Origin of the sequence: Megalodesulfovibrio gigas DSM 1382 = ATCC 19364, assembly GCF_000468495.1 — a bacterium.
Lineage (GTDB): Bacteria > Desulfobacterota > Desulfovibrionia > Desulfovibrionales > Desulfovibrionaceae > Megalodesulfovibrio > Megalodesulfovibrio gigas.
In genome coordinates this window covers 445,309-502,136 of sequence record NC_022444.1, presented here as the reverse complement: position 1 = coordinate 502,136, position 56,828 = coordinate 445,309, and the positions used below count along the sequence as shown (strand labels likewise).

General features: G+C 64.4%; 49 protein-coding genes and 1 tRNA gene (1 of these 50 running past the window's edge). 26 read left to right on the top strand and 24 right to left on the bottom strand.

Annotation, left to right across the window (positions count from 1 at the left end):
* Window positions 1-1,186, bottom strand: partial view of an efflux RND transporter periplasmic adaptor subunit gene (locus tag DGI_RS02195; protein ID WP_081696768.1) — the 5' portion only. It extends 89 nt beyond the left edge of the window; the window shows 1,186 of its 1,275 coding nt (coding positions 1-1,186); its start codon is at window positions 1,184-1,186; its stop codon lies off the left edge, out of view.
* A gap of 307 nt (window positions 1,187-1,493) precedes the next feature.
* Here DGI_RS02195 and DGI_RS02190 point away from each other — a divergent pair, with 307 nt between their 5' ends.
* Window positions 1,494-2,300, top strand: coding sequence for a helix-turn-helix domain-containing protein (locus tag DGI_RS02190; RefSeq protein ID WP_021759009.1), 807 nt, complete (start codon window positions 1,494-1,496; stop codon window positions 2,298-2,300).
* Window positions 2,301-2,371: 71 nt separating this feature from the next.
* Window positions 2,372-2,887: a metallophosphoesterase family protein gene (locus DGI_RS02185; RefSeq protein ID WP_021759008.1), complete on the top strand. Its 516-nt coding sequence runs from the start codon at window positions 2,372-2,374 to the stop codon at window positions 2,885-2,887.
* 155 nt (window positions 2,888-3,042) lie between these two features.
* On the opposite strand, the gene DGI_RS02180 is transcribed toward DGI_RS02185, so the two are convergent.
* The 5 genes from DGI_RS02180 to sat all read right to left on the bottom strand — a co-directional run bounded on the left by DGI_RS02180 (window position 3,043) and on the right by sat (window position 10,241).
* A complete protein-coding gene (locus tag DGI_RS02180) occupies window positions 3,043-4,926 on the bottom strand; it encodes a peptidylprolyl isomerase (RefSeq protein WP_021759007.1) in 1,884 nt (627 codons plus the stop codon).
* A gap of 19 nt (window positions 4,927-4,945) precedes the next feature.
* Window positions 4,946-6,901, bottom strand: a complete 1,956-nt coding sequence (locus DGI_RS02175; RefSeq protein ID WP_021759006.1) for an aconitate hydratase — start codon at window positions 6,899-6,901, stop codon at window positions 4,946-4,948.
* A 27-nt stretch (window positions 6,902-6,928) separates the two neighbouring features.
* On the bottom strand, window positions 6,929-7,219 hold the full coding sequence (locus DGI_RS02170) for a hypothetical protein (protein ID WP_027192936.1): 291 nt from the start codon (window positions 7,217-7,219) through the stop codon (window positions 6,929-6,931).
* On the bottom strand, window positions 7,161-8,777 hold the full coding sequence (locus tag DGI_RS02165) for a 3-phosphoshikimate 1-carboxyvinyltransferase (protein WP_027192937.1): 1,617 nt from the start codon (window positions 8,775-8,777) through the stop codon (window positions 7,161-7,163). The genes DGI_RS02170 and DGI_RS02165 overlap by 59 nt, the downstream gene beginning before the upstream one ends.
* A gap of 183 nt (window positions 8,778-8,960) precedes the next feature.
* Window positions 8,961-10,241: a sulfate adenylyltransferase gene (gene sat, locus DGI_RS02160; RefSeq protein ID WP_021759004.1), complete on the bottom strand. Its 1,281-nt coding sequence runs from the start codon at window positions 10,239-10,241 to the stop codon at window positions 8,961-8,963.
* An 857-nt stretch (window positions 10,242-11,098) separates the two neighbouring features.
* On the opposite strand from sat, the gene aprB reads away from it, so the two are divergent.
* The 7 genes from aprB (at window position 11,099) to DGI_RS02125 (ending at window position 19,817) form a co-directional block, all read left to right on the top strand.
* Window positions 11,099-11,602: an adenylyl-sulfate reductase subunit beta gene (gene aprB, locus DGI_RS02155; RefSeq protein ID WP_021759002.1), complete on the top strand. Its 504-nt coding sequence runs from the start codon at window positions 11,099-11,101 to the stop codon at window positions 11,600-11,602.
* A 79-nt stretch (window positions 11,603-11,681) separates the two neighbouring features.
* On the top strand, window positions 11,682-13,682 hold the full coding sequence (aprA, locus tag DGI_RS02150; RefSeq protein ID WP_021759000.1) for an adenylyl-sulfate reductase subunit alpha: 2,001 nt from the start codon (window positions 11,682-11,684) through the stop codon (window positions 13,680-13,682).
* Between the two features lie 152 nt (window positions 13,683-13,834).
* The gene (locus DGI_RS02145) at window positions 13,835-15,070 is read left to right on the top strand and encodes a CoB--CoM heterodisulfide reductase iron-sulfur subunit A family protein (RefSeq protein ID WP_021758998.1); all 1,236 of its coding nucleotides are present in this window, start codon (window positions 13,835-13,837) and stop codon (window positions 15,068-15,070) included.
* A gap of 7 nt (window positions 15,071-15,077) precedes the next feature.
* Window positions 15,078-17,384 (top strand): hydrogenase iron-sulfur subunit, encoded by a 2,307-nt coding sequence (locus tag DGI_RS02140; protein ID WP_021758996.1) that lies wholly within the window; start codon window positions 15,078-15,080, stop codon window positions 17,382-17,384.
* 12 nt (window positions 17,385-17,396) lie between these two features.
* Window positions 17,397-18,578, top strand: a complete 1,182-nt coding sequence (qmoC, locus tag DGI_RS02135; protein WP_021758995.1) for a quinone-interacting membrane-bound oxidoreductase complex subunit QmoC — start codon at window positions 17,397-17,399, stop codon at window positions 18,576-18,578.
* Between the two features lie 39 nt (window positions 18,579-18,617).
* Entirely contained in the window at window positions 18,618-19,358 is a 741-nt protein-coding gene (locus tag DGI_RS02130; protein WP_021758994.1) for a hypothetical protein, read from the top strand.
* Between the two features lie 252 nt (window positions 19,359-19,610).
* Window positions 19,611-19,817, top strand: a complete 207-nt coding sequence (locus DGI_RS02125) for a Trm112 family protein (protein WP_021758993.1) — start codon at window positions 19,611-19,613, stop codon at window positions 19,815-19,817.
* Window positions 19,818-19,835: 18 nt separating this feature from the next.
* Here DGI_RS02125 and DGI_RS02120 read toward each other — a convergent pair whose 3' ends face one another.
* Window positions 19,836-20,156 (bottom strand): hypothetical protein, encoded by a 321-nt coding sequence (locus DGI_RS02120; protein ID WP_021758992.1) that lies wholly within the window; start codon window positions 20,154-20,156, stop codon window positions 19,836-19,838.
* A 34-nt stretch (window positions 20,157-20,190) separates the two neighbouring features.
* Here DGI_RS02120 and murJ point away from each other — a divergent pair, with 34 nt between their 5' ends.
* On the top strand, window positions 20,191-21,750 hold the full coding sequence (murJ, locus tag DGI_RS02115; protein WP_051286351.1) for a murein biosynthesis integral membrane protein MurJ: 1,560 nt from the start codon (window positions 20,191-20,193) through the stop codon (window positions 21,748-21,750).
* A 35-nt stretch (window positions 21,751-21,785) separates the two neighbouring features.
* On the opposite strand, the gene DGI_RS02110 is transcribed toward murJ, so the two are convergent.
* Window positions 21,786-21,861 (bottom strand) — tRNA-His (locus DGI_RS02110).
* 101 nt (window positions 21,862-21,962) lie between these two features.
* Here DGI_RS02110 and murA point away from each other — a divergent pair.
* Window positions 21,963-23,216: a UDP-N-acetylglucosamine 1-carboxyvinyltransferase gene (gene murA / locus DGI_RS02105; RefSeq protein ID WP_021758990.1), complete on the top strand. Its 1,254-nt coding sequence runs from the start codon at window positions 21,963-21,965 to the stop codon at window positions 23,214-23,216.
* A 69-nt stretch (window positions 23,217-23,285) separates the two neighbouring features.
* A complete protein-coding gene (locus DGI_RS02100) occupies window positions 23,286-25,808 on the top strand; it encodes a DNA internalization-related competence protein ComEC/Rec2 (RefSeq protein ID WP_021758989.1) in 2,523 nt (840 codons plus the stop codon).
* On the opposite strand, the gene trpS is transcribed toward DGI_RS02100, so the two are convergent.
* The 3 genes from trpS to DGI_RS02085 form a co-directional block, all read right to left on the bottom strand.
* Window positions 25,789-26,784, bottom strand: a complete 996-nt coding sequence (trpS, locus tag DGI_RS02095; protein WP_021758988.1) for a tryptophan--tRNA ligase — start codon at window positions 26,782-26,784, stop codon at window positions 25,789-25,791. The genes DGI_RS02100 and trpS overlap by 20 nt on opposite strands.
* A 37-nt stretch (window positions 26,785-26,821) precedes the next feature.
* Window positions 26,822-27,493: a site-2 protease family protein gene (locus DGI_RS02090; RefSeq protein WP_021758987.1), complete on the bottom strand. Its 672-nt coding sequence runs from the start codon at window positions 27,491-27,493 to the stop codon at window positions 26,822-26,824.
* A 96-nt stretch (window positions 27,494-27,589) separates the two neighbouring features.
* Window positions 27,590-27,973: a response regulator gene (locus DGI_RS02085; RefSeq protein WP_021758986.1), complete on the bottom strand. Its 384-nt coding sequence runs from the start codon at window positions 27,971-27,973 to the stop codon at window positions 27,590-27,592.
* Between the two features lie 220 nt (window positions 27,974-28,193).
* Here DGI_RS02085 and DGI_RS16770 point away from each other — a divergent pair, with 220 nt between their 5' ends.
* The 6 genes from DGI_RS16770 (at window position 28,194) to DGI_RS02055 (ending at window position 33,990) form a co-directional block, all read left to right on the top strand.
* Window positions 28,194-28,628: an Hpt domain-containing protein gene (locus DGI_RS16770; RefSeq protein ID WP_021758985.1), complete on the top strand. Its 435-nt coding sequence runs from the start codon at window positions 28,194-28,196 to the stop codon at window positions 28,626-28,628.
* The gene (locus DGI_RS02075; protein WP_021758984.1) at window positions 28,628-28,837 is read left to right on the top strand and encodes a hypothetical protein; all 210 of its coding nucleotides are present in this window, start codon (window positions 28,628-28,630) and stop codon (window positions 28,835-28,837) included. The genes DGI_RS16770 and DGI_RS02075 overlap by 1 nt, the downstream gene beginning before the upstream one ends.
* Window positions 28,838-28,894: 57 nt before the next feature.
* Window positions 28,895-29,815 (top strand): ATP-binding protein, encoded by a 921-nt coding sequence (locus tag DGI_RS02070; protein ID WP_021758983.1) that lies wholly within the window; start codon window positions 28,895-28,897, stop codon window positions 29,813-29,815.
* A gap of 170 nt (window positions 29,816-29,985) precedes the next feature.
* Window positions 29,986-31,827, top strand: a complete 1,842-nt coding sequence (locus DGI_RS02065) for a GspE/PulE family protein (protein ID WP_327022966.1) — start codon at window positions 29,986-29,988, stop codon at window positions 31,825-31,827.
* Between the two features lie 48 nt (window positions 31,828-31,875).
* Window positions 31,876-32,913, top strand: a complete 1,038-nt coding sequence (locus tag DGI_RS02060) for a glycosyltransferase (protein ID WP_021758981.1) — start codon at window positions 31,876-31,878, stop codon at window positions 32,911-32,913.
* A gap of 9 nt (window positions 32,914-32,922) precedes the next feature.
* A complete protein-coding gene (locus DGI_RS02055; RefSeq protein WP_021758980.1) occupies window positions 32,923-33,990 on the top strand; it encodes a DUF1786 domain-containing protein in 1,068 nt (355 codons plus the stop codon).
* Here the strand turns inward: DGI_RS02055 and DGI_RS02050 are convergent.
* The 7 genes from DGI_RS02050 to lysS form a co-directional block, all read right to left on the bottom strand.
* The gene (locus DGI_RS02050) at window positions 33,980-34,510 is read right to left on the bottom strand and encodes a hypothetical protein (RefSeq protein WP_021758979.1); all 531 of its coding nucleotides are present in this window, start codon (window positions 34,508-34,510) and stop codon (window positions 33,980-33,982) included. The genes DGI_RS02055 and DGI_RS02050 overlap by 11 nt on opposite strands.
* Before the next feature lie 53 nt (window positions 34,511-34,563).
* A complete protein-coding gene (gene fabZ, locus DGI_RS02045; protein WP_021758978.1) occupies window positions 34,564-35,028 on the bottom strand; it encodes a 3-hydroxyacyl-ACP dehydratase FabZ in 465 nt (154 codons plus the stop codon).
* 83 nt (window positions 35,029-35,111) lie between these two features.
* Complete coding sequence (locus DGI_RS02040; protein WP_021758977.1) at window positions 35,112-35,630, bottom strand: OmpH family outer membrane protein; 519 nt, start codon at window positions 35,628-35,630, stop codon at window positions 35,112-35,114.
* 192 nt (window positions 35,631-35,822) lie between these two features.
* Entirely contained in the window at window positions 35,823-38,522 is a 2,700-nt protein-coding gene (gene bamA, locus DGI_RS02035) for an outer membrane protein assembly factor BamA (RefSeq protein ID WP_034607185.1), read from the bottom strand.
* A complete protein-coding gene (locus DGI_RS02030) occupies window positions 38,506-39,183 on the bottom strand; it encodes an ABC transporter ATP-binding protein (protein WP_021758975.1) in 678 nt (225 codons plus the stop codon). Before DGI_RS02030 ends, bamA begins: the two co-directional genes overlap by 17 nt.
* 92 nt (window positions 39,184-39,275) lie before the next feature.
* On the bottom strand, window positions 39,276-40,508 hold the full coding sequence (locus DGI_RS02025) for a lipoprotein-releasing ABC transporter permease subunit (RefSeq protein ID WP_021758974.1): 1,233 nt from the start codon (window positions 40,506-40,508) through the stop codon (window positions 39,276-39,278).
* Between the two features lie 42 nt (window positions 40,509-40,550).
* Entirely contained in the window at window positions 40,551-42,062 is a 1,512-nt protein-coding gene (gene lysS, locus DGI_RS02020) for a lysine--tRNA ligase (protein WP_021758973.1), read from the bottom strand.
* A 327-nt stretch (window positions 42,063-42,389) separates the two neighbouring features.
* Here lysS and DGI_RS18215 point away from each other — a divergent pair, with 327 nt between their 5' ends.
* Genes DGI_RS18215 through DGI_RS19155 form a run of 3 tightly spaced genes read left to right on the top strand, consistent with a single transcriptional unit; the run spans window position 42,390 to window position 44,315 of the window.
* A complete protein-coding gene (locus tag DGI_RS18215) occupies window positions 42,390-42,983 on the top strand; it encodes a structural protein (protein WP_144284087.1) in 594 nt (197 codons plus the stop codon).
* Window position 42,984: 1 nt separating this feature from the next.
* Entirely contained in the window at window positions 42,985-43,848 is an 864-nt protein-coding gene (locus DGI_RS02015) for a hypothetical protein (RefSeq protein ID WP_027192944.1), read from the top strand.
* Window positions 43,845-44,315 (top strand): hypothetical protein, encoded by a 471-nt coding sequence (locus tag DGI_RS19155; protein ID WP_235621136.1) that lies wholly within the window; start codon window positions 43,845-43,847, stop codon window positions 44,313-44,315. Before DGI_RS02015 ends, DGI_RS19155 begins: the two co-directional genes overlap by 4 nt.
* Before the next feature lie 114 nt (window positions 44,316-44,429).
* Here DGI_RS19155 and DGI_RS02010 read toward each other — a convergent pair whose 3' ends face one another.
* The 5 genes from DGI_RS02010 to DGI_RS01990 all read right to left on the bottom strand — a co-directional run bounded on the left by DGI_RS02010 (window position 44,430) and on the right by DGI_RS01990 (window position 50,980).
* Window positions 44,430-45,800 (bottom strand): dihydrolipoyl dehydrogenase family protein, encoded by a 1,371-nt coding sequence (locus DGI_RS02010; RefSeq protein ID WP_021758969.1) that lies wholly within the window; start codon window positions 45,798-45,800, stop codon window positions 44,430-44,432.
* A 124-nt stretch (window positions 45,801-45,924) separates the two neighbouring features.
* Window positions 45,925-46,413 (bottom strand): chemotaxis protein CheW, encoded by a 489-nt coding sequence (locus DGI_RS02005; protein WP_021758968.1) that lies wholly within the window; start codon window positions 46,411-46,413, stop codon window positions 45,925-45,927.
* 9 nt (window positions 46,414-46,422) lie between these two features.
* Window positions 46,423-48,474, bottom strand: coding sequence for a HAMP domain-containing methyl-accepting chemotaxis protein (locus DGI_RS02000; protein ID WP_021758966.1), 2,052 nt, complete (start codon window positions 48,472-48,474; stop codon window positions 46,423-46,425).
* A 425-nt stretch (window positions 48,475-48,899) separates the two neighbouring features.
* A complete protein-coding gene (gene serS / locus DGI_RS01995; RefSeq protein ID WP_021758964.1) occupies window positions 48,900-50,177 on the bottom strand; it encodes a serine--tRNA ligase in 1,278 nt (425 codons plus the stop codon).
* 86 nt (window positions 50,178-50,263) lie between these two features.
* Complete coding sequence (locus DGI_RS01990) at window positions 50,264-50,980, bottom strand: energy-coupling factor ABC transporter ATP-binding protein (protein ID WP_021758962.1); 717 nt, start codon at window positions 50,978-50,980, stop codon at window positions 50,264-50,266.
* A 115-nt stretch (window positions 50,981-51,095) separates the two neighbouring features.
* Here DGI_RS01990 and DGI_RS01985 point away from each other — a divergent pair, with 115 nt between their 5' ends.
* The 5 genes from DGI_RS01985 (at window position 51,096) to metF (ending at window position 55,706) form a co-directional block, all read left to right on the top strand.
* Window positions 51,096-52,670, top strand: a complete 1,575-nt coding sequence (locus DGI_RS01985) for a SagB/ThcOx family dehydrogenase (RefSeq protein WP_027192945.1) — start codon at window positions 51,096-51,098, stop codon at window positions 52,668-52,670.
* A 177-nt stretch (window positions 52,671-52,847) separates the two neighbouring features.
* On the top strand, window positions 52,848-53,027 hold the full coding sequence (locus DGI_RS01980) for a ferredoxin (RefSeq protein WP_021758959.1): 180 nt from the start codon (window positions 52,848-52,850) through the stop codon (window positions 53,025-53,027).
* 86 nt (window positions 53,028-53,113) lie between these two features.
* A complete protein-coding gene (locus DGI_RS01975) occupies window positions 53,114-54,328 on the top strand; it encodes an alanine racemase (protein WP_021758958.1) in 1,215 nt (404 codons plus the stop codon).
* Window positions 54,329-54,330: 2 nt separating this feature from the next.
* On the top strand, window positions 54,331-54,789 hold the full coding sequence (locus DGI_RS01970) for a (deoxy)nucleoside triphosphate pyrophosphohydrolase (RefSeq protein ID WP_021758957.1): 459 nt from the start codon (window positions 54,331-54,333) through the stop codon (window positions 54,787-54,789).
* A 2-nt stretch (window positions 54,790-54,791) separates the two neighbouring features.
* Window positions 54,792-55,706 carry a methylenetetrahydrofolate reductase [NAD(P)H] gene (gene metF, locus DGI_RS01965; protein ID WP_021758956.1) on the top strand — a complete coding sequence of 305 codons (915 nt, stop codon included), beginning with the start codon at window positions 54,792-54,794 and terminating at the stop codon, window positions 55,704-55,706.
* Between the two features lie 90 nt (window positions 55,707-55,796).
* Here metF and DGI_RS01960 read toward each other — a convergent pair whose 3' ends face one another.
* Window positions 55,797-56,708, bottom strand: coding sequence for an SPOR domain-containing protein (locus tag DGI_RS01960; protein WP_158407275.1), 912 nt, complete (start codon window positions 56,706-56,708; stop codon window positions 55,797-55,799).
* Window positions 56,709-56,828 lie beyond the last annotated feature (120 nt).

The following is a 56,828-nucleotide window of genomic DNA, read 5'->3' as shown; positions in this document are numbered from 1 at the left end:
TGTCGGCCACGGCCGCCGCCGCATTGGTGACTGCGCCGGGGCGGGTGGCGTTGGTTTCCACCACCTTCACCTTGCGCCCTGGCCGGGCCTTCTGCAGACCGTCCACCACAATGCGCTCCCCGACAGCCACCCCTTCGCCCACCAGCCAGGAATCCCCGATGGTGCGGCGCACGGTGATGGGCCGGGCCTCCACCACACCCTCGGCATTCACCACCATCACCAGGGGGTTGCCCTTGGTGTCGCGGCTCACGGCGGCCTGGGGCGCCAGGATGGCGTGCTCGTCCACCCCTTCGGTCAGCACGGCGCGCACGTACAAGCCCGGCAGCAGCTCGCCGGCAGGGTTGGGGAACTCCGCCCGCAAGGTGATGACGCCCGTGCTCTGGTCCACGGTGATGTCCGCGAACTTCAGCACGCCGTCCAGGGCGTAGGGGGTGCCGTCCTCCAGGATCAGGGACACGGTGGCGCCGCCATCCGCCGCCTGCTTGAGCACGCCCTGCTGCAGATCGCGCCTGAGGCGCATCACTTCGGCGCTGGATTGCGTCAGATCCACATAAATGGGATCGGTCTGCTGGATGGTGGACAGGGCCGCCGCCTGATTGGCCGTGACCAGTGCCCCAGGCGTGACGGCGGACTTGCCGATACGCCCGGAAATGGGCGCGCGCACGTTGGTGTATTCCAGATTGATGCGCGCCGTCTCCAGGGCTGCCTTGGTGGCGAGCACCTCGGCTTCGGCCTGCCGGTGGGCGGCGTGGGCATCGTCGTTGTCCTGGCGGCTCACGGCGTCCTGCCGGGCCAGATTGGCCGTCCGCTCGGCCCTGAGCTTCACGGGCACCACGTTGGCCTCGGCCTTGGCCAGGGCCGCCTTGGCGTTGTCGTACACGGCCTGGTAGTGGGCGGGATCGATTTTGTACAACACGTCGCCCTCGGTCACTTCCGCGCCTTCCGTGAACAGGCGCTTCTGCAGAATGCCGCTCACCTGGGGCCGGACCTCACTTACCAGATGGGCCGAGGTGCGGCCGGGCAGTTCCGTGGTCAGGGTGACAACGCTGGGGGCCAGGGTAAGAACCGTCACCTCCGGTTCCATGGCCGGCGGCGGTCCCTGGGCGTGGGAGCGTTCACTGTAGGAATTCAGGGCCGCCATGGCGGCAACACAGACCAACAAAAAAAGAATGACGCGGCTACGCATGGGGGATCCTGCTGCGTTGAGGTGGCGTTTCGATGCTGTATGAGGGCGCATGCTGCGGGAATATGGCCCGTTGCCGCACCGTGGCGAACACTGGCGCGTGTGGGCGGGAATAAACAGTTGCGCTTGCTACTATCAGCGATTGCGACTTGTCTCATTCCTGAATTTTGCCATATTATATCTCAATTCGGCCAAATGCAGCTGTTTCATTTATGATTTTAAACAGATAGCGTATTGTCATGAAATAGCATTTTGGGGTCGATATATTCAAGGATTGCCAAAACGCCCGTCCGGGACTAGGATCCGGGGCATGCCAATTCTTCAACCAGACTGTCAGAGCTTTTATCCGGATGGCGTGCCCCGGGCTGTGGTGGCGGTGGGCATCGACGTGGTGACCAAGGGCGTGGAGAAGTCCGTGCTGCCGCACCGCAAGGCGCATCTGCTGCTGACCATGCGCGGGGTGGTGACGCTGGAGGCGGATCACGGCGTGTGGATTGTGCCGCCGCGCTGCGCCCTGTGGATTCCCAGCGGCATGCCCCTGACCTTTCGCGGTGCCGGCGCGTTGCAAATCTATGGGCTTTTCGTGGAGCCGGACGCCGTGCCCACCTTGCCCCAGGAGTGCCGCACCCTGACGGTCTCCCCGTTGCTGCAGGAGCTGCTGCTATACGCCGCGCAGATGCCCATGCTGTATGAGGAAGACGGGCCGGACGGCCGCATCGTGCAGGTGCTGCTGGACCAGCTGGCCGCCTCGCCTGCGGCGCGCCTGAGCTTCCCCATGCCGTGCGAAGAGCGGCTGCGGCATATCGCCATCAGCCTGCTGAACAACCCGGCGGACCGTTCCACCATTGCCGAATGGGGGCGACGCATTGGCATGGCCGAGCGCACCCTGTCCCGCATGCTGCACCGGGATACGGGCATGAGTTTTGGCCGCTGGCGGCAGCAGCTGCACATCCTCATCGCCCTGCAGCGGCTGGCCCAGGGCAATTCCGTGCAGGCCGTGGCCCTGGATCTCGGCTATGAGAGCGCCAGCGCCTTCATCACCATGTTCAAAAAGATCATGGGCAAATCACCGGCGCGATACTTCGCGGAGCAGCATTCAAGCCGCGCTGCGGCCTGAGCTGCGCGCCTTTGCAGTACCGCATCCTTTTATTGTTGCCAGGAATGGCAAAATTGTTATACGATGTAAGGATGCGCATCGCCGTTATTTCCGATACCCATCTGGAGCGGCCCACCGCCTGGTTCGAGGCGTTTTACGAGGCGGAGTTGGCTCCCATGGATCTGCTGCTGCATTGCGGCGACTATGCCGCGCCGGCCATGTACCACTACCTGCTGCAGCATCCCGGATTTCATGGCGTGCTGGGCAACTCGGACCCCTGGACCATGCACGGTGAGCTGCCCTGGCGCGCCACGGTGCAGGCCGGGGATCTGGTGCTCGGTCTGGCGCATGGACATGCCGAGCTGGCCGGCGATCCGGCCCGGGTGCTGGACGCCTTTGGCGGCGGGGTGGACGTGGTCTGCTTTGGTCACACGCACCGCTTTTTGTGCCAGACGATGCGCGGCGTGCTGGTGGTGAACCCGGGCTCGCTGTGCGCCTCGCGGTCGGGCCGGCGATCCTATGCCGTGCTCACGAAAACGGGGAAGCGCATGCATGTGGATGAACGCCGTCTCCCCGGAGACTGCTGGGGCGAGGCAGAATACCCCTGAAACGACTGCTCGGGGGGACCCTTTCTGCAGAAAAGGTCCCCCCGAGCAGTTGTTGCAAAGACGGGTGAGAGCGATACGAGACTCTAAAAGTTCTGGAAGAAGAGCGCGCGAGCGGGGGAACCTTTTGCAAAAGGTGTCCCCGCTCGCACAGATCGTTATTCGAAGAACGAGGGATTGCTGATGCTGATCTTGGCCGACTCCTGCAGCGCCGTCACGTAGGACTCCAGCAGTTCCTGCTGCTTGCGCTGGGTCAGGTGGCCCATCCACAGGGATTTTTCCGTCTGCCACTGGGCGTCTTCCGGCGGGACGCGCCGGGCCACGCGGACCACCACGTAGCCGTCTTCCAGGGCAAAGGGCGTGTCCATCCAGGTGCCGGGTTCGGCATCAAAGGCGGCGTGCAGCAGGGCCTCGTTGGCGCCCAGGCCGGCGATGGCTTCGTTGCGGCTGAAGGGCAGGGTGGCCTGCACCCGGTCGGCATGGGCATCGGGCGTTTCCCGCAGTTCCTTGGCCAGGGCATCCGCCGCATCCTTGGCCTTGAGCATGGCTTTTTCGGCTTTGATGCGCGCGGTCACGTCGTCCTGCACTTCGGCCAGGGGCTTGATGGTGGCCGGCGCCTTGGCCACCACGCGGGCCAGCAGGAAGCCGTCCTCCAGGGGCAGGGGCGCGTCGGACACTTCGCCCTCGGCCATCAGGAACAGGGTGTCCCCGGCCTCGCGCTCCAGGCCAAAGCGGGCCACGGCTTCCGCCTGGGTCAGCAGGGGCGTGGTCTGCAGGGGCACGTCCAGGTCCTTGGACACGACATCAAAGGCCTCGCCGGCCAGCACGCGTTCCAGGGCCAGATCCAGGGTATCGGCCACGCGGCTGGCGGCCTGTTCCCGGGCCAGACGCTGGAGGATCTCGGCCTTGACGTCGTCAAAGGCCTTCACGCCGGCTTCTTCCTTGAGTTCACTTTTGATGAGGTGATAGCCGAAGTCCGTGCGCACGGGGTCGCTGATTTCGCCGGGATTCAGGGCGAAGGCGGCCGCCTCGAAGGCCGGCACCATCTGCCCGCGGCCGAACCAGCCCAGATCCCCGCCGACGATGTTGGACGTATCGTCGGACAGCTCCTGAGCCAGGGCTGCGAACTCCTCGCCACTATCCAGGCGGGTCTTGATTTCGCGGATCTGCTCCAGCACGGCGCCGGCCTCGGCTGCGGTGGCGTTCTGTTCCACGCGCAGCAGGATGTGCCGGGCGCGCACCCGCTCTTCCTGGGTGAAGAGACGGTCCTTGTTGCTGTCGTAGAAGGCCTGCACCTGTTCCGCGGAAACGGTTTCGTTGCGGGCCAGGGAATCCGGGGTGAACACCAGGGCCGCCAGCTCCATGCGGGGGGCAGTGCGGAAGGTCTCGTTGCGCTGGGCGTACCAGGCGGCAATCTCTTCCTGGGAGGTTTCCACGGCGTCCAGGAAGTCCGCAGCGCGCAGGGGCACATAGTCCAGCACGGCCTGCATGCGGGTGAAGAGGAAGAAGTCCCGCGTTTCGGCCTCGGTCATGGACGTGGCGCTGGTCACGGCGTCCGCCAGTTTCTGGACCAGCATCTCGTTGCGGACGTTGTCTTCGAATTCGCGCACGCTCTGGTTCTGGCGGGCCAGGATGGCGCGGTAGCGCTGGGAATCGAACTGGCCGCGTTCGTTCAGGAACAGGCTCATGCCAATGATGGTCTGGCGCAGCTCTTCGTCGGCGACGGTGATGCCCTGGCGCCTGGCGTCCTGCTCCATGAGCATTTCCGCGATGAGCTTCATCAGGACGTCACGGCGCAGGCCCATGCGGATCAGGGCTGCTTCATCCACGGATGGATCGGAGCGCCGCATGTTATCCACGGTGATTTCCAGGGCGCGGGTGTAGGTTTTGGCCAGGATGGGCATGTCGTTGACCGTGGCCACCACATCGGCGCGCGGCGCATTGAAGCTGTTCACGCCGAAAAAGACAAAGACAACGACGATGATCCCGAACAGGATCTTCACGGCCCACGAATGGGCGTACGTACGGATAAATTCCATCATAGCGGGAACCCGTATCTCCTTAGGCCGTCTGGGCCTTGGCGAATCGGACGAAGTTGAGCAGCCCGCCGGCGCGGATCACGGCCAGCTCATGGGCGGACAGATCGTTGGTGACGGGCACCAGCCCCACGCCGTTGACCTGCAGGGAGACTTCCCCGCCGGGCTGGATGGACGCCGTGGGGATGGAGAGCGGCGTATCCTGGGCCAGGGTGTCGTAATCGTCCTTGTTGACCAGCAACAGGGGCAGGATGCCGAAGTTGACGAGGTTGGCGCGATGGATACGCGCGAAGGACTTGGCCACCACGGCGCACACGCCCAGGTGCCGCGGCCCAAGGGCGGCATGCTCGCGGGAGGAGCCCTGGCCGTAGTTGTCCCCGGCCACGATGACGCCGCCGCAGGCCTTGGCCACGCCCTGGGCGGCGCGCGCCTTCATGCGGCCCACAAAGCCGGCGTCTACCCGGTTGAAAATGTATTCGCTGATGGCCGGAATGTTGGACCGCAGGGCCGTAATCTGCGCCCCGGCCGGCAGGATGTGGTCCGTGGTGATGTTGTCTTCCACCTTGAGCTGGACCGCGGTTTCGATGGTGTCCGGCAGGGTGGGGAATTGCTCCAGGGCCACGATGTTCGGGCCGCGCTCAATCTCCACGGCCGCGCCGTCCACCGGCGGGTAGATGAACAGGGAGCGGATGGAGGGGGCGTCCTTGGGCAGGGGGTCCACGGCCGGGGGCTCGCCCCAGGTGGCGGGATCGCTGAATTCCCCGCGCAGGGCGCACTGGGCGGCAGTGAGGGGGCTCACCAGATACACCTGGGCGTCCTGGGTGCCGCTGCGGCCCTCGAAGTTGCGGTTGAAGGTCCGCACGCTCACGCCCTGGGACACCGGAGAGCCGCCCATGCCGATGCACGGGCCGCAGGAGGCCTCCAGCAGGCGCGCGCCGGAATCCACAATGGGCTCAATGAGGGATTCCCGGGCCAGCAGCTTGATGACCTGCTTGGAGCCGGGGGAGATCATCGTATCCGTGTGTTCGGCCACCTGCTTCCCGGCAAAGAGCAGGGCCACGGATTTCATGTCGGCATAGGAAGAGTTGGTGCAGGAGCCGATGGCTGCCTGATCCACCTTGAGGCCGGCCAGCCGGGCCACGGGCACCACGCGGTCCGGCATGTGGGGCTGTGCGGCCAGGGGTTCCAGGGTGGAGAGATCGACTTCGATGGTGTCGTCGTAGGCGGCGTCTTCATCCGCAGCCAGGGGGGTGAAGTCTTCGGGACGGCCCATGCTGACCAGGAACTCGCGGGTGCGCTCGTCGCTGGGGAACACGGAGGTGGTGGCGCCCAGCTCCGCGCCCATGTTGGTGATGACGGCGCGTTCCGGCACGGAGAGGGTGGCCACGCCGGGGCCGGTGTATTCCAGCACCTTGCCCACCCCGCCCTTGACCGTGAGCCGGCCCAGCAGGTGCAGGATGACATCCTTGGCCGAAGCCCAGCCCTGGAGCGTGCCGGTCAGATGCACCCGCAGCACCTTGGGCATGGGGATGTGATACGGCTCGCCAGCCATGGCCAGGGCCACGGAGAGGCCGCCCGCGCCCATGGCCAGGGAGCCCACGCCGCCGGCGGTGGGGGTGTGGCTGTCGGACCCGATGAGGGTCTTGCCGGGCTTGGCGAAGTTTTCCAGGTGCAGTTGATGGCAGATGCCGGTGCCGGGGGGCGAGAAGATGATGCCGTATTTCTTGGCGATGGACCGCAGGTAGCGATGGTCGTCCGGGTTGCGGAAGCCCATCTGCAGGGTGTTGTGGTCCACGTAGCTCACGGAGAGCTCGGTTTTGACGCGATCCAGCCCCAGGGCCTCGAACTGCAGATAGGCCATGGTGCCGGTGGCGTCCTGCGTGAGGGTCTGGTCGATTTTGAGGCCGATTTCAGCGCCGGGTTCCATGGAGCCGTCCATCAGGTGGGCGGCAATGATCTTTTGCGTGAGGTTCTTGGGCATGGCGGTAGGGTAGGGGTAGAAGGGTGGCTACTGCAGAAAGGACGGCGGCTGGGCAAGCTCTCCGCCGTCCCAGCCAAGCCGCAGGCGGTTGATCTTGTTTTTGCGCAGCTGGATTTCCACGTCCAGGCGCAGCTTGTCCTGCTGGGCCTGGAAGATTTCCTGGGCATAGTACACGCCCGCGCCGGGATTCTCCGCACGGCGCAACTGCTGCGCCCGCTGTTCGGCGGCGCGTTTTTCGGATTCCAGACGCTCAATCTCCTCACGAAGGCGTGATATCTCCGCGAAGCTTGATGCGTCGTTTTCGTCCACGACCGTCATCGGCGTTCTCCTCGTCCATGGGCGCCGGGGCCACCAGCAACACATCGCGCGGCGGCTGCGGCAGGGTGTTGAACAGATTCCAGAACCGGGGGAGCAGCTCCGTCACTCCGCCGGGGTTGGCCAGGGCCAGACCGGGGCGGGCCATGCTCAGGCAGGCGTAGGCCAGGCCCCAGGCGGCGGTGGGGGCCAGCCAGGGGGTGGTGGCGCCGGCCTCGCCCATGCGGCCGGTCAGGCGCAGGCAGGCGTCGTCCTGCTCCATGCGCAGGCCCAGACGGGCAGCCAGCTCCTCGCAGGCCTGGCGGTCCAGATCCGTGGCCGGCAGGGAAAGCTGCGCCGTGGCCTCGGCATCCTGCAGCATGCGTGCGGCGGCCAGAGCAAAGGACAGGGGGAAGCAGGCGGGATCGGCCATGGTGTCCAGGATCAGCGAGCCACGGCGAGAACCGTCCACCGCCACGCGGACCATGTCCGGATCAACTTCGGGTTCGCCGCCGGCCGCCCGCAGCAGGGCCAGACCTTCCTTCCACGGGGACCGCTGGGCCGGGAACGCACCCTCCAGGGCCATGTCGCCGCCGGCAGGGTGGCACAGGGGCAGGGCCAGCAGGCTGACGGCCAGCAGGGGGTCCATGGGCAGGTGTGCCACGGGGGGCAGGGTGGGCTCGGCGCGCGGAATCGTCAGGGTGCCGGGGACGTGCACCGCATCGGGCACAAAACTGGCCAGCACGGCCGCGGCCCGGGCAGCCACGGGCTCGAATTTGCTGTCTTTCCAGGAGATGGACAGGCCTTCTTCGTACGAAGGCGCCGCCATGGCCAGGGCCAGCAGGGCTTCGGGGGGCAGGTCCGACGGCAGCTGGATGGCCGCCGGCGGCAGGCCGGCGCTTTCCAGCCGGGCCGGCAGGCCCTTGGAGCCGGGCACCACGGGCGTGAGCCGGGCCTGGAAGGCCTGGAGGAATCGGCCCACGGGGGAAAGATCCAGGAGCTTGAGGCCGGTATCGCCCGTGACCCGCAGGCGGATGTGCTGGCCAAGGGCCAGGAACAACAGGAAGTAGCAGCCCAGGGCGTCATCGCCCACAAAAAGGGCCTTGCCATCCAGTTTGATGCTGCCGCCCTCGCTGGCCAGGATGTCGTTGTTCCAGCGGATGGTGGCCCCGGCGTGGTTCAGGGCCTTGACCAGAAAGGCCAGGGCGGCGTTGAAGGCCACACCGCGCAGCTGGGCATGGCGGGAGCACTGCACGGCCAGGGCGGCCCAGCACTGGGATTCCCAGACGCCGGCCGGGGCAAGGACCTGGGCCTTGCAGGGGACCGGTTTGGGGAAGAGCTGGAAGCCGGCCGTGGATTCGCCGGGCTCGGGATGGCGGGCGGCGGGGAGGTCCTGGATGAGGGTGAACAGGGTCCGCCAGCGGGACTTGTCGCCCGTGGCGCGGCCGGCGCGTTCCTCCCAGGCCTGCCAGAGGCGCTGTTCGAGGTGCTGTTCCATGGCGGCCCGGCCTTTCTTGCCGGCTCGCATGGCTGCCAAAATGGCAGCGCGCTCTTCGAGGATATCGAGGAGCTTGTGATCCAATCGAGCGAGTTCTCGCTCAACATCGCGGGGAGGAGTGGAATTTTGGCGCATGGTGAACACAAGCATCTAGCCGGAAACGCGACGGGGGGCAAGGGGCTGGGGGGAGGCGAATCTTGCAGGCAGCGACAAAAAAGGAGCGCCCCGAAGGGCGCTCCATCAATAACTCGCAGTCCAGTCGGAAACTTATTTCATTTCCTGACCGGAGGCGGCCTTCTGCATCTTGACCTCGACCTTTTCGGTCAGGCCTTCGTAGTAGGCGCGCAGGATGTCCAGGACTTCGGTGCGGCCGAAGTGATCGGGCACTTCAGCGCCTTCGGAGAGGGCCTTGCGCAGCTTGGTGCCGGAGAGGATGACGCGGTCATCCTTGGTGTGGGGGCAGGTGCGCATGGAGGCCATGCCGTCGCACTTGAAGCAGTAGAAGGTCCAGTCGATCTTCATCGGCTGGGTGATCAGGGCCAGGCCGGGGGTGGGGCAGGCTTCGGTGGCGTAGGGGATCTTGTCGAAGATTTCCTGCGCTTCCATGAGGGTGTAGAAGTCGCCCACGCCGGCATGGTCACGGCCGATCAGCATGAAGCTGATGCCGTAGTTCTGACGGAAAGTGGCGTGCAGCAGGGCTTCGCGGGGACCAGCGTAGCGCATGTCCAGCGGGTAGCCCGCGTTGATGACGTGCTCCTTCACGAAGTAGCCGTCGATGAGGGCCTGGATGCACTCGATGCGCACGTCAGCAGGGATGTCGCCGGGCTTCAGGTTGCCGATGAGGGAGTGGATGACCACGCCATCGCACACTTCGGCGGCAATCTTGGCCAGGTATTCGTGGGAGCGGTGCATGGGGTTGCGCAGCTGGAGGGCGGCCACCTTGGACCAGTTGCGGGCTTCCATTTCGGCGCGGATTTCAGCGGGGGTCTTGTACACGCCGGGGAACTTGTCGCGGTAGTCGCCTTCGGAAAGGACCTTCACCGCGCCAGCCAGGTTGTACTTGCCCTGCTTCATGACCATCTGCACGCCGGGGTGGTCTTCCAGAGCCACTTCCCAGAACTTCTGAGAGTCGGCGCCATTGCCCTTGAAGACGGATTCGCATTCCCACTTCTTTTCTTCGTCAGAAAGGGCGTACTTTTCTTCGATCTTCAGGGTGGCGTAGATCACGCCGTCCTGACCCACGAGGGCGACTTCGTCACCGACCTTGCAGTCTTCGTCGTCGGTGTCGCACACCACGGGGACGGGCCAGAAGGTGCCGTCGGCGAGCATCATCTTTTCGCAGACGCTCTTCCAGTCGGCCTTGGGCATGAAGCCGTTCAGGGGGCTGAAGCCGCCGATGCCGAGCATGATGCAATCGCCCTTGGTGCGGTCAGAAATGGCGATCTGCTTCAGGCCGGCAGCCTTTTTAACTTCAGACTCCAGCTCGGCGCCTTCCAGAAGGCAGCAAACAAGGCCCTTACCGCCGTGAGGGGGAACCAGTTTGGACATGTGCCGTCTCTCCTATTGTCTTTTACGGATGTGGGTTAGCAGCCGTTCTCCCGTGGAGGCCGCCATGGCGTCAGGCCCGACCCTGCGCGCCTGCAGGCAGCTCACGGATGTTTTGCAGCGAAATCTTGCAAGCAGCATTAGTGAAAAAATCCACAAGGTGTCAAGGCGTTTTTTGCGGGCATGCCTGGGGGGTCAGATTTTGCGGTTTGCAAATTTGTCAAAACAGGTGAGCAGGGGGCATGATTCCTCAATCAACACAAAAAATGCGTCGTCTGGCCCGATGCTTTGTGAAGCGTCTCGCAATCCCTTGCCAAGCGTGCCGCATGGGGCTAGTGTCCTGTGCATCGCATTGCTGGCCATGGGGGCGGGGCCTGAGGTCGAAGGGACCCTACCCCTAATAATGCTGCATGGCAAGAGGCGACGGCGAGTTCCTGGAGAGGTGATGCGGAAGATGACAGGGCGGACAGGATTGCGGATTCGTCTTGACAGTCTGCGCGCACCTTGTTACTAATCTCACAAGTCACGGGAACTTGAATTCTAACCACCTAGAATGGCTCACAAAAAATGATCCCAGTCAATAAGAATACCACGCATGTGCCGCAAACACCAAGCGGGGTTGGCATGTGGTGGGTTGCTTGCGCGGGGCTGGCGTGCCGGGGAGCTGGCATTGCAGGCTTGTGGCGCGGGGCTGGGGTGTTTGGTTGTAAAGAGGCGGGGGGCTTCCGTTGAGGCCGCCTGCTTTTTTTCGCGTCGGCAGCTGGTCGGCTTTTGGGCTGGCCGGGTGCTGGCGCCATGGCAGCGCAGGACGAGGAATTTGAGGATTTTCCCAATCAATCCATACTTGTGGAGGACTTGATATGCCTACGTTCGTGGATCCGTCCAAGTGCGATGGCTGCAAGGGCGGCGAAAAGACCGCATGCATGTACATCTGCCCCAACGACCTGATGATTCTGGACCCCGAAGAGATGAAGGCGTTCAACCAGGAGCCCGAAGCTTGCTGGGAGTGCTACTCCTGCATCAAGATCTGCCCCCAGGGCGCCATCACTGCCCGCCCCTACGCTGACTTTGCTCCCATGGGCGGCACCTGTATCCCCCTGCGTGGGTCCGAAGACATCATGTGGACCATCAAGTTCCGCAATGGTTCCGTGAAGCGCTTCAAGTTCCCCATCCGCACCACGCCTGAAGGCTCCATCAAGCCCTTCGAAGGCAAGCCTGAAGCTGGCGACCTGGAAAACGAACTGCTCTTCACCGAGACTGCCCTGACCGTTCCCCAGGTGGCTCTCGGCCAGAAGGCGCAGATCGCCGACGCCGAAACCTCCCAGTGCTGGTTCGACCTGCCCTGCGAAGGCGGCAACCGCTAGTCGCGGTTGGGCATGACTGCATAACACGCACGTCATCAACACAACTTGATGCATAAAGAACGCATTCAGGAGTCACGAAATGCCTAAGATTCCGTCTAAAGAGACCCCCCGCGGTGTGGCTATTGCCGAACCGATCATCGTCGAGCACAGCGTTGACCTGCTGATGGTCGGCGGCGGCATGGGCAACTGCGGCGCTGCTTTCGAAGCTGTGCGCTGGGCTGACAAGTACGCCCCTGAAGCCAAGATCCTGCTGGTGGACAAAGCCTCCCTCGAGCGTTCCGGCGCCGTGGCCCAGGGCCTCTCCGCCATCAACACCTACCTTGGCGACAACAACGCCGACGACTACGTCCGCATGGTCCGCACCGACCTGATGGGCCTCGTCCGCGAAGACCTCATCTATGACCTGGGCCGCCACGTTGACGACTCCGTGCATCTGTTCGAAGAATGGGGTCTGCCCGTGTGGATCAAGGACGAGCACGGCCACAACCTGGACGGCGCTCAGGCCAAGGCTGCCGGCAAGAGCCTGCGCAACGGCGACAAGCCCGTGCGTTCCGGCCGCTGGCAGATCATGATCAACGGCGAATCCTACAAGGTCATCGTCGCTGAAGCTGCCAAGAACGCCCTGGGTCAGGACCGCATCATCGAGCGTATCTTCATCGTGAAGCTGCTCCTCGACAAGAACACCCCCAACCGCATCGCTGGCGCCGTGGGCTTCAACCTGCGTGCCAACGAAGTGCACATCTTCAAAGCCAACGCCATGGTCGTCGCCTGCGGCGGCGCGGTGAACGTGTACCGTCCCCGCTCCGTTGGTGAAGGCATGGGTCGCGCCTGGTACCCCGTGTGGAACGCCGGCTCCACCTACACCATGTGCGCTCAGGTCGGCGCTGAAATGACCATGATGGAAAACCGCTTCGTGCCCGCCCGCTTCAAGGACGGTTACGGTCCGGTCGGCGCCTGGTTCCTGCTCTTCAAGGCCAAGGCGACCAACTGCAAGGGTGAAGACTACTGCGCCACCAACCGTGCCATGCTCAAGCCTTACGAAGAGCGCGGCTACGCCAAGGGCCACGTCATCCCCACCTGCCTGCGCAACCACATGATGCTGCGTGAAATGCGCGAAGGCCGCGGTCCCATTTACATGGACACCAAGACCGCCCTGCAGACCTCCTTCGCCACCATGTCTCCTGCCCAGCAGAAGCACCTCGAAGCTGAAGCCTGGGAAGACTTCCTCGACATGTGCGTGGGCCAGGCCAACCTGTGGGCTGCCACCAACTGCGCTCCTGAAGAACGCGGTTCCGAAATCATGCCCACCGAGCCTTACCTGCTCGGCTCCCACTCCGGCTGCTGCGGCATCTGGGCTTCCGGTCCCGACGAAGCCTGGGTTCCCGAAGACTACAAGGTGCGCGCTGCCAACGGCAAGGTCTACAACCGTATGACCACCGTGGAAGGCCTGTGGACCTGCGCTGACGGCGTTGGCGCTTCCGGCCACAAGTTCTCCTCCGGCTCCCATGCTGAAGGCCGCATCGTCGGCAAGCAGATGGTTCGTTGGTACCTCGACCATAAGGACTTCAAGCCCGAATTCGTCGAAACTGCCGAAGAACTGAAGACCCTGATCTACCGTCCTTACTACAACTACGAAAAGGGCAAGGGCGCTTCCACCTGCCCCGTGGTGAACCCCGAGTACATCAGCCCCAAGAACTTCATGATGCGGCTGATCAAGTGCACGGACGAATACGGCGGTGGTGTGGGCACGTACTACAACACCTCCAAGGCCCTTCTGGACACGGGCTTCTGGCTGATGGAAATGCTGGAAGAAGACAGCCTCAAGCTGGCTGCCCGCGACCTGCACGAACTGCTGCGCTGCTGGGAAAACTACCACCGCCTGTGGACCGTGCGCCTGCACATGCAGCACATCGCCTTCCGTGAAGAATCCCGCTACCCCGGCTTCTACTATCGTGCGGACTTCCTGGGCCTGGACGACTCCAAGTGGAAGTGCTTCGTGAACTCGAAGTACGATCCGGCCAAGAAAGAAACCAAGATCTTCAAGAAGCCCTACTACCAGATCATTCCCACCGACGCCTAAATCGTCGATGATCTGAGCCTTCGGCGGCTGCGGGGCAACCCGCAGCCGCCTTGCAAAAAAAATGGTCTACGCCTGGGTTCCGGCAACACGGGCGGAGCCTGGGCCTAGGCCGTTTTCTGCCGTCTGGCCATAACACAGCCCGGAGGAGTGCGATGTCACAAGCGATACTCGTAGTGGGGGGCGGCTTTAGCGGCATCACCGCCGCCCTTGAAGCCGCCGAAGTCGGCTACGACGTCTATATCGTCGAAAAAGGCCCGTATCTCGGCGGGCGCGTCATGCAACTCAACAAATATTTCCCCAAGCTGTGCCCCCCTTCCTGCGGCTTGGAAATCCAGTACCAGCGCATCAAGAACAATCCCCGGGTCAAGTTCTTCACGCAGGCCGAAGTCTCCAAGGTTGCCGGCGGCCCTGGCAAGTACACCGTCACGGTCAAGCTCACCCCGCGCCACACCGCCGCGGCCAACGCCGATCTGGCCAATCTGGCAGAGAGCCTCTCCGGCCAGCAGCAGGACAGCTTCAACCTGGGCCTGGCTCCCCGCAAGCCCCTGTTCATGGATGTCCCCTTCGCCTACCCCAGCCGGTACGTGCTCGATTCCACAGGGCTTTCTGATGATGACGCCAAGAAGCTCGCCAAGAGCCCGTTCATCAATCTGAACGACTCCCCCAAAGACATCGAACTCGAAGTCGGCGCCATCATCATCGCCACGGGCTGGAAGCCGTACGACGTGACCCGGCTGAGCAATCTGGGTGCCGGCTCCGTGCCCAACTGCGTTTCCAACATGCAGCTTGAGCGGCTGGCCTCCCCCAACGGCCCCACGGGCGGCGCCATCACCCGTCCTTCTGACGGCAAGGCTCCCAAAAAGATCTGCTTTGTGCAGTGCGCCGGCTCCCGGGATCAGAACCACTTGAATTTCTGTTCCTACATCTGCTGCATGGCCTCCCTCAAGCAGGCCCTGTACCTGCGCGAACAGTACCCTGACTGCGAATGCACGGTGTACTACATCGACATGCGCACCCCCGAACGCTACGACAAATTCCTGCGCCGCGTGCGCGCGGACGAGAAGATCAATCTCGTCAAGGGCAAGGTGGCCGGTGTGGCTGCCGGGCCGGGCGGCGATGTGATCGTGGAAGTGGAAGACGCCGTCAGCGGCATCAAGAAAAAGCTGGCGTACAACATGGTGGTGCTGGCCACGGGCATGCAGCCGAGCCTGGCCGAGGCAAAACTGCCTTTCGACGTGCCCATGGACGAGGACGGCTTTGTCATCGGCGGCGAGGAACGCGGCATCTTTGTGGCCGGGTGCGCCAAGAAGCCCCTCGATGTGATGAAATCCGCCCAGTCTGCCACGGGCGCGGCCATGAAAGCCATCAATTCGGTGAAGGGGAGGTAGCAGCATCATGCCCGAGAAGATTGGCGTCTACTTTGACAAATCCTGCCTTGGCGCAGCGCTGGACGTGGAAGCGTTGACCGAGTTTGTGGAAAAGAAGTGGGGCAGTGTGGTGGCCAAGGTGGAAAGCCACGCCATCCTGGCCAGCGACTCCGGTCGCGCCCTCATTCAAAAAGATCTGGACGATGGCGAGACGGACGCCGTGCTCGTCTGCGGCGCGTCCCCCCGCTACGACTCGGAATTCTATCGCTTCGGCCCCAACGTGCTGGTGGAACGCTGCAACCTGCGCGAACTCTGCATCCTGCCGTACATGAATCCTGACGGCTCCTATGCCCCTGCTGGCGAGGAAGGCCCCGAGCTGATGATGCAGATGGCCAGGGACTACATCAGCATGTCCATGGTCAAGCTGAAGCAGATGAAGGTGCCCCAGCCCGAACTGTTCGAAACCACCAAGACCATCCTGGTCCTGGGCGGCGGCTGGACCGGCCTGCATGCAGCCCTGAACAGCGCGGCCGCAGGCTACGACGTGGTGCTCCTGGAACGCGCGGACAAGCTGGGCGGCGCGGCCTTGAACATGCTCAAGACCGTCCCCCTCAAGTACCCGCATACCACGGCGCATGCCACCGGCATTGAAGAAAAAGTTGCCGCTGTGGAAGCCAATGCCAAGATTGCCGTCAAGCTCAAGAGCGAGCTGACCAAGCTCTCCGGCATGCCCGGCGCCTTTGTGGCCACCATCAAGGGCCCGGCCGGGGAAACCACGGTGAACGTGGGCTCCGTGGTGCTGGCCACCGGCTGGGTGGCGCAGGACACCAAGTATGTGGAATGCCTGGGCTACGGCAAGATCAAGGACGTGGTGACCACCGGCGAGTTCGAAAAGATGGCCAAGGCCGGGGCACTCAAGCGCCCCAGCAACGGCGCGCCAGCCAAGAAGGTGGCCTTCATCCTCAATCCCAAAAAGTGCGAGCCTGCCGGCCCCATCTACAAAACCCTTGCCGAGTGCAACCTCTCTGCCGAGGCGGCCGCCGGTGGCGACCCCAAGGGCGAAGTGGAAGTCTCCGAAATCAAGCAACAGCAGTGGGAAGGCTATCAGCACCTGCCCATGGCCACTGCCGTGAACAGCCTCGTGGCCCTCAAGCAGGCTGGCTACGTGACCGACGCCAACCCCTCGGACGGCATCGCCTACGTCTTCTATGACTCCATGATCGTCCAGGGCGTGCACGAGCGGTTCTACAAGGCCGCCCAGGACAATCCCGGCGTGATGATGACCAAGGCCGAAATCGCCGACGTGGTGGAAGAAGACGGCGGCGTGGTGGTCAAGGCCACCAACACCCTGCTGGGTCATGACCTGGAAGTGCTGGTGGATCTGGTGGTCGTGCCCACGGGCATGGTGCCCACCACGGCCAAGGAGCCGGTGCTGCACTTCGATTATCGCCAGGGTCCCACCTTCCCGGATCTGGCCCTCTTCGAAGGCTTCTGCGATTCCAACTACATCTGCTTCCCGTACGAAACCCGCCGCACCGGCGTGTACGCTGCGGGCGCGGTGCGTCAGCCCATGATGCTGGACGCCGCCGAGGAAGACGCCGCCGGCGCCACCCTCAAGGCCATCCAGTCCATCGAAAGCGCCAACCGCGGCGTGGCCGTGCATCCCCGGGCTGGCGACCAGAGCTACCCGGTGTTCAACTTCGTGCGCTGCACCCAGTGCAAACGCTGCACCGAGGAATGCCCCTTCGGCGCCTTGGATGACGACGAAAAAGGCACGCCCAAGCCCAACTTCAGCCGCTGCCGCCGTTGTGGCACCTGCATGGGCGCCTGTCCGGAACGCGTCATCAGCTTCGATACCTACGGCATCGGCATGATGTCCGACATGGTCAAGCAGTACACCATCCCGGACGACATCAACAATGGCGGTCCTCGCGTGCTCATCATGGCCTGCGAAAACGACGCCTACCCCGCCCTGGATATGGCGGCCCGTCGTGGCCTGCACTGGAGCCCTTACGTGCGCATTATGCCCGTGCGGTGCCTGGGTTCCGTGAACGCCATCTGGATCAAGGACGCCATGAGCCGCGGCACCGATGGTGTGGTGCTCCTGGGCTGCAAATACGGCGACGACTATCAGTGCCACTTCGTCAAGGGCTCTGAAATCTGCAACCGCCGCAAGGAAAACATCGCCGAGACGCTGAAGCAGCTCGGCATCGAACCCGAGCGCGTGGAGCAGTACGAAATCGCCATCGACGAATACGACAAGGTGCCCGGCCTCATCGAAGACTTCCTCAAGCTGGTCATGAAGCTTGGCCCCAACCCCTTCAAGGGCTACTAAGAGGAGGGGGAGATGACCACCATGCCTCGCATCACCCCCGACCTGGAGTTCATCAAAGAACTGCAGGCCGTCGGCGGGGAGTCGGTCAAGAAGTGCTATCAGTGCGCCACGTGCAGTGTGGCCTGCCCCATTTCGCCCAGCGGGAATCCGTATCCCCGCAAGGAAATGATCTGGGCGCAGTGGGGCCTGAAGGATCGGCTGCTCACGGATATCGACGTCTGGCTGTGCCACAACTGCGGCACCTGCTCGGACCTCTGCCCCCGTGGCGCCAATCCCGGCGACATCCTGGCCGCCATCCGTAACATGACGTACCGCAACCTCGTGGGCCCGTCCTTCATGGGCAAGCTCATGAGCTCGGCCAAGGGGCTGCCGGTGCTTGTTGGCATCCCGGCCGTGCTGTTCCTGGCCATCTGGATTATCGTTGCCACCATCAAAGGCACCGCCTTCCCCCTGGAAGGCGGTGACGTGGTGTTCGGGTCGCTCTTCCCGGGCGACTACACCATCGACCCCATCTTCATGGTGGTGTTCTTCTTCATGGTCTTCAAGTTCTACAGCGGGGTGAAAAAGCTCCTCAAGAGCTTTGCCCCGGAAGGCGGGGTGGTGTACCTGGGCGGTAAAAAGCCCAACCCCATCCGCGTGCTGGTGGAACTGTTCCTGGACGAGATTCTGCCGCACAAGAAGTTTAGCGACTGCGGCGGCTTCACCCTGCGCCGCATTGGCCACTTGTGCACGATCTTCGGCTTCATCGCCCTGGCCACCGTCACCGGCGTGGTGGCGGCAGGCCACTGGGGCCCGGTGTTCCTGGAGCCGCTGGGGATTCACATCCACGGCATCCACACGCCCATGTCTCAGTTCAACCCGGTGAAACTGCTGGCCAACATCGGCGCGCTGCTGCTCGTCGTGGGCCTTGTGGGCCTCACCGTGAGCCGCGTCCTCAAGGACAAGGCCAAGCATGCATCCACCTTCTATGACTGGTACCTGCTGGGCGTCATCTGGGTGGTGTTCCTGACGGGCATGGGCAGCCAGTTGCTGCGCCTGGCCAACATCAAGTACCTGGCGTACCCCGTGTACTACCTGCACTTGGTGTCGGTGTTCATGCTCATCGCCTATCTGCCCTGGTCCAAGCTGGGCCACATGGTGTACCGGACGGCGGCGCTGGCATACGCTCGTTACCTGGGCCGCAAGGCTGTCTAACCGCGCAATCATCAAGCATGTTCCAATTGGAGGCCCACAATGTCTGAGAATCGCATGATGGTGAAGATGGAAACCATCCTGGCCCTCTGGACGGGCAAAGGCAGCGCGGGACAGAGGGAGCTCATGGAGTTCCTCACCGGACGCAGCCTGTGCGAATACGAAGCCACCCTCGTCCGTCCGCTGGTGAAAGCCTGGCTGGGCAGCCAGCTGCCGGCCCTGATGAACACGGTGGTGAATCCTGCCGCCATCTATGACGACTGGTTGAAGAAGGAATGCGCGCGCCTGGGCGGCGAAAACGCCTCCCTGGAAGCCATTCCCGCCGATGAAATGGCCGGCATCGTCATGGTGCTGGACAAGGTGGCCGCCAGCAACGCTGCAGTGACCGACGCCCAGGCCAAGGTGGCCGCCATGGAAGCCAAGGTGGCGGAAATGGCGCCTTACAAGGCCAAGGCCGAGAAGTTCGAGAAGGAAGCCACCCAGCTCAAGGGCAAGGTGGACGGTCTGACCAAGGACGTGGCCGACCTCAAGGCCCAGGTGGCCGGCTTCAAGGGCATGGTCCCTGTGGCCGAAGACGACATCAACGCCACCATCAAGGACATCGTCACCAAGGCGCTCAAGGATGCCGTGGCATCCGTGCCCCTGGGCGCGGTGGCCGGTGCGGCTGCTGCCGCTGGGGACGCTGCTGCTGCAGATGTTGCTCCGGCCGAGGAAGCCTCTGCCGTGCCCGACGACTTCGGTTTCGGCGCCTCTGGGGCGTCCAGCGACGGCTTCGGCTTCTAGGGCAGATTATCTTTGAAAGAAGTTCTCGGGGGAAAACCTTTCTAAAGAAAGNAAGGGGAGAGCGCGAGAGGGAGAACCTTTTGCAAAAGGTTTCCCTTCTCACAATGCCCTTTTTCAAGGTTAAGATGCTCTAACAAGCTGTCTTGTCGTACGAAATTAAACGGCCAGGAGACTTTGCGCTCCTGGCCGTTTCTGTTGGGACTTGCAAAGCCGGGGCTGGCGTGTCATCACCGGCCCACAGGAGGAACGCCCATGGCTTTCAATAAGGAATTGCTGGATATCCTGGTGGACCCCGTCTCCAAGCAGCCCCTGACCCTCACCCCCGAGGAAGATGGACTGGTCTGCGAGGCCACGGGCATGGTCTATCCCATTCGCGACGAAATCCCGGTCATGCTGCCCGAGGAAGCCATCACCCTGGTGGACTGGAAGGCTGGCAAGCGCCAGGCTGTTTCCGCCTGACGCCGCAGCCGGAGTTGCCTATTCCATCCGGTACTTTTCCAGCGGATCGTCGCAGGAGATGGTTTTGACGGTCACGCGGCCGCCGGCCACGGCAATGCGCGTCAGCGTCCAGGCGTGCTGGTCGATGGCGTCGATCTTGCCCTCCATCTCCGGCGTGATGTGGTCGGGCAGGGCCTCGGCCAGGCCTTCCACGTCACACCAATTGCCTTCATATTCCAACTCGCATTTGCCGTCGCTCCAGGTTTCCACATCGAACCCGAAGCGGTCTTTCAGGGCCTCGAACACAGGGCGGGGTGTCCCGAACAGGGTCCCGTACACGCGCAGGGCTGGTTTGCTCATGGGCGATTTCTACCAGGATCGGCGTTGAAACGCCATGGCTGACGCGCCGGATCGGCAGGCAGAAGACGCCGCCCAGCATCGCTTGCGCAAGGCCGGGGTGGTGGCCGGGGCCACCCTGGTCAGCCGGATGCTCGGATTCGTGCGCGACATGGTCGTGGCCATGGCCCTGGGTGCCGGTCCCATGGCCGATGCCTTCTTCGTGGCCTTCCGCATCCCCGAGGCCTTGCGCCGGATGCTGGGGGAGGGCACCTTCTCCATGGCCGTGGGTCCGGCCCTGGCCCAGGCCCGCACCGACGGCGGCCGGGAACGCATGTTCCAGCTGGGCCGGTGCCTGCTGCTGTGGGGCGGCCTGGTGGTTGGACCGCTCACTGCGCTGGCCATGCTGCATGCCGATCTCCTCGTCAAAGCCATTGCGCCGGGATTTGCGGACGCTCCCGAACTCGCCGCCAGGGCCGCCGTGCTTCTGGCCATCTGCATGCCCTATCTGCTGACCACCGCCGCGGCAGGCATCTGCGTGAGCATGCTGCATGTGCTGGATCGATTTCTGATGCCGGCCCTGTCGCCATGCCTGCTCAATGTGGTGCTCATCGCTGCCGCAGGCCTGGGGGCAGGGCTGGGGCAGGACGTTGCCGTGTGTCTGGCTGCCGGGCTGCTTGTGGCCGGCGTCGGGCAGGTGTGGCTGCAACTGCCGGACTTGCGGCGGCAAGGATTTGTCTGGATCGGCCGTACCCCTCTGCGGCCGGCAGCGCTGGCCCGGGTGGGGCGCGAGATGCTGCCGACCATGCTGGGGGCGTCCGCCTTTCAGATCATGCTCATGCTGGCCTCGTTCCGCGGCACGGTCCTGGGCACGGGCACGACGAGCGCCCTGTACTATGCCGACAGGCTGCTGCAGTTCCCCCTGGGGCTGGCCGGGGTGGCCATTTCCACGGTGGCCCTGCCGGAACTGGCCGCCCTGCACGCCCAGGGCGAGCAGCACGGCTTTGTCACGGCCCTGCGCGGGGCACTGCGCGCGAGCCTGTTCCTGGCGGTGCCGGCGGCCGTGGGGCTGCTGCTGCTGGCGCGTCCGGTGGTGGTGGTGTTGTTCGGCCGGGGGCAATTCGATGCGCACGGCGTGACCCTCACCACAGCCATGCTGCAATGGTTCGCCCTGGCGTTGCCAGCCCTGGCCATGACGCGGCCGCTGCTGGCGGCGGCCTATGCCCAGGGTCGGCATCGGCTGACGGTGCTGGCCGGCGCAGCCGGCGTGGCAGCCTTTGTGCTGGCGGAGCTTGTTTTTGAATGGACCGCAGGGCCGCGCGCTCCGGCCATGGCCCTGGGGGTTGGGGCCTGGCTCCAGGCCCTCATGCTGGGACGTGGCAGCGCCTGGCACATGGATCGGGCCGATGCCGGCTGGCTGGTCCGGATGATCGGCCTGGGGCTGGCCATGGCCGGCGGCATCGTCTGGGTGGATGGCCTGCTGCCGGCGTCGTCCTGGCTGCGGGTGGCGTGCATTCCTGGCTGGGCGGTAGCGTTCGGCCTGGGGGCGCTGCTCCTGCGCGTGCCGGAAGCCGTGCTGCTTGGGCGGATGCTGCGCCGCCGGCTGCGTCGGGCATGAAAAAAGGCGCAGTCGAAACTGCGCCTTGGGCTTGCTGGGGCGAGAGATGGGACTTGAACCCACGGCCACACGGGCCACAACCGTGTGCTCTACCTACTGAGCTACTCCCGCCGTAAGAAAGAAAATCTCTTACTGTCGAACTCTTCCCAAGTCAAGCGTTGATTGGTAGAACGGCCAGCACCAAGCCACCTTTTTTTCCACTGAAGGATGCCATGGAACATCTTGTGATTCACGGCGGCCGCGAGCTGCATGGAACCATCCCCATCAGCGGCTCCAAGAATGCCGCCCTGCCCATTCTGTTTGCCGCCCTGCTGTTCGACTCGTCAGTGACCTTCCACAATGTTCCACGCCTCAAGGACATCCGCACCACCTGCAAGCTGCTGGAAATCCTGGGGTGTGAAACGCATCTCGAAGGCGACGTCCTCCAGGTTGTCCCCGGAGCCCTGGCCCACGAAGCGCCCTACGATCTGGTGAAGACCATGCGCGCCTCGGCCCTGTGTCTGGGGCCGCTCCTGGCACGGCTGGGCCGGGCCCGGGTGGCCCTGCCCGGCGGCTGCGCCATCGGGGCGCGTCCCGTGGATATGCACTTGGCGGCCCTGGAAAAAATGGGCGCAACCTTCGAGCTGGATTCCGGCTACATCGACGGCCGCGTCGATGGCGGCCTCAAGGGCGCGCACATCCAGTTCCCGTTCCCCACCGTGGGCGGTACGGAAAACCTGCTCATGGCCGCGGCCCTGGCCGAGGGTGAAACCATTCTGGAAAACGCCGCCCGCGAGCCGGAAGTGACGGATCTGGCCAACTTTCTCAATGCCTGCGGCGCGCGCATTACCGGGCAGGGTACCAGCGTGCTGCGCATCCAGGGCGTGGCCAGACTCGTGCCGACCCCCTACGCCATCATGAGTGACAGGATAGAAGCTGGCACATACATGGCCGCCGTGGCTGCCACCCGAGGTGACGTGTTGCTGACCAATTGTCCCCTGGACGCCATGGATGCCCAGATGGACGTATTGCAGCAGATGGGCGTGCAGTTCACCCGCGAGGCCGGGGGGATTCGCGTGCGTGTGGACGCCCGGCTGCGCGCGGTGGATGTGATGACCCTGCCGTACCCGGGTTTTCCCACGGACATGCAGGCCCAGGTGATGGCCGCCATGTGTCTGGCAGAAGGCAGCGGTGTTATTGAAGAAACAATTTTCGAAAACCGCTTCATGCATGTGCAGGAACTGATGCGCATGGGCGCACGCATCAAGCTCTCGGGCCGTACGGCGGTGGTGCGGGGCGTGGAGCGCCTGAATGGCGCGCCGGTGATGGCCTCGGATCTGCGGGCCTCGGCCTCGCTGGTGGTGGCCGGGCTGGCCGCCTCGGGCGTTACCACGGTACAGCGCATCTATCATCTGGATCGTGGATATGAAGAACTCGATATAAAGTTGACAAACGTTGGCGCCAAGGTGTACCGATCTATGGATTGATCGGCACCTGAACATGCGGAGGAGTGGATGGACAGATCGGGCCGACGGCCAGGCACGCGGGGTGCCGCCATGGCTCCGGCTGGCGTCCGATCCGCCGCAAGCGCCCGGCTGCCCCCGCTGCAGCCGTGGCATGCCTGCCTGCTTGCCCTGTTCGCCGGCTGTCTGGCCTGGGATGCACCCTGGGCCGGGCTGCCGGCCTGGGGCCTGATCTTCCTGCTCTGCCGCGATCTCTTGCGCGGGCCGGTGCGTCTGGTCGCCGCCGTGGCCTGTCTGGGGCTGGGTGTGGGACTGGCTTGGCTGGACATGCCACGCGTCCAGGCGCCGGACTGGCTCAGCCGGCGCGCCGAATATCAGGTGACTGCCCGAATGCTGGAGCGCGAGTCCCTGCCCGGGAACCGGCTGCGCTGCATCCTGGATCATGTGACATTGACGGATTCGGCCAACACCACACGCCCGTTGCCGGGTCGCCTCGCCTGGACCTGGGACTATCCGCCGGACAGCCTGCTGCCTGCATTGCTCCCCGGGGCGGAGATCCGCACGATGCTGGCCGTGAGTCCGGCAGGGGGCTTCGTCAATTTTGGCAGCCAGTCCAGCGAAGGCTGGTGGATGCGGCAGGGCGTGGTGGCCAGGGCGTACAGCCGGGGCCGGGACGTGGCCGCGGAGGTGCTTGCGCCGGGGTGGTGGCCGGAGCGGCTGCGCGCCGTGTTGCTGCATCGCACGCTGGACAGTCTGACCCGGGACGACACGGATGACCCGCGATTCGCCGCGCATCAGGGCCGGGCCCTGGCGCTGGCGATGGCCTTCGGGGAACGGCAGTGGTTGTCGCACGAGACGGTGGATCGCCTGCGCACGGCCTCCCTGGCGCACTCCATCGCCCTGTCCGGCGCGCATGTGGGGTTTGTGGCTTCCCTGGGCTGGGCCGCTGCCTGGGGGCTGGGGTTCCTCTGGCCATCCGCATACCTGCGCCTGCCGCGCCGCAAGTGGGGCGTGGTGTTCGGACTGGCGCTGGTGGCCGGCTATGTGTGGCTCGGCGGGGCCACGCCGTCCTTGCTGCGGGCGGCGCTGATGTTTGCCATCTGGTGCCTGCTGACCTGGCGCGGCCGGCCGGCGGCGGTGCTGGACGGGTTGTTTCTGGCTGTGGCGTTGCTGCTGCTGGCTTCGCCGGCCATGGCCGTGGATCTGCGGCTGCAGCTTTCCGTGGCTGCGGTGGCGGGCATCGCCTGTTATGCCGGTGTGTTGGGCTGGCGACTGCGCGGCGCGGCCGCCGGTTTGGCCGGCGTGCCCGGTCCACATGGCAGCCTGCGGCGCATGCTGGGGCTGCTGGTGCAGGTGCTGGCCGTGAGTGTGGCGGCACAGGCGGCATTGCTGCCCCTGCAATTGTGGCACTTCGGCGAGGTGCAAAGCAGCTTTTGGTGTAATGCCGTGTGGCTGCCGCTGCTGGGGCTGCTGGTGGTGCCCGGCGCGCTGCTGGGGGTGCTGGGCACGGCCCTGGCGGGCCTGCTGCCCTGGATGGCCAGTGTTTCCGGGTGGCTGCTTGATCTTTCCAGTGTTTCGGCCGACGCCTTGCTGGCCGGCCTGGGCTGGCTGGATGCCCGGGGGATGCTGCAGAGCCATGCCGCCATCCGGCCGCACTGGGCAGTGTGGGTCGGCTGGTGGGGGATCATTTGCTGGACGACCATCCGTCTTGCGGCGGGCCGGTCAACGCCCTGGCAGACGGCCGGTCTGGCGGGAGCCTGCGCGTTGTTTGTTGCGGGATGCCTGCCGACGTTGCTGCCGGCTTCAGGACAGGTGCGGCTCACGGCCCTGGACGTGGGCCAGGGGCAGGCCCTGGTGCTGGAAGGCCCGGACGGCAGCCGCGCCCTCATCGACGGCGGCGGCTTTCAGTCCCGCACGTTCGATCCCGGCCGCAGCATCATCCTGCCGGCCCTGGCCTGGCTGCGCCGGCCGTCTCTGGAATTGGTCTTCATCAGTCATCACGATGTGGATCATCTGCGCGGCTGCTACTATCCCATCAGTCACCTGGGACCGCGGCGGGTGCTGTCCAACGGCGGTGCGCCCAATGCCGACTGGGATCAGGCACGTCTGGCTGGGGCATTGCGGCAGGGCGGTCTGAAGGAAGAGCCGCTGCTGGCCGGCGAGGTGTTGCGCCTGGGAGACCCGGCGGCAGGACTGCGACTGGCGGCGCTCAATCCCCGCCGCAAGGCAGCCGGAGCGGGCAATGCGGAGTCCCTGACCCTGTGCGTGCTGTGGCAGGGCAGGGCGCTGGCCATTCTGCCCGGGGATCTGGAACGGGCGGGCCTGGAGGGATTGGCGGCCCGGTTCGGCAACAGGCTGGCTGCCTCGGCCCTGGTGCTGCCGCATCACGGCTCTGGGAACAGCCTTTCCGAAACCTTCCTGGACACCGTGGCCCCGGCCGTGGCCCTGGCCAGCGCCGGGCAGTGGAATCAATGGGGGTTTCCGAGCGATACCGTCCGCGAGGCCCTGGCGGCCCGAGGGGTGTCGCTGCATGTGACGGCCGAAGCCGGGGCTGTGCGCCTGGAATGGGACAGCCCCGGCAGCATGCCGCGGGTGACTACCGCCCGAGGAAATTGATGTGCCGGCGCACTTCGTCCTGGGTGCGCTGCGCTTCTTCCCGGGCCACGGCCGAGCCGCGTTCCAGGATGTCCCAGGCCTCTTCGGGGTGTTCCACCAGATGACGGCGCCGCTCGTGCAGCGGGGTGAGGAAGGCTTCCATGGATTCGATGAGCTTTTTCTTGCAGTCCACGCAGCCGATTTCGGCCTTGACGCAGGCGTCGCGGATGGCGGCCTGATCCTCGGCGCCGGTCATGAGCACGTGATAGGGGAAGAGGTTGCAGATGTTCGGATCGCCCGGATCGGTCTTGCGCTTGCGGTTGGCGTCGGTCAGCATCTGCATCACCTTGCTGCGCACGTCCACAAAGTCTTCGCGCAGGTAGATGGAGTTGCCGTAGCTTTTGCTCATCTTGCGGCCGTCCAGGCCCGGGCACTTGGCGGCCGGGGTTAGCAGGGCCTGGGGCTCGGGGAAGGTCTCGCCATAAAGGAAGTTGAAGCGGCGGGCGATTTCCCGCGTCAGTTCCAGGTGGGGCAGCTGATCCTGGCCCACGGGCACGGCCTGGGGCTTGTACAGCAGGATGTCCGCGGCCTGGAGCACGGGATAGCCCAAAAAGCCGTAGGTGGTCAGATCCTTTTCCGCAAGCTGCTGCAACTGATCCTTGTACGTGGGGTTGCGTTCCAGCCAGCTGGTGGGGGTGATCATGGACAGCACCAGATGCAGTTCCACGTGCTCGGGCACCATGGACTGCTGGAAAATGGTGCAGCGGGCGGGATCCAGCCCGGCGGCCACCCAATCCATCACCAGCTCGGGCACAAAGCCGCGGATGCGCAGGGGATCGTGGTATTCGCTGGTCAGGGCGTGCCAGTCTGCCACAAAGAAGTAGCAGTGGTGGGTGGATTGCAGCTCAAGCCACTGCTTGAGCACGCCGAAATAATGGCCGAGGTGCAGGGGGCCGGTGGGCCGCATGCCGGAAACAATGCGCGGAGTGGGTGTCATGGCGGTAGGTGGCGAGGCTGAGGGTGCAAGGGGAGGATCAGGCGCCGGCAAGGGTCATCACGCCCGTGAACAGGGGTTCAACGATGAAGCGGATGAACCGGCCGACCACGCCGAAGGCAATGAGCAGCAACAGCAGCAGAAAGCCGTGGCGCTCCAGGGAAAGGTACTTGAGGGCCAGGTCCCGGGGCAGGAAGTATTGCACCACCTTGGAACCGTCCAAGGGCGGGATGGGAATGAGATTGAGCACGCCCAGGACCAGATTCACGCTGACGCCGGCCAGGCAGATGCGCACCAGGGGATCCAGGAAATACGCCCCGGTGCTGCCCAGGGGGGCTGTGGCGGCATGCCCGTACAGCGCCGTGAAGGCAAAGGCGAAGCAGAGGGCCAGGGCAAAGTTGGTGGCCGGCCCGGCCATGGAGGAGAGCATGAGGCCCTGGCGGGGGTTCTTGAAGTAGCGCGGGTCCACAGGCACGGGTTTGGCCCAGCCAAAGACAAAGCCGGTGAACAGGGCCGTGAGCACGAAGACGGCCAGGCCCATGGGGTCCACGTGCTTGATGGGGTTCAGCGTGAGCCTGCCCTGGTTTTTGGCGGTGGGGTCCCCCAGCCGCCACGCGATGTACCCGTGGGCCACCTCGTGCAGGATGATGCCCAGGGCAAAGGGAAGGAAGAAAATGAGCAGCCGGTTCAAATCGGAGATGAAGTCGTTCATAGCTGCTCAGCGCTAGCACGAAGCCCGGCCAAGGGCAATGCAGGAAGGGCCTGTGGGCCAGATCGATACAGCCGGGCGCGGCCGGGCCTGGCCGGGTTATGTCGCCAGTCGGGCGGCCTTGCTCAGGGCCTGGCTGACCTTATCTTTGAGTTCTGCCAAATCCACGGATTTCACCACATAATAATCAGCGGCGATGGATTTGAGGTCGTGCTGAAAGCTGTCGTACGCCGTGGAGAGGATGACCGGCAGGGTCTGGTGCTTGCTGCGGATTTCCTGCAGCAGATCCAGGCCGGACCGGTTGGCGCCGAGTTTGATATCCAGCACCACCACCAGGGGCTGTTCCCGGGCGATGACCTGCAGGATGTCCTCCTGGCCGTCGGATGTGGCGATGACATAGCCGTCGGTTTCCAGCTCTTCACGGTACAGCATGCGGATGTGCTTCTCGTCGTCCACTACCAGGACCTTTCGGGCCTCGCTCATGTCTCGCTCCTTGCCGGACGTCGGGGCTCAATGCTGCCCATGCCGCACGCGGGCAGAGCAGATGGCCTCTCGGGGATACTCGTCATGTAGTATATGCCTGTGACAATGACAAGGCGTTTTCAAGACGGCTGCGTGCCTGACCTGCCGGAATTGCAGGCGTGGGATTTTCCTTGCGCTGCTGCGGGCGGCTGGAGTATTCTGCTCCAATGCACGAGGATTCATGAGTCATACCGCCCCCGAATTGCCCGCCGTCGCCGCTTCCGCTCTTCCGTCAGCCACGCATCTGGCGTATGCTGCCGCGTTGCATCGCCTTGGCGGGGATGTGGAACTGCTGCACCTGCTGTTCACCTCCTTTGCGTCGGATGCGCCTGCCCGGCTGGAGCATCTTGCGGTGGCCATGCAGGGCCGGGATGCTGCCCAGGTGCAGCGGCAGGCCCATGCGCTCAAGGGCGCTGCGGCCATCATCGGGGCGCAACACTGCGAGCAACTGGCGGCCGTGCTGGAGCGTCTGGCCGGGGCGCCAGGGTTCGACAGCGGGGACGATGCCGGGTTCGCAGCACTGGACGCCGCATGGGCCGCCTTGCATGCCGAAGCCAGGCTGCTGCTTTCGGAACTGGCGCGCATGGCGGAGTCCGGAAAAAATAAAGGCGACTAATGGTTACAGTTATCATGGAGCCGGGGGGCAAGGAGCGCGAAGTGGAGTATTGCAAGTCCGTGCGCGCCGTGCTCAACCGGCTGGGATTTCGGCAGAATGAGACGCTGACCATCCTGGAGACGGCAGACGGCCCGCAACTGGTCACCTGGGATGTCATCCTCGAAGAAGGGGCTCGGCTGCGCATCCGGCCCGTCACCTCCCGCGGGTGATTGCAGACCACTGCAAACGGTATACTACCGCCACACTCATCACCATCGACGAGCTTCATGAAGTGTAAACGTTGCCGGGCCAGGGCCGCAGTGGCCTTGCCCAGCCATCACACCGGGTTTTGCGAGGCCTGCTTTCTGGAATTTGTGGAACGGCAGGTGGAAAAAGCCATCCGCAGCCAGGGGTTGTTTTCCCATGCAGACACCATCCTGCTGGCCCTTTCCGGCGGCAAGGATTCCCTGGCCATGGCGCATTTGCTGCGCCGGCTGGGGTATGGCGTCCACGGCGTGCATCTGGATCTGGGCATCCCGGATTCCTCCGCACCGGCGCGTGCGGCGGTGGAGCGGTTCTGCGCCGCGCACGGCATCCCCTTGGATGTGGTGCAGCTGGCCGACGAAGGGCTGGCCATCCCCCTGGTGAAGGACTGCATCAACCGCCCGATCTGCTCGGCCTGCGGCACCATCAAACGGCAGCTCTTCAACCGCGCGGCCGTGCAGGGGGGCTTCACCGTGCTGGCCACGGGGCACAACCTGGACGATGAGACCAGCCGGCTGTTCGCCAACGTCATCCGGTGGGATGCCGCCCAGCTGGCGGACCAGGGCCCCATGCTGCCGGCAGGCAACGGGTTTGCAAAAAAGGTGAAGCCGATGTGGCGGTTGTCTGAGTTCGAGACCGCCGCGTACTGCTTTCTGGCCGGCATTGAGTACCATATGGGCGCATGCCCCTACAGCCGCGGCGCCAGCTTTACGGGGCACAAGTCCCTGCTGGCCGGTCTGGAGGAGACGTCTCCCGGCCAGAAGCTGCAGTTCTATCTTGGATTTCTGGAATTCGGCCGCCAGCCTTTCCGGCAGGCGCAGGCTGCTGCGCCATGCGCCATTGTGCCGTGCACCCAGTGCGGGCATCCCACCAATGCCGAATGCTGCAGCGTGTGCCGCATGCGCGAGGCCATCGCCCGCCGCGACATGCCCGTGGAACTCTGAGCCTGCGTCCGGGCTGATTCCGCCTCCACTTCAAAAAGAAAGGCCTGTTGAAGTGGAAAAGGGAGGGGAGTCCTCCCGGTTCCCCCCCTTGCAAGGCTGGCTGTTTTGGCGCACCGGTATCCATGGCATGACACGGTGACGCCGGCAGTACGGTCAGGGCCGGCGCACGCATGGCTGCCGCCAACCTGGGGGATGAGGAAAGGATGATGGAACACCTGAGCCAGGACCCGCACGCAGACGAGGCCGCCTCCACCACGGGGCATGCCGATGCCGCCAAGGACATTGCCCGCAAGCACAGGCAAGGACCGCGCAAGCGACTGGGCGAAATGCTCGTGGAGGCCGGGCTGCTCACCCAGCAGGCCCTGGATGACGCCCTGGTGGCCAAGCGGGGCAGCCCCCTCAAGCTGGGACAGTTTCTCATCCAGAACGGCATCGTGGAAGAGGCGCGGCTGCTGGCCGTGCTCTCGCGGCAGCTCAAGGTCAAGCGCCTGGATGTGGAATCTTTTGTGCCAGACCCCTCCCTGGCCAGCCTCATCAGCTCGGATTTGGCCGAACGGTGCATGGTGCTGCCCCTGGCCAGGCAGGGCGGCGTGCTCTGGGTGGCCATGCAGGATCCCACCGATCTGACCGCCCTGGACTCCATCATGCATGTGACCAGGATGGAAGTGGAAATCGCCATCTGCAGCAAGCATGAATTTGATGACATCGCCCATGCCATTTATGGCCGCAGCCTGGATGCCGGCATACTCGCCCACGAGACCTTCGAGGAGATTGAGGAGGACGGGGGAGAGTACGCCGTGGATGAGGGGGAAGATGCCGGCGAGCTCAACATAGGCTCGCTGCAGAGCATGGCCCAGGATGCGCCGGTGGTGAAGATCGTCAACTCCATCCTGGTGCAGGCCATGAACAAGCGCGCCTCGGACATTCACTTCAGCCGCAAGAAGGACAAGCTGGAGCTGAAGTTCCGCATCGATGGCGAGCTCAAATCCTTCCCGCCGCCGCCGAAAAAGCTGTTCCTGCCCCTCATCTCGCGCATCAAGCTGTTGTCGAACCTGGATATCTCCGTCACCCGCGTGCCCCAGGACGGCCGCTTCACGTACCGCGTGCAGCATCGGGAAATCAGTGTCCGCGTTTCCACCCTGCCCACCATTTACGGGGAGAAGGTGGTCATGCGGCTGCACGTGCAGAGCGCCAAGCCCCTGTCTCTGGATCAACTGGGCATGAGCGACAAGGAACGCGTCAAGATCGACAAGGCCATCCTCAAGCCCTACGGCATGATGCTGGCCACCGGCCCCACCGGCTCGGGCAAGACCACGCTGCTGTACTCCATCCTCAAGAAAATCAGCAAGCCGACCATCAATACCATCACCCTGGAAGACCCCGTGGAAAGCCGCATCGACGAGGTGACCCAGGTACAGTTGAACGTCAAGGCCGGCATGACCTTTGCCTCCGGCCTGCGGGCCATCCTGCGTCAGGACCCGGATGTGGTCATGGTGGGGGAAATCCGGGATCAGGAAACAGCCAACATCGGCATCCAGGCCTCCATGACCGGTCACAAGGTGCTTTCCACCCTGCACACCAACGACGCCGCCGGTGCGGTGACGCGCTTCATTGAGATGGATATCGAACCCTTCCTCATCGCCTCCACCCTCCTGGTGGTGGTGGCCCAGCGCCTGGTGCGGCGCATCTGCCCGGACTGTATCGAACCCTTCGAGGCGCCAGCCGCCGCCCTGCGGTCCATGGGCGTGAGCGGCAGCCAGCGCATGCATTTCTTCCAGGGCAAGGGCTGCTTCAAGTGCGAGAATTCCGGCTTCAAGGGCCGCATGGGGGTGTATGAGGTGCTGGAGGTGGACGATGTGGTGCAGCCCCTCATCCTCAAGCGGGCGTCCTCGGTGGAGATCAAGCAGGCGGCGGTGCAGGCCAAGCGGCTCTCCACCCTCAAGATGGATGCCGCCTTCAAGGTGTTTCAGGGCCTGACCACCTTCGAGGAGTTCACCAGCGTGGCGTTCTGATGCCTGCGCGACGCTTGCGCCTGGAACGGCGGCAGGGTACACACGGCCATGCCTGCCGCCGAGTGTCCTGCCGCTGTGCAGATTTCCGTCCTCATGCCCGTGTACAACGCCGCCGCCACCCTGGCCGGGGCGGTGGAATCCATCCTCGGGCAGACCTTTGCCGACTTCGAGCTGCTGGCCGTGGACGACGGCTCCGAGGACGCCACCCTGCCCCTGCTGCAGGCTTATGCCGCCCGGGACTCCCGCGTACGGCCTGTGGTCATGCCGCACGGCGGCATCGTGCCCGCCCTCAACCATGGCCTGACCCTGGCCCGCGGACCATACATTGCCCGCATGGACGGGGACGACTGGAGCCACCCCGAGCGCCTGGCCCGGCAGTGGCAGCTGCTGGAGACGCAGCCCTCCCTGGGGCTGGCCTCCTGCATGGTGGCCTTTGGCGGATGCCGAGACCACTGCGCCGGCTATGCGGCCTATGTGGACTGGATCAACACCCTGACGACGCCAGAAGCCATTGCCGCCAACCGCTTTCGTGAATCCCCCCTGGCCCATCCCTCGGTGATGTTCCGGCGCGAGCTGGTGCAGCGCCTGGGCGGCTACCGCGAGGGGCCGTTTCCCGAGGATTACGACCTCTGGCTGCGGTGGCTGGATGCGGACGTGGCCATGGCCAAGTGTCCGGAAACGCTTGTGGTGTGGAACGATCCGCCCTCGCGCCTGTCCCGTACCCACGCCAACTATGCGGCGGAGGCCTTCTATGCCCTTAAAACCGAGGCCCTGGCCCGCTGGCTGGCCCGGCATAATCCGCATCATCCGGACGTGTACGTCATCGGTGCGGGTCAGGTGAGCCGCAAGCGGGCCCGGCTGCTGCTGGCGCACGGCGTGCGCATTGTCGCCTGGGTGGACATCGACCCCAAAAAGATCGGCCAGCGCTACGGCGGCGTGCCGGTCATCCCGCGGGCAGGGCTTCCCCCGGCCGGGGAGTGCCTGGTGCTCTCCTATGTGGCCAGCCGCGATGCCCATGTGCAGATTGCCGAATTTCTGGAATCGCAAGGATTCGTCGCCGGTCGGGATTACCTGCTGGCGGCGTAAGGAGGATGCATGGCCCTGTTGTTGCTGGATATCGGAAGCGGAACCCAGGATGTGCTGCTGGTGCCGGATGAGGTGCTGGACGGCCGCTGGCCCCTGGAGAACTGCCCCAAGTTTGTGCTGCCATCCCCGGCGCAGCAGGTGGCCCGACAGATCCGCGCCTGCACCGTCGCCGGGCAGGGCGTGCATCTGCATGGGGAGATCATGGGCGGGGGCTTCTTCCGGGCGCTCAAGGCACACCTGGCTGCCGGGATGCCGGCTTCATCCACCAGTCGCGCCGGGCTCTCGCTCTTCGACAATCCCGCCTTTCTGGAATCCATGGGCGTGACGGTGCAGGAGCAGTGTCCGGCCGGGCATGTGCCCATCTGGACTGGCGATTTCTCCTGGCCCTGGTGGCAGGGCTGGCTGGCCATGGCCGGGCTGCCCATGCCGGCCATGGTGGCCGCCGCGGTGCAGGATCATGGACACCATCCGGACGGGGGCAACCGCCTGGGCCGGTTCCGGTTGTGGGAGACGTTTTTGCAGCAGGGCCAGGGCCGGCCCGAGGCGCTGCTGTTCGAGACGCCGCCGCGGGAATACACCCGGCTGGCGGCCCTGCAAGGCTGCATCGCCGGGGGGCTGGTGGGCGATACCGGCGCCGCCGCGGTGTTGGGGGCGTTGTTCGATCCTGCCATCGAGGCCCTGCAACGCGAGGCCGGCGTGTGCGTGGTGAACTGCGGCAACAGTCACCTGATTGCCTTTCTGGTGCATGGCGGGCGCATCTGGGGCGTGTATGAGCACCACACGGGCATGCGCAGCCGGGAAGAACTGCTGGCGGATCTGGATCAGTTCCGGCGGGGAACGCTGGCGCAGGCCCAGGTGCATGCCTCGGGCGGGCATGGCAGCCTGCGGCTGGAACCGCCGGCTGCGGCCGGGACGTTTGATCGGCTGGTGGTGCTTGGGCCGCAACGAAGCCTGCTGGCCGGGAGCGAGGAGGGCGGGGCTGCGGCACAGTTCATCGCCCCGGGCGGAGACATGATGCTGGCCGGGGCGTTCGGGCTGCTGCACGGGCAGCGGCTGCGCGGGGCAGCTACTGCATGATGGGCGAATACAAATTGAGGTAGCGCAGGCCCTTGTTGGAGATGATGAAGCCTTTGCGCTTTTTGCCGGAGCCCATCTCGGCCTTGACGCGGATGAGGAATCCCCGCGCGTAGAGCTTGTTGATGATCTTGGGATCCATCCGCTCATCCTCCACCTTTTCCAGGGGCAGAATGCCGCCGTAGCGGCGCAGCTGGGAGGTGTGGTAGATGTCGGACAGAACGTCCCACTGTTCCTGGGTCAGCTCATCAAGCACCACATTGTCTGGCAACGTCTCTGCCGCGCCCACATCTGCCTGCAGGGCCGCAGCGCCGGCAGTGGTGAGCCGCAGCAGCATGGTGTTGGACCCACAGGGGTACTTGAAATGCACCCGCTCGATGTATTCGGCGTGCAACAGCTCGTCGATGGCTTGGTCATCGTAGAACAGCGCCAGTTTTCGCGGCAGCATGCCGTGGTAGCGATGGACCCTCGAGAACAGGGAGATGTCCTTGAGGATCTTGAGGTGTTCTTGGTTCAACTGCATGGCGAGACCATAGGGGGTGCAACACACTGCGCGAAGGCGCTCCGCAGGCGGCGCTACATGGAGGCTCGGTCCACGATGGCGGCGCTCAGGTCCGCTTCGCAGGCGAGATCACCATCCACGGAGGCGCGGCAGTGCATTTTCACCAGTTGCATACGTTGGCGCACTTCGGTGGTTTCGAGGATCAGCTGATCGCCAGGGTGCACGGGCCTGCGGAAGCGGACTTTGTCCATGCCGGTGAACACGAACAGCTTGGATGGCATGTCCGGCAGGGAAAGGCTCACCAGAATGCCGCCGGCCTGGGCCATGGCCTCCAGAATGAGCACGCCGGGCATGAGAGGCTGCCCCGGGAAGTGCCCCTGGAAGAAGGCTTCGTTGAACGTCACGTTCTTCAGGGCCTTGATGAACTTGCCTTTTTCCCAATCCAGCACCCGGTCCACCAGCAGGAACGGATAACGGTGGGGCAGGAGTTCCAAAATTCCTTGCAGATTGATGGCGTTGCCGGATGCTTCCTGATGCATGACTCCCCCTGATGCCAGCAGTTGTTATGATGAGGCATGCCGCCGCGCACAGGTGGGGAGCGCGGCGGCACGCACGCGGCAGGCTACTTGCCGCCCTTGCTGAGCTCGTTCATGATGGCGTCGGTCACGTCGATGCCGGCGGCGGCAAAGGCCACGCCGCCCTGGGAGTCCACCAGAATCAGGGTGTACCTGTTGTCGGAGCCGAACTTCTGGATGGTCTTGAAGATGGTTTCCTTGAAGGGCTCCAGCAGGCGGGCTTCTTCCTCGGAGGCCTTCTTCTGGAAGCTCTGCAGGCGCATCTGGAAGTCGCCAAAGCGCTTTTGCAGTTCACGCTGCTTGGATTCCTTGCCTTCCTGGGAGAGGGTGGCGGCGAGCTTCTTGAAGTCTTCGCTCAACTTCTTAAGCTCCTGCTCTTCCTTGGCCAGGGCATTCTTTTCGGGTTCCAGGGCGTTCTTGAGCTGGGCATAGGCTTTTTTGCCGGGGGCGGACTCAAGCATGACCTTACGCAGGCTGAACACACCGATTTTGACGGGGTCCTGGGCGAAGGCGGGGGTCGTGGCGGTCAAGCAAAAGAGAACTGCCAGGAGAATGGCTTTGCGCATGAATGGGGCTCCTTGCTGCACGGTACTGCGAACGGGGAGAGTGGTGATGGAAAACGCCTGCTGGTTGCAGGGTGTTTGAGGCGTCAGACAGGGGATGTTTACGCGAAAAGGGTTCGGACTTCAAGTGTGTTCTGCGTAAAAATGGCCGGGCGGCAATGCCGCCCGGCCTGAGTGCTGCAGAGGGACCGTTGGTTAAAAGTTCTGGCCCATGGAGAATTCCACGCGGTACTTGTCGCCCTGGGAGCGGATGGAATCCAGGGCGTAGCCGTATTCCACACGCAGGGGGCCGAAGGGCGAGTACCAGCGCAACCCGGCGCCCACGCTCTTCTTGAGGTCGAAGTTGACCGAATCCCCATTGCCCCAGGAGTCGCCCATATCGAAGAAGGCCACGCCTTGCAGGCCGAACTCCTCGTACAGCGGGAACAGGTATTCGAAGTTGGCGAAGAACATCTTGTAGCCGCCGATGGTGTCGCCGGTCAGCCCGTCGCGCGGGGAGACGTGCAGTTCTTCGTAGCCGCGCAGGGAGTTCATGCCGCCAAGGTAGAAGCGTTCAAAGACGGGCACATCGTCCCCGAGCAGGGAGCCGAGAATGCCGGCCTGGGTGCGGAAGTGGAAGATGTGATCCCGGCCCCAGGGCAGTCCGTAGAAGAGGTGGTACTCGGCCACGGCCTTGACGAATTCGTTGTCGCCGCCCAGGGGGCCGCCACCCATGGAGAGGGTGACAGTGGTCTTGGTGCCGTCGTTGGGGTTCTGGTCACGGTTGGTGGTGTTGCGGGTGGCGCCCACGCTGACCACGCTGCTCCAGTGCTTGCCCACTTCTTCGAGCAGTTCGGAGGAGGACCACCAGCTCACGCCGTCAATCTCGTACTGTTCCACGCCGTAGGACCAGTCCAGCACGGTGTGGTAGCCGATGGGATAGGCAAACTTGAAGATCGTCCCCACGGATTCCTTGTCGAATTCAGGATAGCTCTGGTCGTTGTAATAGGCGTTCAGGCCAAAGAGCAGGTGCGAATCCCAGACGCGGGGGTTGGTGAAGGTGAAGTCGAAGCGGGTGGCCTTGCCGCTGAAGGAGCCGGAGAAGCCCACGAAGTAGCCGCTGCCGAAGAGGTTCTTTTCCGTGATCTTGGCAGAGACGAACGCGCCGCCGAAGGAGCCGTAGCCCACGCCGCCGGCCAGGGTGCCGGTGGATTTTTCCTTGACCCGGATTTTGAGATCCAGTTCCTTGGGGTCTTCGGTGGGCACGGTTTCGATGTCGTAGGTTTCAAACAGGTCCACGCGCTTGAGATTTTCCTTGGAGGCCTGCAGCTTGGTGCCGTGGAACTCGTCGCCGTCAGCGAGGAGGATTTCGCGACGGATGACGTTGTCGCGGGTCTTGTCGTTGCCTTCGATGAGGATGCGGCGAAGGGTGACTTTCTGGTTCTTGAGCATGGCGAAGCCGACGTCGATGGCGGCGGCTTCCTGGTCGCGCTGGAACGTCACATCGGTTTCGGCGAAGGCGTAGCCGTAGTTGTTGTAGAAGGTGGTGAGGCGTTTGGCGTCTTCGCGGAGCACTTCGCGGGAGAACCATTCGCCTTGCTCGGCCATGTCGTCGAGCTTGACGATTTTGAGCAGCTCGGCTTCGGGGGCCAGCAGGTCGCCATCAAAGGCGAGTTTGCCCACCTTGTAGCGTTCGCCCTCCACCACGGTGTAGGAAATGACGATGCCTTCTTCGGTGTAGTCCACCTTGGCCGGGGAGACCTTGGCGTCCATGAAGCCGCGGTTGGCGTAGTAGTCTTCGATGACAGCGGCATCGCGGTCCAGGAGTTCTTCCTTGAGCACGCCGCCGCCGGCGATCCAGGAGAGGATGCCGCGTTCCTGCAGGGCCATTTCGCCCTTGAGGTCGGATTCGCTGAAGGTGGTGACGCCTTCCACGGTGATCTTGCTGATGTAGAGTTTTTTGGACTCTTTGACCACGATGTTCAGGCGGGCCTGGGCGGCGCCGGTCTGCTCCAGTTCGTAATCCACCTGGGCCAGATAATAGCCCTTGCCGCGGTACAGCTCGCGGATTTTCTGGAGATCCTCGGCCAGCACCTTCAGGTTCAGGACGTTGCCGGTCTTGGTGGACATGGCCTCGGTGATGTCGTCAGCGTCGATGCCGCTGTTGCCGAGGACGCCGATGGCCTGGATGCGGGGCTTTTCCTTGACGTCGAAGATCAGGATTTTGCCGCCGCTGCCGTCTTCCACGGAAACCTTGACGTCGTCGAAGTAGCCGAGGTCGAAGACGCGCTTGAGTTCCTCGTTGATCTTGCTGGGGTCAAAGGGGTCGCCCTTTTGCACGCCCAGGCGCATGAGCACCACGTCGTCGTCCAGGTAGGCCAGGCCGCGAATCTGGATGTCTGCGATGGCGGAGGCTTTGGCCAGTTCCGAGCGCACGCGCATGGCCAGCTCGCCCACGGCGAGGGGCACGTTGGTCAGGCCCTTTTTGCTGACGAAGAGCGGCCGGGCCGGCTCCTGGCCGAAGGCTTCCACCAGCCGCACATCCAGGCTCAGGGATTCCCCGGCCTGGCTGAAGCTGCCGTAAATGGCGTAATTGGCCTTGGTGAGCACGGCCAGTTCGCGGGCGGCCTTGAGATCCAAAAACTGCACCTTGCGGCTGGCAATGTGCCGTTTGAGGGCGGATTCCTCCACCACCGTGAACCCGGCCTGACGCAGTTGTTCTGCCACCATCTTGGGCAGGTCCTGGTTCAGGTGGCTCAGGGAGGGCTCGGCATTCACCTCGAACGGCAGCACGGCGATGGTGATGTCTTTGTTGTCGGATGTCTGGGCCCAGGCGGGGCAGACGAGCAGGGTGAGGGCAAGGCACAGCGCCGGGGCCAGTGCACGCCAGGCGGACCAATCAAAGCGCACGCGCATAAAGTTCTCCAGAAGACAGTTCCAGTTGCCGGTGCATCATGCGGGCGAGGCAGTGGTTGTGCGTCACCACCACCAGGGCCATGCCCCGTTCCTCGTTAAGCTCTTTGAGGAGGTGTCCCACCAGGGCCCCGGTTTTTTCGTCCAGGTTGCCGGTGGGTTCGTCGGCCAGCAGCGCTTTGGGGGAGAGCAGGATGGCGCGGGCAATGGCCACGCGCTGCTGCTCGCCGCCGGAAAGGGTGGTCACGCGATGGCTTGTCCGCGCGCCCAGCCCCATGCGCTCCAGGGCCGCCGCCGCCAGGGCCAGGGCTTCCTGCCTGGGCAGGCCTGCCACAAGACCCGGCATGGCCACATTCTCCAGGGTGCTGAACTCAGGCAACAAGTGATGGAACTGGAAGACGAATCCCAACTCGCGATTGCGCAATGCAGCCAGCCGCGGCGGGTCCAGCGTCCCCATGTCCGTCCCCTGAAAGCGTACGACGCCTCGCGACGGACGGTCAAGACCGCCCATCAGGTGCAGCAGCGTCGTTTTGCCCGAGCCGGAGGCCCCCAGAATGGCCACGGACTCTCCCGTATCGACCCCCAGGCTCACGGCATTGAGCACCGTAATCCCGTCCCCAGGGCCAGGGAATGTCCGGCCGACCTCACAAAGCTCATACAACATTCGGCTTGCTCCCCAATAGCTTGAAATCGAGGCGGTGGGAACAGTTTTTTTCCAGAATTAAAACCTAGATATTTTCTGGAACTACCACCCGGCTACTCGAAACGCAAGGCGTCCACCGGGTTCAGCCGGGCAGCTTTGCGGGACGGGTATACCGTGGCCAGGTAACACAGCAGCAGCGAGACCACGGCAATGGCTGTCAGATCCACGGGATCCAGCAGCACGGGCAGGTGGTCCATGGGGTAAACGTCCTCGGGCAGTTTGATGAACTGGTACCGCTTGAGCAGCAGGCTTACGCCCAGGCCCAGGACAAAGCCGCCGGTGGTGCCGGCCAGCCCGATGATCATCCCCAGCCAGGTGAAAATGCGCCGGATGCCCGCCTGGGACGCGCCGATGGACATGAGCACGGCGATGTCCCGCGTCTTGTCCATCACCAGCATGACCAGGGTGGTGACGATGGAGAACGAGCCCACCAGCACGATCATGGCCAGCACCACGGCCATGGCTGTTTTTTCCAGCTTGAGGGCTGCGAAGAGGTTGGCGTTCATCTCGATCCAGTGGCGGATGTACAGCGGCGGCGGCAGGAGTTTGCGGATGCGCTGGCTGATCTGGTCCGCCTTGTCCACGTCGTCCACCTTGACCTCAATGCCCGTGGCCTGCACCTCGGCAAAGCCCAGGAGATCCTTGGCGGCGTCCAGGGAGATGTACACCAGGGAGCTGTCGTACTCGAACATGCCGGTTTTGAAGATGCCGGCCACCTGGAAGATCATCACCTTGGGGGCGTACCCGGCGGCGCTGCGGCGGCCGGTGGGGGAGAGCAGATTCACCTGGCTGCCCACGGTCACCCGGAGACGGTCCGCCAGTTCCCGGCCCAGGAGCACGCCCGGCCGGCCCTGCCATTGGGCCTGCAGGGAGGCCAGCTTGCCCCCCTGGCGGATGTCCTTGTCCAGGGTGAGGACACTGGCGGCGGATTCGGGATCCACGGCCCGCAGCACCACCCCCTTGACGCCATGGGGCGAGGACATCATCAGCTCGGCGTACACAAAGGGGGTGGAGGCCACCACGCCGGGCATCTCGCCCAACAGGCGCTGGGCTTCCTTATAGTCCGGAATGCGGCCCTCGGTGGAGAGCACCACGGCATGGGCGTTGATGCCGAGCATCTTGTCCCGAAGCTCGGTGGAAAAGCCGTTCATCACCCCCATAACCACAATCAGGGAGCCCACGCCCAGGGCCACGCCGATCATGGCCACCAGGGAAATGACGGAAATGAAGGATTGCTTGGGGCGGACGCGCAGGTACCGCAGGGCGATGAACAGCTCGTACGACATGGTGTCCTTGGTGTTCCGGAGGAGCCAGGGGCCGGGCGGCAGCTATCCCTCCGCCTCGGGTCTGAGCAGGGGGAAGAGGATGACCTCGCGGATGGAGGGCGAATCCGTCAGCAGCATGGTCAGGCGGTCGATGCCTACGCCCTGTCCGGCGGCCGGCGGCATGCCGTATTCCAGCGCGCGCAGGTAATCTTCGTCCAGGGGCATGGCTTCGTCGTCGCCGGCGGCCTTTTCGGCCATCTGCTCGGCAAAGCGCTGGCGCTGGTCCATGGGGTCGTTGAGCTCGGAAAAGGCGTTTGCCAGCTCCCGACCGGTGATGAACAGCTCGTAACGGTCCGTGATGCTGGGATCGGCCTCGCTCTTGCGCGACAGCGGGGAGATGTCCGTGGGGTACCCGTAAATGAAATGCGGCTGGATGAGCTTGGGTTCCACGCCCAGGTCAAAGAGCTTGGCCTGCAGCTTGGCCAGCTTTTCCCCGGCGATGACCTTTTCGCCGCGTTCGCGGATGAACGCCTTGAGCTTGTCGTAATTGGTGAACAGTTCCGGGGAGTAGCCGCCGACCTGCTCCAGGGACTCATGGAAGGAGAGCCGCTTCCAGGCGCCGGGGGTGAGGTCCACCTGCTGGCCCTGGTAGGTGATCACCGGGGAGCCGGTCACGGCTGTGGCCACGCGGGCGAACATCTCCTCGGTCAGGTCCATGAGCTTGCGATAATCCGCATAGGCCCAGTAGAACTCCAGCATGGTGAATTCCGGATTGTGCTGGGTGGAGATGCCTTCGTTGCGGAAGTTGCGGTTGATCTCGTAGACCTTTTCGAACCCGCCCACCAGCAGCCGCTTGAGGTACAACTCCGGCGCAATGCGCAGGAAGAGCTGCATGTCCAGGGCGTTGTGATGGGTGAGAAAGGGCTTGGCCGTGGCGCCGCCGGCAATGGCCTGCATCATGGGCGTTTCCACTTCCAGAAAGCCCCGTTCGTCCAGGAAACGCCGCAGTTCCTTGACGATGGTGGTGCGCGCCGCGAAAATTTCCCGCGTGCGCTCGGTGACGATGAGATCCACGTACCGCTGGCGGTAGCGGATCTCCACGTCCTTGAGGCCGTGGTACTTTTCCGGCAGGGGGCGGAAGCTCTTGGTCACCAGCTGCACGGCTGTGGCGTCCAGGGTGAGTTCGCCGGTCTTGGTGCGGAACAACCGGCCGGCAACGCCGACGATATCGCCGATATCGAATTTTTTGAACAGGCTGTATTGATCGGTGCCGAGCACGTCGCGCTGGGCGCAGATCTGCAGCTTGCCCGTGGCATCCAGGAGGTGGAAGAAGGCCAGCTTGCCGAAGGAGCGCAGGCCCACGATGCGGCCGGCCAGGGTGAAGGTTTCCTCCACCAGGGCCAGGGCCTCGGCGTCTTGCTGCCCGAACCGGGCTTCCACGTCCGCCACCGCCGTATCCTTGCGGAAGCTGTTGGGAAACAGCGGGGTGCCTTCGTCCAGCAGGGTGCAGGCCTTGGCCACGCGGTTTTTGATGACCTCGTTCAGCTCGCCCCGGGCATCCAGGCTCTGGAGCATGGGCTGGAAGTCCTCCACGTGGGGAGACTTGACAGGCAGCTTGATGGGCTTGGGGGCCTTGGAAACGGGGGGCGCGGGAGTCGCGGGGGGCGTGGCGGAATGTTGGGGCACGGGGGAATGCTCTCTGGGAATCGTGACGAAGGCTGGGAGGCTACGAAAAAGCGGCGGCCTCGTCAAGTGAGGGGGATAGTCTGATTTGAAAAGAGGCTGATCATACCTGCAGGCGGCCGGGAAGGCAAGGTGCCAACATTTCCGTCCTGCGCAGGTGACGGTGGAAAGGTAGCATGGGGTGTTCCTGCATGCAACCAACACCGAAGGAGGGCGCACATGGCCCGTCGCCGTCAGCTTCCTGTGGGGAATTTGCGCGCACCATTGACGGAACTTGATAGACAACAGTATGAAAAATCGCCATTGTCACGTTGGGTCTGGCGGGCCAGCCCCAATGCCTGCCTGGCTTGCCAGGCATTGGATGGCCGCAAGTTTTTGTATCCGGATGTCCCCGCCCGTCCGCATCCCAATTGCCGTTGTACTGTGGAGGTGCAAAAATGTCAGTTGCCAACTTTCCAAAACAATAAAGAATTCGGCGCAACAGATGCTCCCAAAAATGATGCCTCTGCAGAAGACATGTCGCGGCATATAGCCTATCAAAGTGCCGGAGTTTTTTCCGGGTATGATGACGGCGTACGCGAACAGTTTTTAGGAGGGCAGAAGATTTTTGTAACAGTCAAGAACCTTGGACCATTTCTAGGTGGGGTAACGATAAAAACAAATCTCGGCGGCGATACGATGGCCCCTCTTTCTGTAGGCCAACAACGCACCATCGGGTTTAGCCATTTTGGTGAGGCGCCACTGATGTGGAACGTACTCATTCTTGTGGCTGTTGGCGATAATAGTAGTTATTTTTATATGATAGATGGATAGTATGAAATTGATAATTGTGGTCACGCTGATGCTGCTGTTTCATCATGCAGCCTGGGCGGCAACGTTCTTCGACCTCTCCTGCCACACCATCCACGGCGTGCTGCTCCCTGCCGGCGGCGAGGCGGAACCCGTCCTCCTGTTGAATCCCCAGGGCGCCAAGGCCCTGCTGGCCTTCAGCGAGGCCCGGCTTGGGCGCGATATTGCCGTCACCCTGTACGGGGAGCCGTTGCTCCGCATGCATCTTCTCAATCCGCTGCGCACGGGGCGGATTCCCCTGGACGCGGCGGCGCTGGAAACGGTCCTGTCCCTGGTCCGGGCCAGATGTCCTGCCGTGCTCAGGGCTGCGGTGCCGGAATCTCGCCGGTTTGTCCGCCCCCTGAGTCAGGCGGATCTGAAAAGCCAGGCGGCAACGCCGCGCAGTCCGGCATTTCCCGTCACCTGCGCAGAGGTGACCGCCATCACCCTGGCGAAGCTCCCCGATGCCCTATGGCGGGAGGATTCGACGGAAGGCGTTCTGTATCGGGTGGGGATTCACCTGGACGATGCCGCCCGGCAACGGTTCGCGGCCTTCAGGGCTTCGGCTGAACCCACCTGGGTTGTCTGGGACGACGTGGCCATGCCCGTGCGGCGGGTGGAATTGGTCGTCCAGGGGCAGCGGCTGTTGAGCGATGCGCCATTGCTGGATGGCTTCGCCAGTGATGCGGTGCTGCTGATCGTGCGCACGCTGTCATCCGCCTTGGCCCTGGCCCGTACCGCCTGTCCGGACAAGGTCCCGTCGGAACTGCTGCGCCTGGATCTGCACGGCCGTGAGATTGGCCGCGAGGCCATTGCGCCGGGGCCGTCCCCTGGAGAGGATGCACCATGAGGGCAATGCGCCAGTTGCGAGGTGTCTGGTGGTGCCTGCTGCTGTGGCGCATCGCTCAACAGCCGCTGCCCCGGCCCTGCGGACCTTCAGCGGGGCCCGGCTTGGGCGTGATATTGCCGTCACCCTCGGCATGCTGGCGCACGAAAGCGACTGGGTTCGGCAAGGAGATATTGCAAAACTTAAAAAATGGAGTAGTGTCTGGCCGGAAATCCACCATGTTTCAGCAATCCAATCTGAAGGGGGGAAACGCCATGGCTAATTGTGAAATGCTGTTAAAGTGTATTTTTTTCAATGATAAAATGGCGAATAAACCTGGAACCGCAAACCTTATGAAAGAAAAATACTGCAAGGGAGATTTTCAGGAATGTGCCCGATACAAAGTATGCAAGACACTCGGGCGCGACAAGGTGCCGGGAGATTTGTTTCCAAGTCAAATGGATAGGGTGAGACAACTTCTTAAGCAATAAGGGTGCATGCCCCCCCGACAAGGCCGGGGGGGCAACCGCTTGTAAGGCCTTCTCTCTTGCAAGGCCCAGCTTCACAGATTCGCTGCGCTGGAATGCCCGCCCGTCTCCGGGGCCTCACAACAGATATTTCAAATAATATCCGCAGGTCGGATAGACCCAGACCGCCTGCCGCAGGGCGGAGAGGGGCACCTGTGCCCGGATGGCCAGGGCGAGGGTATTGATCATCTCCTCGGCGTTGTGGCCCACCAGATGCGCGCCCAGCAGACGGTCGCCGTCTTCGTCCAGAATCACTTTGGAGAGTCCCGCGTGTTCGCCCAGGCGTTTCCAGGGGAAGGAGTTGGCCAGATTGTATGTCTTGACCCGGTGCGGCACGCCGTCCGCCTCTGCCTGGGCCTGGGAAAGCCCCACGCTGGCCACGGGCGGGATGCTGAAGCACACGCTCGGGATGCCGCGATAGTCCACTGTCTGCAGGGGCTGTCCCTGGTGCAGGGCGATGATGTTGGCCGCCGTCACCGCCCCTTCCAGGCTGGCGCTGGGGGTGAGGTTGAAGGGGGTGGCCGCGCAATCGCCCGCGGCAAAGAGGTGCGGCTGCGCCGTCTGCATGGTGGGGGTGACGGGCAGGCCGGCGCGGAAAGCGCCGGGAGTCGCTTCCTGCAGGCCGGCGGCGGCCAGATCCAGCCCGGCCACGTCGGCCTCGCGGCCGGCAAAGTTGAAGAGGGCGTCCACCATCACGGCCTGTTCGGTCCCGTCCTGGTCGAACACCACCAGCAGTCCGTCGGCCGTGGGGGTGACGGACAGCACCGAGGTGTTAATGCGGATATCCATGCCGGCTTGGCCGAGGGCTTCCACCAGGGCGGTCACGCAGTCCAGATCAAGACCGCGCAGCAACCGCTCCGAACGGTGCAGCAGGTGCACCGTGGCCCCGGCGTGCAGGGCGAGGCTGGCCAACTCCAGGGCCACCACGCCGCCGCCGATGCAGGCGATGCGGCGGGGCAATTCCTCCAGCTCCAGAAACTCGTTGGAGGTGGGCAGCGGGCCGACCTCGGAGAAGGACACCGGCCGGGGCACGCGACCGGTGCAGATGGCGATATACTTGCCGTGCAGCACGTCCTCGCCCACCTGGACGCGATGGGCGTCCAGGAACCGGGCCGCGCCGTGATAGGTTTCGATCCCTTTCATCTGATAGGCGTTTTCCGCAGCGTCCGGGACGGGCCGGGTGAAGCTGTGCACAAAGTCCATGAGCTGCGGCCAGTTGACGCGCAATTCGCCCTCCAGGCCGTTCGGGGCCAGATGGCGGACAGCGGCGCGCAGCTCCGCCGGACCGAGCAGGACTTTTTTGGGGTTGCAGCCTCGCAACGGGCAGACGCCGCCAAAGGCATCCTTTTCCAGCATGGCCACCGAAAGTCCGGCCTCGCTGCAGGGTGAGGCCACGGCGCCGCCGGCTGGTCCGCCGCCGATGACGATGAGGTCGTAGGAGTGTTCCATGGCGTCTCCTTGCGTATGGGTGGTTACATCGTGGAAGGGTACACCATGCGCGATGGATTGCACCACAAAAAAGCGGCCCGGCGCATCACGCACCGGGCCGCAAGCACGCGGGGGAGGGCAGGCGTCAGGCGGCCTGACTGCAGGCGGCCACTTCCGCCAGTTCATCCACGGAGAAGACGGCGTTCAGATCCAGCAAAATGCAGAACCGTTCGCCCATGCGGGCCATGCCGGTCATGAACCGGGTGTCGATGCTGGCCCCCAGCCTGGGGGGCGGGGAGATGGTATCCTGCGGAATCTCCAGTACTTCCTGCACGGAATCCGCCAGGGCTCCCAGCAGCACCGCCTCGGCGCCGACAGTGACTTCTGCAATGATAACGCAGGTGTTGACCGTGTCCGGCGCTGTCTCCATGCCGAACTTCACCCGCAGATCCACCACGGGCACGGCATGGCCGCGCACGTTGATGACGCCACGCATGTACGGCGGCGTCATCGGGATGCGGGTGGTTTCCGCCGCATCAAGGATTTCCCGCACCGAGGCGATGTTGCAGGCGAACTGCTCGCCGCCCAGGGTGAAGGTGAGGTGCTGATTGAGCTGGGCCAGGGTCTCGCTCATGCCAGCCTCCTAATACCGTTCAAACTCGTCGTCGGCCAGGTCGTCCTTGAGCTCCAGCCGCACGCCGCCTGAGGCGGCGGTGTTGGGCGCGGGCCGCTGGGTTCTGCCCTGGATGGCCGCCTTGGGCTTGGCGGCGGGCAGGGGCTTGCGCACCACGGCCGCCGTGCGCCGCACTGTGCCGCCGGTGCTGTCCACGCGGAAGAAGGACATGGTGGCTTGCAGCTGCTGGGCCTGGCTGGAGAGTTCCTCGGAGGTGGAGGCCATTTCTTCGGAGGCCGAGGCGTTCTGCTGCACCACCTGATCCAGCTGCTGGATGGCCTTGTTGATCTGATCCGAACCGGAGTTCTGCTCGTTGGAGGCAGCGGCGATTTCCTGTACCAGTTCCGCGGTGCGTTGGATATCCGGCACGATGACGGTGAGCATCTGCCCGGCCTTTTCCGCAATTTCCACGCTGGTGGAGGAGAGGTCGCTGATTTCGTTGGCTGCCGCGCCGGAGCGTTCGGCCAGCTTGCGCACTTCCGCAGCCACCACGGCAAAGCCCTTGCCGTGTTCGCCGGCCCGGGCGGCCTCAATGGCTGCGTTCAGGGCCAGCAGGTTGGTCTGACGGGCGATTTCCTCAATGATGGAGATCTTTTCCGCAATCTGCTTCATGGCCGAGACGGTTTTGCCCACGGCCTCGCCGCCGGATTGGGCGTCCTTGGCGGCCTTGAGGGCGATGCGCTCGGTCTCCACGGCGTTTTCAGCGTTCTGGCGGATGTTGGCGCTCATCTCTTCCATGGAAGAGGAGATTTCCTCCACGCTGGCGGCCTGTTCCGTGGCGCCCTGGCTCATGTTCTGGGCCGAGGCGGAAAGCTCCTCGGAGCCGGAGGCCACGTTGTCCGACGCGCTCTGCACCTCGCCCACCACCTCGCGCAGGCGGGCGACCATTTCGTTGAGGGCCTTGGCCAGCGCGCCCACTTCGTCCTTTTGGTCGATGTTCAGGGTGCGCGTGAAATCGCCCTGGGCCATGGCCTCGGCAAAAGTCACGCCCTGGGCCACGGGCCGGGTGATCATGCGCGTGATGACCCATGCCAGGAACACGCCGATGATGATCGCAGCAGACAAGCCCACGAAGAGCACGCGGATGGCCGACGCCATGGACGCCACGGCCTCGTTGCTCACGGTGGTGGTGGCCTCCATGCCGGCGGTGGCGATGGCCTGGGCCGCGGCGGTGGCATCCCCGCCCACGCGGGTGCGGTCCGCATTGAGCTGCTGCAGCAGCTTCCACTCAACCAGGAATCCTTCCACGGCCTTGGCATAGGCGGCCGAGGCCTTGCGGCAGTTGGCGATCTGCTCCAGGTTTGCCTGCTGGCGGGTCACTGTCTTGAGCTGATCAAGAATCGGGTCGATGGCCTGCAGGGCCTTCAGGGAGTCGTCGGCAAGGGACGCGTCGCGCCAGGCCATGGCCTTGATGTTGAGCAGGCGGGCGGTGAAGGCACGGTTGTTGATGTCTTCAAGCCAGAGAATTTTCTGCTGGCGCTCCAGCGTGGCGCTGGACCCGGCCATGGAAGTCAGCTCCGACTTCAAGGCCTCGTGCTGGTCCCGCAGGAAGGGGCTGAGGTTCTGCATGAAGTCCGCGGCCGCCGCTTCCATGGCCGCGCGCATTTTGGCCATGGCCTGGATGTTGTCGCGGGTTTTGGTCATCAGCAGCTCGTATTCGGCCGTCGCTTTTTCGGCCTGCGGGAGCTGTTCCTTGAGTTTGACCAGGCGCGGATAGTGCTCGGCATGGGCCTTGGTGTTCCGCAGCGCCTCCTTGAGATCGGTCAGCGCGGCGGTGGCCTGCTGCCAGAAGGCGTCTTCTTCGCTGAAGCCGTAGCCGCGCATGGCGTACATGAGGGCGGCGGTGTCGCGCTCAATGCGCCCGGCCAGACCGACTTCCGGGATGAATTCATTGGAGAGCGTGGTGGACTGATCCTCCACGCCTTGCATGTTCCAAATGGCTACCCCCCCCAGGGCGCACGAAATGACGATGAGCAGCCCGAAACCGATACCGATTTTATACGCCAGTTTAAGATTTTTCATGAGCTCCCCCACGAAAGCTGGTTGGCGAATAGCCTGGATTCATTAGTCATCCCTCGTCATGGGGGATGATATCCGTACGGATGGCTGGCTTCATGACTACGGGATATGCACTAAAACCGCAAGGCGTTGGGGGAAAAAAGCTGACACGACGGCCAGAATCTTGCCAGAAGTCCGGGCCGTGGCTACAGTTGTCATGTTTCGAGACCATGCAAGGAGGACCAGATGGGCGATGTGTTTGGCGTGATTGTGCTGGTGGTGCTCGCCGTGGCCCTGTTCGGGTTCATCCTGCCCAAGGCCGGCGTGTCCGGCTGAGGGCCGGCGTCCGGCTGCGGGTCGCAGTCCAAAAAAAAGAAACGGCGCTGAAATGCAACACGGCGCAGGGGAAGACTCTCTCCTGCGCCGCGTTTTTATACTGATGCAAGAAGTTATGCCGGCGTGATGACCCGCAGTCCGCCCATATACGGCACCAGGGCCTCGGGAATGACCACGCTGCCGTCGGCGCGCTGGCCGTTTTCCAGCACAGCCACCAGGGTGCGGCCCACGGCCAGACCGGAGCCGTTCAGGGTGTGGACGAGGCGGGATTTCTTGTCCGCCTTGCTCTTGCAGCGGATGCCGGCGCGGCGGGCCTGGAAGTCTTCGCAATTGGAGCAGCTGGAGATTTCGCGGTAGGCGTTCTGGCCGGGCAGCCAGACTTCCAGGTCGTATGTCTTGGCCGAGGAAAAGCCAATGTCACCGGTGCATAATTCGATGACGCGATAATGCAGGCCCAGCTTCTGGAGGATGGATTCCGCGTGGCGGCGCAGTGTCTCCAGCTCGGCATAGCTGTCTTCGGGGCGGCAGAGGCGCACCAGCTCCACCTTGTTGAACTGATGCAGGCGGATGAGGCCGCGGGTGTCCTTGCCTGCGCTGCCCGCCTCGGAGCGGAAGCAGGGCGTGTGGGCGCAGTAGGCCCGTGGCAGGGACTCTTCAGGCAGGGTTTCGTCGGCGTGCAGATTGGTCACGGGCACCTCTGCCGTGGGGATGAGGTGCTGGTCCGTGCCTTCGAGCTTGAACAGATCCTCGGCGAACTTGGGCAGTTGCCCGGTGCCGTAGAGGGTTTTGGCGGTGACGATGACCGGCGTGGCCACCTCGGTGTAGCCGTTTTCCTGGGTGTGCACGTCCAGCATGAAGGCCGCCAGGGCGCGCTCCAGCCTGGCAGCCCAGCCCCAGGAGACGGCGAAGCGGGCCCCGGAGATCTTGGCCGCGCGTTCAAAGTCCAGTCCGCCCAGGGTCGCGCCCAGCTCCCAATGTTCCTTGGGGGCGAAGTCGTAGGCCGGCTTTTCGCCCCACACATGCACCACGGGATTGTCGGCCTCGGAAGCGCCCACGGGGGTGCTGGCATGGGGCGCGTTGGGACAGGCGAGCATCCAGGCTTCCACCTTGGCGTCGGCCTCGGCCAGCAGCACATCCAGTTCCTTGATGCGGGCGTTCACCTCGCCCATGCGGGCCATGAGGGCTTCCGCAGGCTCGCCGCTGCGCTTGCGTTTGCCGATTTCGGCGGACGCGGTGTTGCGTTCAGCCTTCAGGGCGTCGGTTTCCTGGATGAGTCGGCGGCGCTCGTCGTCCAGGGTCAGAAAATCATCCACATTCAGGGGAGAATGCCGATGGGCCAGGGCCTGACGGATGGCGTCCGGATCTTTCTGCAGGCGTTTGATGTCGAGCATGGTCGCTTCTTCGTGGTTGGCAGGGACGGGGATGATGCGCGAAACAGGGTAGCGGAATCGTCGCCGCCGGTCCAGTGGGGCCGGCTTCAGACATATGGCTCCACGCGGCCGGCAAAGCGCCAGGAGCATGGCGGGCGCAGGCCCATGGCCGCCAGGCGGGGCAGGGCTGCGGCCGGGGTGTCGAAACAGACCAGCCGGCCGGCTTCCAGGGCCAGCACATGATCGCAGAGATCAAGCACCGGTTCCAGGTCGTGGGTGGAGATGACCTGCGTCATGCCGGCGGTCTGGTTTTCCTGGATGATGGCGCGCAGCTCCAGGACGGCCGGGTGGTCCAGCCCGCTCAGGGGCTCGTCCAGCAGCAGCACATCCGGCGTGGCCAGCAGGGCGGCGGCGATGGCGCATTTGCGTTTCTGGCCATGGGAGAGGGTATGGATGGGCGCGTCCCAGAGCGCGGCCAGTCCCATGCGGGCTGCCAGGGTCCGGGCGGCGGCGAGGTCGTCGGTTCCCAGGAGCAGATCTTCCCCCACCGTGGCCCCCAGGCATTGCAGATCCGCCTCTTGCAGCACCAGCCGGGCGCGGCTGCGCAGGGCGCGTTCGTCTCCTGGCGATTGATGCCCGGCCAGATGCAGGACGCCGCGGGTGGGGGGATACAGGCCGGCCATGAGCCCCAGCAGGGTGGATTTGCCGCTGCCGTTGCGCCCGGCCAGACAGGTGATGGAGCCCGCCGTCAGGGCGAACGTCAGATCCTGCAGGGCAGGGGGGGCGTCTGCATATGCGAATTCGAGATTGGCAGCGGAAATCATTTTGTCATGCCGGGCGAAAGATGGTAGCACGAAACCGGAGGGAAATCGCCGCCGGCGGTTTCCCGTACCGCATCAGCCGCTGTCTGGGCAAGCCTGCAGCGGCAGGGAGACTGGCATGACGTCCGCCATGGAGTACCATCACGCCACCAGCCACGTGCGCGAACGGCTTGCCGGCCGGGAACTGGACTGGGCGCATCGGCCGGAAGTGTTCAAACGATATCCTCCTGGCGCAGTGGAACAGCTACTGCCCCTGCCTGCGTGCGCCGTTGCGGCCGCGCAGTCCCTGCCCCTGCTCCTGCAGGGACGCCATGCCCGCACCGGCCGGCCCAGTCTGCAGCAGTTATCGAACATCCTGGGCCTGGCCTCCGGCATCACCCGGACTCGCATCCAGGGCGGCGGGGCATATCATTTCCGCACCTGGGCGTCCGCCGGGGGGCTGTTCCCCTGCGAACTGTATCTGGCCCTGGGCGGGGCCTGGGAGCATGCGGACCCCGAAGGCCGTCTTGTCCCCGGGCTCTGGCACCATCAGCCCGAAACCCACAGCCTGACCCTGCTGCGGCACGGCGATGCCCTGGGCGTGGCGGCCATGGCGGCGGGGCTGCCGGAGGCTTCTTCGCGTCCCTCCCGTTTGGCCGGCGTGGCCTGCATTACCGCCATCGTGCACCGCTCGGCCTGGAAATACGGCGAGCGGGCCTACCGCTACCTGCTGCTGGACGCCGGGCATCTGGCGGAGAATCTGCTGCTGGCCCTGTGGCTGGAGGGCTACGGCGCCATGTGGGCGGCGGATTTCAAGGACGACGCCATGAACGCCCTCCTGGGACTGGATGGCGAACGCGAGATCTGCCTGCTGGCCATCCCGTTTTTCAGCGGCGAGATGCCGGACGCCTTTGCCGCCATGCCGGCTCCGGCCGGACCCCTGGCCGAGTTTGCCGATCGCAACGCCGTGCAGGACGCCAGCCGGTGCGCCCGGGTGGAACGGCCGTGGCCGGTACTGTTGGGCCTGCACCGCGCCGGCAACATCGAGTCGCGTTTTGTGGGTCGGTCCGAGGCAGCCTCGCCGCCGGCGGTCGAAACGCTGTTCGGGGCAGACGTCCGGGAGCCCCTTCCCTTGCAGGATGCCGCCGCCGTGCATGCCGAGCGGCTGTGGCCGTCCATCTCGCGGACCATCCTCAGCCGGCGCAGCCAGCGTCGGTTTGTCTCGGAGCCCGTGCCGGCGGCCACGTTTCAGGCGTTCTGCCACCTGCTGTGCGACCGCAGTCTGCAGGACCGCGGGGCGCGCAACCTGTGCCTGGCCCTGGGGCTTCGGAATATTGACGGATTTTCAGACGGGCTGTACGCCCTGGACAGGGAGGGCCGGACCCTGACCTTACTGCATCCTGATGCGCCGCACGAGGCCCTGGCCCTGGCCTGTCTTGGGCAGACGTGGATGGTGCGGGCGGCGGTGCAGGTGTGCATGGTGGCAGATGTGGCCGCGTGCGAGGGCCGCTGGGGGCCGCGCAGTTACCGGGCGCTGGGGCTGGCTGCCGGGCGGCTGGGCCAGCGGGTCTATCTGGCGGCCACCTCCTTGGGCTGGGGGGCCTGCGGCGTGGGTGCTTTTTTTGACGACGAAGCCGGCGCCGTCCTGGGCCTGCGGGGCGCGGCGCGCCTGCTGTACGCCGTGCCGGCCGGGCCAGTTGCGGAGGCGACGTGATATTTTTTAAGTGGAATCGCTTGCCTTGCGGAAGGCCCCTTGCTATGGCCTCTCCAACCGGCTATGTCTTGGAAGAATGGAACAGGTTGCAATGACTGGCGACTGTCAGCATGCAACCCGCAACCGCCACTCTCTCATACAACCTGACTTGGTCACCCCTAGCTTAAGGAGAGGACAATGCCTATCGAAGTCAATGACGATTGCATGGCCTGTGAAGCCTGTGTGGAAATCTGCCCCGACGTGTTCGAAATGAACGAAGAAGGCGACAAGGCTGTGGTTATCAATCCCGATTCCGATCTGGATTGCGTGGAAGAAGCCATCGACAGCTGCCCTGCCGAAGCGATCATTCGGTCCTGAAGTCGCTGTTCCCCAACGTTGTACGAACCCCGGCCTGGCCATTTTGGTGACCGGGCCGGGTTCCTTCCTTTTCACCGCGTCGCGCCATGACACCACCCTGGACGCCCCTCGCTCTTCGTCTGGAAACCCCGGCCGTGCTGGTGGATCAGACGCGTCTGGACGCGAATCTCCGCCACATGCAGGGCAAGGCCCAGACCCAGGGCGTTGCATTGCGTCCGCATGCCAAGTCGCATAAATCGGGGCAGATTGCCCGGCTGCAGTTGGCCGCAGGCGCGGTGGGCCTCACCGTGGCCACCGTCGAGGAAGCCTGTGCGTTCCTGGCGGCCGGCGTGCCATCCGTCACCATGGCCTATCCGCAACCCCAAGTCGCCAGACTGGAACGCTGCATGGCCCTGGCTGCCGCCAAGGCCGCCGAACTGCTGTTTGTGGTGGATGGCCTGCTCGTGCTCACGGCCCTGGCCGAGGCAGCCGCGAAACATCCGTGCCCGGCCCTGACCGACGGCGACTCCCGCTGGGGCGTGTTTCTCAAGGTGGATGTGGGCCTGGGACGCTGCGGCGTGGCGCCGGAATCCGGCGTGCTGGTGGAGCTGGCCCGGGCCGTGTCCCGGTGTGCCGGACTGCGCTTCGCCGGCATCCTCTCCCATGCCGGCCATGCCTATGCTGCGGGCGATGCACAGGGCGTGCGGGCCATCGCCGGCGATGAAATCCTCAAAATGGCCCTGGCCAGAATGCGGCTGCAGGACGCCGGCTTTCACCCGCCGGTGGTCAGTGTGGGCGCCACGCCCACGGCCCTGGCCGCGGAATCCTTTGCCGGCGTGCAGGAAATTCGTCCCGGCAATTACATCTTTCTGGATCTGCAGGCCGTGCGCCTGGGGCTGGCCACCCTGGACGACCCCGCCTTGTGGGTGGTGGCCACGGTGGTGAGCCGCAACTGGAAGTATTGCATCCTGGACGCCGGCTCCAAGACCCTTTCCTCCGATGCCGGCCCGCACGGTCTGGCGCTTGCTCCCAGCCCTGACGAGGACGCTCCCCGGCACGGCCTGGCCTTTCCGCTGCATCCGGAAAGCCCTGGCGATGCCGAGGGCTATCCCATCGTCAAACTTTCCGAAGAACATGCGTTCATGGTCCACCATGGCATCGGCCCCCGCGTGGGCGAAAAGGTGCGCATTCTGCCGGCGCATGCCTGCAGCGTGACCAACCTGACGGAGCACCTGACCGTGGCGTTTCCCGATGGCCGGCTGGAATCCTGGCCTGTGCTCGCCCGGCCCGGCAGACCGGCCGCGGCCCCGCCGGCAATCTGATCATGCCTCCTGATCCGTCTCCCTGCGATGCAGCCGCCGCGCCGGTGGTGGTGGCGGCCGGCGTTCTCTGGAAGGAGGGCCGGTTTCTGGCGGTGCAACGTCCCGCAGGCAAGCCCATGGCCGGCTGGTGGGAATTTCCCGGGGGCAAGGCGGAACCGGGCGAAACCGTGGCCCAGGCCCTGGTACGGGAGCTGCGCGAGGAACTCGGGGTGGAGGTCTTGTCCTGGGCGCTGTTTCATGCCACCACCCACGTGTACCCTCACGCGCATGTGGTGGTGCATTTTTTTCATGTGGACCAATGGTCAGGCGAGGTGCACCCGTACGACGGGCAGGCCCTTGTCTGGTGCGATGGCCATACCGCGGCGGCCCTGCCGTTCCTGCCTGCCGATCAGGGCGTGCTCGCCCTCATCCGTGCAGACAGCACCCGGCTCGCCGTCGCGCATGCGGAAGGCAAGGAGTAGTCATGCGGATTATCGAGTTGATGGCCAACGGGCAGTTCGTCTCCCTGGAGTTCTTCCCGCCCAAGGAGAAGGAAAAGTGGCCGGAATTTTATGAGGAAGTGGAGCAGCTCAAGTCCCTGCGGCCGCTCTTTGTCTCCGTGACCTACGGTGCCGGCGGCTCCACGCGCGATCGCACCCTGGAGCTGGTGACGACCCTGAAGGGCGGGCACGGTCTGGTGCCCATGGCCCACCTGACCTGCGTGGGCGCGGAGGAACAGGCCCTGGCCGGGTATCTGGATGCCCTGGCCGCGGCCGGCGTGCAAAACATCCTGGCCCTGCGCGGGGACCCGCCCAAGGGCGAGGCGAACTTCATCCCCAGCGACGCCCGCTTCCGCTACGCCAGCGACCTGGTGCGATTCATCAAGGCCCGGCACCCGAACATGTGCGTGGGCGTGGCCGGTTATCCGGAGAAGCACCCCGAAGCCCCCAGCATGGATACCGATCTGGCTGCCCTGAAAATCAAGGTGGACGCCGGCGCAGACTTCATCGTCACCCAGCTCTTTTTCGACAACGCCCTGTATTTTGCCTATGTGGACCAGCTCCGCGCCATGGGGATTGCCCTGCCGGTGCTGCCCGGGGTGCTGCCGGTCCTCTCCATGGCCTCGGTGCAGCGCATGGCGGCCATGTGCGGGGCCTCCATCACCCCGGAATACCAGGCCGAACTGCAGGCGGCGGATGCTCTGGATCAGGCGGCCAGGGAGCGCGGCGAACCGGCCGCGGCCGTGCCCGACGCAGGCATCGCCCATGCCCGGGAACAGGTGCTGGGCCTGCTGCGCGGCGGTGCGCCCGGCGTGCATCTGTACACCTTGAACAAGGCCGCGGCCTGCCTGCGCATCGTCAAGGATGCCGATGTCTGCCCTTTGACGGGCAGTTGCTGACACCCTTGCCGGTTTGACTGGCCATGCGGGGCGGTGCTGCTGACACGGGCAGGCCGCCTCGCCCTATTTGCTGCGGTCGTGTGGGGTTGGCTATTCCGGCGGCGGGTAGGCATTGGGCGGGATGGGCAGGGGGGTGACCGGTGCGGCGGGCCCGGCTGGTGCGGCGGGTTCTTTCGGCGTCTCGCGTTTCGGGGGCGATGCCTTGGGCGCGGCAGCCTTGGTGGTCGCCGGTGCGGGGCGGACAGGCTCGGACGGTGCCGGCGTGGCGTTGGCCGCGGGATCAGCGGCGGCAGCCGGGGCCGGGGCCGGGGCAGCAGCCGGGGTAGCAGCCGGCGTCTTCTGCGGTTCCGGCTCCTTTTTCACAAAGGCTTCGGGCACGGCCGTGCGGGCCGGCACCTGGCGCGAGACGTACAGGGCGGTGTCCATGACGTTGACAGTCGCCTGGACCTTCCATTTTTTCGCCAGGGCAGCGGCGGCCTTGGCCGCGGCAGGGTAGGAGTCGTACGTGCCGGCATGGACCACAATGCGTGGCGGCGCGCCAGCCTCGTGCAGGGGGATCATGCCGGCAGTCTCCCGGCCGCGGGCCACCAGCTCCGCCAGGGCCTGCCGGGCGGCGGACTCGGTGTCATATGCACCCGTCTGCACGAACAGGGTCACGACAGCCAGATTGACGGGGTCGGCGCTGCCGCCAGGAGTGACGACAAGGGGCATCCTGCTTTTTTGGGCCAGCGCGTCCTGCGCTGCCAGGGCCTGCAGCAGGGAATCGAAGATGTCCAGCCGTACGGCGAACACGCTGCTGCCATTGTCGGCCAGGGCCTCGAAAAGGTAGGGATTGAGGCCGCGTTTGCGCAGGGTGTCCGCCAGCACGCGGGCCGGTTGTTCATGGTCGAACCGTTCGGCCATGATGGCGAACTGCGCGCCTTGCGGGGCCGCTGCGGCGGGGCAGGGCCGCCATGCCCACGCGAGGACGGCGAGGCAGCCGAGGCCAAGGGCACATGCCAAGCCACCCCGCGCCATCCGGACGATGTGAAATCCCTGCGTGCGCATTAATCCACCCCCCGACCCGGGTACATCCTGAATGACGACACTGGGGGATTGTTAAAAAAAGACTAGAAAATAGCA

Bases quoted from the DNA above. Each gene is read 5' to 3' on its own strand.
- DGI_RS02190 (WP_021759009.1), top strand. From the start codon at position 1,494: ATGCCAATTCTTCAACCAGACTGTCAGAGCTTTTATCCGGATGGCGTG.
- DGI_RS02185 (WP_021759008.1), top strand. From the start codon at position 2,372: ATGCGCATCGCCGTTATTTCCGATACCCATCTGGAGCGGCCCACCGCC.
- DGI_RS02180 (WP_021759007.1), bottom strand. From the start codon at position 4,926: ATGATGGAATTTATCCGTACGTACGCCCATTCGTGGGCCGTGAAGATC.
- DGI_RS02175 (WP_021759006.1), bottom strand. From the start codon at position 6,901: ATGCCCAAGAACCTCACGCAAAAGATCATTGCCGCCCACCTGATGGAC.
- DGI_RS02170 (WP_027192936.1), bottom strand. From the start codon at position 7,219: ATGACGGTCGTGGACGAAAACGACGCATCAAGCTTCGCGGAGATATCA.
- sat (WP_021759004.1), bottom strand. From the start codon at position 10,241: ATGTCCAAACTGGTTCCCCCTCACGGCGGTAAGGGCCTTGTTTGCTGC.
- aprB (WP_021759002.1), top strand. From the start codon at position 11,099: ATGCCTACGTTCGTGGATCCGTCCAAGTGCGATGGCTGCAAGGGCGGC.
- aprA (WP_021759000.1), top strand. From the start codon at position 11,682: ATGCCTAAGATTCCGTCTAAAGAGACCCCCCGCGGTGTGGCTATTGCC.
- DGI_RS02145 (WP_021758998.1), top strand. From the start codon at position 13,835: ATGTCACAAGCGATACTCGTAGTGGGGGGCGGCTTTAGCGGCATCACC.
- DGI_RS02140 (WP_021758996.1), top strand. From the start codon at position 15,078: ATGCCCGAGAAGATTGGCGTCTACTTTGACAAATCCTGCCTTGGCGCA.
- qmoC (WP_021758995.1), top strand. From the start codon at position 17,397: ATGACCACCATGCCTCGCATCACCCCCGACCTGGAGTTCATCAAAGAA.
- DGI_RS02130 (WP_021758994.1), top strand. From the start codon at position 18,618: ATGTCTGAGAATCGCATGATGGTGAAGATGGAAACCATCCTGGCCCTC.
- DGI_RS02125 (WP_021758993.1), top strand. From the start codon at position 19,611: ATGGCTTTCAATAAGGAATTGCTGGATATCCTGGTGGACCCCGTCTCC.
- DGI_RS02120 (WP_021758992.1), bottom strand. From the start codon at position 20,156: ATGAGCAAACCAGCCCTGCGCGTGTACGGGACCCTGTTCGGGACACCC.
- murJ (WP_051286351.1), top strand. From the start codon at position 20,191: ATGGCTGACGCGCCGGATCGGCAGGCAGAAGACGCCGCCCAGCATCGC.
- murA (WP_021758990.1), top strand. From the start codon at position 21,963: ATGGAACATCTTGTGATTCACGGCGGCCGCGAGCTGCATGGAACCATC.
- DGI_RS02100 (WP_021758989.1), top strand. From the start codon at position 23,286: ATGGCTCCGGCTGGCGTCCGATCCGCCGCAAGCGCCCGGCTGCCCCCG.
- trpS (WP_021758988.1), bottom strand. From the start codon at position 26,784: ATGACACCCACTCCGCGCATTGTTTCCGGCATGCGGCCCACCGGCCCC.
- DGI_RS02090 (WP_021758987.1), bottom strand. From the start codon at position 27,493: ATGAACGACTTCATCTCCGATTTGAACCGGCTGCTCATTTTCTTCCTT.
- DGI_RS02085 (WP_021758986.1), bottom strand. From the start codon at position 27,973: ATGAGCGAGGCCCGAAAGGTCCTGGTAGTGGACGACGAGAAGCACATC.
- DGI_RS16770 (WP_021758985.1), top strand. From the start codon at position 28,194: ATGAGTCATACCGCCCCCGAATTGCCCGCCGTCGCCGCTTCCGCTCTT.
- DGI_RS02075 (WP_021758984.1), top strand. From the start codon at position 28,628: ATGGTTACAGTTATCATGGAGCCGGGGGGCAAGGAGCGCGAAGTGGAG.
- DGI_RS02070 (WP_021758983.1), top strand. From the start codon at position 28,895: ATGAAGTGTAAACGTTGCCGGGCCAGGGCCGCAGTGGCCTTGCCCAGC.
- DGI_RS02065 (WP_327022966.1), top strand. From the start codon at position 29,986: ATGGCTGCCGCCAACCTGGGGGATGAGGAAAGGATGATGGAACACCTG.
- DGI_RS02060 (WP_021758981.1), top strand. From the start codon at position 31,876: ATGCCTGCCGCCGAGTGTCCTGCCGCTGTGCAGATTTCCGTCCTCATG.
- DGI_RS02055 (WP_021758980.1), top strand. From the start codon at position 32,923: ATGGCCCTGTTGTTGCTGGATATCGGAAGCGGAACCCAGGATGTGCTG.
- DGI_RS02050 (WP_021758979.1), bottom strand. From the start codon at position 34,510: ATGCAGTTGAACCAAGAACACCTCAAGATCCTCAAGGACATCTCCCTG.
- fabZ (WP_021758978.1), bottom strand. From the start codon at position 35,028: ATGCATCAGGAAGCATCCGGCAACGCCATCAATCTGCAAGGAATTTTG.
- DGI_RS02040 (WP_021758977.1), bottom strand. From the start codon at position 35,630: ATGCGCAAAGCCATTCTCCTGGCAGTTCTCTTTTGCTTGACCGCCACG.
- bamA (WP_034607185.1), bottom strand. From the start codon at position 38,522: ATGCGCGTGCGCTTTGATTGGTCCGCCTGGCGTGCACTGGCCCCGGCG.
- DGI_RS02030 (WP_021758975.1), bottom strand. From the start codon at position 39,183: ATGTTGTATGAGCTTTGTGAGGTCGGCCGGACATTCCCTGGCCCTGGG.
- DGI_RS02025 (WP_021758974.1), bottom strand. From the start codon at position 40,508: ATGTCGTACGAGCTGTTCATCGCCCTGCGGTACCTGCGCGTCCGCCCC.
- lysS (WP_021758973.1), bottom strand. From the start codon at position 42,062: ATGCTCCAGAGCCTGGATGCCCGGGGCGAGCTGAACGAGGTCATCAAA.
- DGI_RS18215 (WP_144284087.1), top strand. From the start codon at position 42,390: ATGGCCCGTCGCCGTCAGCTTCCTGTGGGGAATTTGCGCGCACCATTG.
- DGI_RS02015 (WP_027192944.1), top strand. From the start codon at position 42,985: ATGAAATTGATAATTGTGGTCACGCTGATGCTGCTGTTTCATCATGCA.
- DGI_RS19155 (WP_235621136.1), top strand. From the start codon at position 43,845: ATGAGGGCAATGCGCCAGTTGCGAGGTGTCTGGTGGTGCCTGCTGCTG.
- DGI_RS02010 (WP_021758969.1), bottom strand. From the start codon at position 45,800: ATGGAACACTCCTACGACCTCATCGTCATCGGCGGCGGACCAGCCGGC.
- DGI_RS02005 (WP_021758968.1), bottom strand. From the start codon at position 46,413: ATGAGCGAGACCCTGGCCCAGCTCAATCAGCACCTCACCTTCACCCTG.
- DGI_RS02000 (WP_021758966.1), bottom strand. From the start codon at position 48,474: ATGAAAAATCTTAAACTGGCGTATAAAATCGGTATCGGTTTCGGGCTG.
- serS (WP_021758964.1), bottom strand. From the start codon at position 50,177: ATGCTCGACATCAAACGCCTGCAGAAAGATCCGGACGCCATCCGTCAG.
- DGI_RS01990 (WP_021758962.1), bottom strand. From the start codon at position 50,980: ATGATTTCCGCTGCCAATCTCGAATTCGCATATGCAGACGCCCCCCCT.
- DGI_RS01985 (WP_027192945.1), top strand. From the start codon at position 51,096: ATGACGTCCGCCATGGAGTACCATCACGCCACCAGCCACGTGCGCGAA.
- DGI_RS01980 (WP_021758959.1), top strand. From the start codon at position 52,848: ATGCCTATCGAAGTCAATGACGATTGCATGGCCTGTGAAGCCTGTGTG.
- DGI_RS01975 (WP_021758958.1), top strand. From the start codon at position 53,114: ATGACACCACCCTGGACGCCCCTCGCTCTTCGTCTGGAAACCCCGGCC.
- DGI_RS01970 (WP_021758957.1), top strand. From the start codon at position 54,331: ATGCCTCCTGATCCGTCTCCCTGCGATGCAGCCGCCGCGCCGGTGGTG.
- metF (WP_021758956.1), top strand. From the start codon at position 54,792: ATGCGGATTATCGAGTTGATGGCCAACGGGCAGTTCGTCTCCCTGGAG.